26 protein-coding genes are annotated in these 40,414 nt (G+C 66.6%); 14 read left to right on the top strand and 12 right to left on the bottom strand.

Features of this window, described 5'->3' with window-relative positions:
- Positions 1-608 (bottom strand): hypothetical protein (locus tag GF405_01165; protein ID MBD3366766.1); only part of this gene is annotated, 608 nt, incomplete at its 3' end.
- A 202-nt stretch (positions 609-810) separates the two neighbouring features.
- Here GF405_01165 and treY point away from each other — a divergent pair.
- The 3 genes from treY to GF405_01150 are packed head-to-tail and all read left to right on the top strand — an operon-like array spanning position 811 to position 7,732.
- The gene (gene treY, locus GF405_01160; protein ID MBD3366765.1) at positions 811-3,333 is read left to right on the top strand and encodes a malto-oligosyltrehalose synthase; all 2,523 of its coding nucleotides are present in this window, start codon (positions 811-813) and stop codon (positions 3,331-3,333) included.
- Positions 3,330-5,060, top strand: a complete 1,731-nt coding sequence (gene treZ / locus GF405_01155; GenBank protein ID MBD3366764.1) for a malto-oligosyltrehalose trehalohydrolase — start codon at positions 3,330-3,332, stop codon at positions 5,058-5,060. Before treY ends, treZ begins: the two co-directional genes overlap by 4 nt.
- 17 nt (positions 5,061-5,077) lie before the next feature.
- On the top strand, positions 5,078-7,732 hold the full coding sequence (locus tag GF405_01150) for an AMP-binding protein (GenBank protein ID MBD3366763.1): 2,655 nt from the start codon (positions 5,078-5,080) through the stop codon (positions 7,730-7,732).
- Positions 7,733-7,770: 38 nt separating this feature from the next.
- On the opposite strand, the gene GF405_01145 is transcribed toward GF405_01150, so the two are convergent.
- The 4 genes from GF405_01145 to GF405_01130 form a co-directional block, all read right to left on the bottom strand.
- Positions 7,771-8,505: a hypothetical protein gene (locus tag GF405_01145; protein ID MBD3366762.1), complete on the bottom strand. Its 735-nt coding sequence runs from the start codon at positions 8,503-8,505 to the stop codon at positions 7,771-7,773.
- A 245-nt stretch (positions 8,506-8,750) separates the two neighbouring features.
- Complete coding sequence (locus GF405_01140; GenBank protein ID MBD3366761.1) at positions 8,751-10,463, bottom strand: T9SS type A sorting domain-containing protein; 1,713 nt, start codon at positions 10,461-10,463, stop codon at positions 8,751-8,753.
- A 47-nt stretch (positions 10,464-10,510) separates the two neighbouring features.
- Positions 10,511-11,068 (bottom strand): hypothetical protein, encoded by a 558-nt coding sequence (locus GF405_01135; GenBank protein ID MBD3366760.1) that lies wholly within the window; start codon positions 11,066-11,068, stop codon positions 10,511-10,513.
- Positions 11,069-11,240: 172 nt separating this feature from the next.
- Positions 11,241-14,075, bottom strand: a complete 2,835-nt coding sequence (locus tag GF405_01130) for an outer membrane beta-barrel protein (protein MBD3366759.1) — start codon at positions 14,073-14,075, stop codon at positions 11,241-11,243.
- Positions 14,076-14,483: 408 nt separating this feature from the next.
- Here GF405_01130 and GF405_01125 point away from each other — a divergent pair, with 408 nt between their 5' ends.
- From GF405_01125 to GF405_01080, 10 genes are all read left to right on the top strand, one after another.
- Positions 14,484-15,356 carry a DUF3450 family protein gene (locus GF405_01125; protein ID MBD3366758.1) on the top strand — a complete coding sequence of 291 codons (873 nt, stop codon included), beginning with the start codon at positions 14,484-14,486 and terminating at the stop codon, positions 15,354-15,356.
- Positions 15,353-16,855: a biopolymer transporter ExbB gene (locus GF405_01120; GenBank protein ID MBD3366757.1), complete on the top strand. Its 1,503-nt coding sequence runs from the start codon at positions 15,353-15,355 to the stop codon at positions 16,853-16,855. Before GF405_01125 ends, GF405_01120 begins: the two co-directional genes overlap by 4 nt.
- Positions 16,855-17,583: a MotA/TolQ/ExbB proton channel family protein gene (locus GF405_01115; GenBank protein ID MBD3366756.1), complete on the top strand. Its 729-nt coding sequence runs from the start codon at positions 16,855-16,857 to the stop codon at positions 17,581-17,583. The genes GF405_01120 and GF405_01115 overlap by 1 nt, the downstream gene beginning before the upstream one ends.
- Positions 17,580-17,999 (top strand): biopolymer transporter ExbD, encoded by a 420-nt coding sequence (locus GF405_01110; GenBank protein MBD3366755.1) that lies wholly within the window; start codon positions 17,580-17,582, stop codon positions 17,997-17,999. Before GF405_01115 ends, GF405_01110 begins: the two co-directional genes overlap by 4 nt.
- On the top strand, positions 17,999-18,616 hold the full coding sequence (locus tag GF405_01105; GenBank protein MBD3366754.1) for a TonB family protein: 618 nt from the start codon (positions 17,999-18,001) through the stop codon (positions 18,614-18,616). Before GF405_01110 ends, GF405_01105 begins: the two co-directional genes overlap by 1 nt.
- Before the next feature lie 7 nt (positions 18,617-18,623).
- Positions 18,624-19,925, top strand: a complete 1,302-nt coding sequence (locus GF405_01100) for a tetratricopeptide repeat protein (protein ID MBD3366753.1) — start codon at positions 18,624-18,626, stop codon at positions 19,923-19,925.
- Between the two features lie 161 nt (positions 19,926-20,086).
- Positions 20,087-20,536: an NADPH-dependent 7-cyano-7-deazaguanine reductase QueF gene (gene queF / locus GF405_01095; protein MBD3366752.1), complete on the top strand. Its 450-nt coding sequence runs from the start codon at positions 20,087-20,089 to the stop codon at positions 20,534-20,536.
- Between the two features lie 17 nt (positions 20,537-20,553).
- Complete coding sequence (locus tag GF405_01090; protein MBD3366751.1) at positions 20,554-21,282, top strand: queuosine precursor transporter; 729 nt, start codon at positions 20,554-20,556, stop codon at positions 21,280-21,282.
- Between the two features lies 1 nt (position 21,283).
- Entirely contained in the window at positions 21,284-22,690 is a 1,407-nt protein-coding gene (locus GF405_01085) for an MATE family efflux transporter (GenBank protein ID MBD3366750.1), read from the top strand.
- A 15-nt stretch (positions 22,691-22,705) separates the two neighbouring features.
- Complete coding sequence (locus tag GF405_01080; GenBank protein ID MBD3366749.1) at positions 22,706-23,629, top strand: hypothetical protein; 924 nt, start codon at positions 22,706-22,708, stop codon at positions 23,627-23,629.
- Between the two features lie 82 nt (positions 23,630-23,711).
- Here GF405_01080 and GF405_01075 read toward each other — a convergent pair whose 3' ends face one another.
- From GF405_01075 to GF405_01045, 7 genes are all read right to left on the bottom strand, one after another.
- Positions 23,712-26,894 (bottom strand): pyruvate, phosphate dikinase, encoded by a 3,183-nt coding sequence (locus tag GF405_01075; protein ID MBD3366748.1) that lies wholly within the window; start codon positions 26,892-26,894, stop codon positions 23,712-23,714.
- Complete coding sequence (locus GF405_01070; GenBank protein ID MBD3366747.1) at positions 26,884-28,632, bottom strand: hypothetical protein; 1,749 nt, start codon at positions 28,630-28,632, stop codon at positions 26,884-26,886. Before GF405_01070 ends, GF405_01075 begins: the two co-directional genes overlap by 11 nt.
- Before the next feature lie 60 nt (positions 28,633-28,692).
- On the bottom strand, positions 28,693-29,982 hold the full coding sequence (locus GF405_01065) for a glutamate dehydrogenase (protein ID MBD3366746.1): 1,290 nt from the start codon (positions 29,980-29,982) through the stop codon (positions 28,693-28,695).
- A gap of 196 nt (positions 29,983-30,178) precedes the next feature.
- Positions 30,179-30,661 carry a PQQ-binding-like beta-propeller repeat protein gene (locus GF405_01060; GenBank protein MBD3366745.1) on the bottom strand — a complete coding sequence of 161 codons (483 nt, stop codon included), beginning with the start codon at positions 30,659-30,661 and terminating at the stop codon, positions 30,179-30,181.
- A 333-nt stretch (positions 30,662-30,994) separates the two neighbouring features.
- Positions 30,995-31,165 carry a hypothetical protein gene (locus tag GF405_01055; protein ID MBD3366744.1) on the bottom strand — a complete coding sequence of 57 codons (171 nt, stop codon included), beginning with the start codon at positions 31,163-31,165 and terminating at the stop codon, positions 30,995-30,997.
- A 38-nt stretch (positions 31,166-31,203) separates the two neighbouring features.
- Positions 31,204-33,294 (bottom strand): elongation factor G, encoded by a 2,091-nt coding sequence (gene fusA, locus GF405_01050; protein MBD3366743.1) that lies wholly within the window; start codon positions 33,292-33,294, stop codon positions 31,204-31,206.
- A gap of 206 nt (positions 33,295-33,500) precedes the next feature.
- Positions 33,501-33,968, bottom strand: a complete 468-nt coding sequence (locus tag GF405_01045) for a Neelaredoxin (protein ID MBD3366742.1) — start codon at positions 33,966-33,968, stop codon at positions 33,501-33,503.
- Between the two features lie 248 nt (positions 33,969-34,216).
- Here GF405_01045 and GF405_01040 point away from each other — a divergent pair.
- Positions 34,217-40,414 (top strand): choice-of-anchor D domain-containing protein (locus GF405_01040; GenBank protein MBD3366741.1); only part of this gene is annotated, 6,198 nt, incomplete at its 3' end.

The raw sequence follows: 40,414 nt of genomic DNA, 5'->3' as shown, positions 1-40,414 counted from the left end.
GTGTCGCGCACGAAGTCGACGGTGTTGAAGCCGGCGCCGAAGTCTTCGGAGACGAGCGACAGGAACTCGGGGAGAAACGTGTAGTCCTCCTGGCCCCAGAGGCTGTTGGCCTGGCTCAGCAGATACCCCGACGTCTCGGCCTGTGCGCTCAGACGCCGGTCGAGTTCCCCAAGGCCGGCGAGGATCACCGGCGGGCTGCCCTCAGGGAAGCCGAGGACCCCGGCCATCTCCTCAGCCGTCGTGCCGCGCGCCCCGGCGTAGGTCATGGCGAGCGCGGTCGAGACGCTGAGCGGGGACATGAACACGTTCGCCGCCGCGTCTGACTGTTCCGCAACGCGCCCGTAGAGCGAGAGCGCGAACGAGGTGTTGGCCTCGACCAGCCCCGCCGTGTCGACGTCGGGCTCCCCGGCGTCGGTCGCCCCGCACCCGGTGAGCAGAGCCGCGACCGCGAGCACGGCGACGGCTCTGCCCGCTGAACCCCTTCTTCGCATCGTCGGTTCGGACGTTCCTTTGACTGACATGGCCGTTCCTCCCTGTGCGCTCCTTTGTCTTCCCTCGTGCTGGTGAACACCGGTGCCGGAAGCCCCCCGCGGTCTACGACAGAGCATACCACCCTGCGGCCGTCGGGCGAAGGGGAGCCGCGCGTCGCCGCCTTCCCCGGCTGGACAGTTGAATGACGCTCTGCTTTACTGAGACGATGATCTAGGAGTCGCCGGCCGTCCCTGACAGCGACCATACGCTGTTCCTCACGTCGCCGCGGCTTCCTCCGGTCGGGCGGGGGCTTCGGAGAGCATCGAGCAGGAGAGCTTCATGTCCGAACGACGCGCCACGTACCGTCTTCAGCTCACGCCGTCCTTCACCTTCTCGGACGCCGCCGGGCTCGCCGACCACATCTCACGGCTCGGCGTGAGCCACGTCCATTGCTCGCCCATCTTCGAGGCGCGGAGCGGGAGCCCGCACGGCTACGACGTCGTCGACCCGACCCGCGTGCGAGCTGAGCTCGGGGGCCGGAGCGGCTTCGAGGCGCTCTGCAGAGAGCTTCGGGGAAGCGGACTCCGCGTGCTTCTCGACATCGTCCCGAACCATATGGCGGCATGGCACGAGAACCCGTGGTGGTGGAGCGTCCTCGAACGTGGTGAGGAGAGCCCGTACGCGCACTACTTCGACATCGACTGGCATCCTCCGCAGACCGACCTCGACGGGAAGGTGCTTCTGCCGTTCCTCGGGCGGCCCCTCGACCGAGCCCTCGAGCGTGGCGAGGTGCTGCTCGAGGACGCGGGTGACGGCCCCGTCGTCGTCTCGGGCTCGTTCCGGTTTCCGGTAGCCGAGGGGACCGCTCCCGGCGGGATCGAACCCGGGGCCGGGGCGCGGGAGCGGAGCGCGATGATGGAGCTCCTGTCACGGCAGCACTACGTCCTGGCCGACTGGCGGAGGGGCGTGGTCGACCTCAACTACCGCCGCTTCGCGAACGTGTCCGGCCTCGTCGGCATGCGCGTCGAGGAGGCGGACGTCTTCGAGGCCCTCCACGGCCTCGTGTTCGAACTCCTTGACGAGGGACTCATCGACGGACTGCGCATCGACCACGTCGACGGACTCAGGGATCCGGTCGGGTACTTCGAGCGCCTTCGGGCACGCGCTCCGGATGCGTGGATCGTCGTGGAGAAGGTGCTCACCGGAGACGAACGACTCCGCGCCGACTGGCCGGTGGAGGGAACCACCGGCTACGACGTCCTGACGCATATCGAGCGCCTCTTCGTCGATGAGGAGGGAGAGGCGGACCTCTCGCGGCTCTACGAGGAGTTCACGGGCTCAGCGGGCGCGTATCCTGAGCTCGAGCTCGAGAAGAAGCTCCTCGTGCTCGACAGGCTCTTCGCGTCGGAGCTCGGCAGGCTGACGGACATGGTCGTCACGGCGGCCGATGCTCACGGCGGTCCGGCGAACGCGTCGTTCCTCTCGGAGGCGCTTCGGGCGCTCGTCGCGTCGTTTCCCGTCTACCGGGCGTACGTCCGTCCGGACGAGGGCACGGCCACGCGAGAGGATGCCGCCGTCCTCGATGATGCCCTCGGACGCGCCGCACAGCTTCGTCCGGGATTGCCTCGAGACGTCTGGGTCTTTCTCCGCGACCTCTTTCTGCTGCGCTACCGGGACCCGAACGACCGGGACGCCGTGGCCCGCTTCCAGCAGCTCACCGGACCGGTGATGGCCAAGGGCGTCGAGGACACCGCCTTCTACTGCTACAACCGTCTGACCTGTCTCAACGAGGTGGGAGGCGACCCGGGCCGCTTCTCGGAGTCGACGGATGCATTTCACGCGTGGTGTAGCGACCTGGTAGCAGCGCGGCCGCACACCCTCTCCGTCGTGACCACGCACGATACGAAGCGGAGCGCCGACGTCAGGGCGAGGATCGCGCTCCTCGCGGGGGTCCCGACAGCGTGGGGCGAGTCGGTCCGGCGATGGTCGCGTCGCAACGAGCCTCACAGGACCGACGGGATGCCGGACCGGAACGACGAGTATCTCATCTACCAGACGCTCGTCGGCGCGTGGCCCGTCGATGTCGAGAGGCTCAGGGCGTTCGCGCAGAAGGCCGCGCACGAGGCCAAGCGGAAGACCGCCTGGACGAGGCGGGACGATGATTACGACCGCGCGCTCGACCGCTTCGTCGAGGGCATCCTCGGCGACGGCGCGTTCATCGAGGAGCTGGAGCGTTTCCTTCTCCCGCTCGACGCCGTCTCGAAGGCTGCGTCGGTCTCGCGGACGCTTGTTCAGATGACGGCGGCGGGGCCCCCTCAGATCTACCGCGGCGACGAGGTCTGGTACCGGGCGCTGGTCGACCCGGACAACCGGCGACCGGTCGACTTCGTCCCCGTCCGCCGCGCTGTCGAACGGGCCGGCTATCCAGAGCCGAACGACGCGGGAGCGGAGAGAGGTACATCGGAGTGGTTGCGCGCTCTCGCCCGCGACGCCCCCGGCGTCTCGAAGGCGCGGGCCGTCAGGGCGGCGCTCACGGCGCGGCGCGATTGTCCGTCCGCGTTCGGGCCGGGCTCGGAGCACATCGCCCTCGCGGTCGGCGGTCCGAAGGCGAGGCACGTTGTCGCCTTCGAGAGGCGGTCGCGGATGGGGGACGGCGCCGCGCCGGCAGCTTCGGTCGTGACGGTCGTCCCCAGGCATCTCGCGGGGTTCTCGGGCGACTGGCGGGGGACGACGGTCGCGCTGCCCCCCGGCCGCTACGAGGACGTCTTCACCGGCGCCGCTTTCGAAGGGACGGTTCGTGTCGAGGACCTGCTGGCTGACTTCCCCGTCGCTCTGCTCACGTTACGGAGGTGTGACCAGTGAGGACGTTCACTGTGTGGGTGCCGTTCGCGGGGAAGGTGGAGCTCGGGATCGGAGGTCGGTGGGTTCCGATGTCGCCGTCGGGACGCGGGTGGTGGCGAGCCACTGCGGACGCCGCTCCGGGCACCGACTACGTCTTCCGGGTCGACGGCGGCGAGCCGCGCCCGGACCCGCGATCCCCGTGGCAGCCTGATGGTGTGCACGGTCCGTCCAGAGTGGTCGATCACGACGGCTTCCCGTGGACCGACAGAGACTGGCAGTCGAGGCCTCTCGCGTCGGCGATCATCTACGAGCTCCATGTCGGGACGTTCACGGAAGAGGGGACCTTCGATTCGACCATCGGCCGGCTCGACCACCTCGTCGACCTCGGGGTCACGCACATCGACATAATGCCGGTGAACGAGTTCGCCGGACCGAGAGGGTGGGGCTACGACGGGGTCGACGTCTACGCGCCGCACCATGCGTACGGCGGCCCGGAGGCGCTCAAACGGCTCGTCGACGCCTGCCACGAGCGCGGTCTCGGCGTCATTCTCGACGTCGTCTACAACCACTTCGGCCCGGAAGGGAACTACCTGGGCGAGTTCGGGCCGTACTTCTCGAGGGATTACTCCACACCGTGGGGCCCGGCCGTGAACCTGGTCGAGCCGTGGAGCGACGAGGTCAGGCGTTTCATCGTGGACAGCGCGCTCGCGTGGCTCCGGGACTATCACATCGACGGGCTCCGCGTCGACGGGGTGCATGCGCTGGTCGACACCTCCGCCGTGCACATCATGGAGCAGCTTGCGAGCGAGGTCGAGACGCTCTCGGCCCGGGAGGGACGCCACCACTTCGTCATCGGCGAGAGCGACCTCAATGACCCGCGGCTCGTTCAGCCGAGAGAGACCGGCGGATACGGAGTCGACGCTCAGTGGAGCGGCGATTTCCATCACATCCTGCACGTCCTCCTGACAGGAGAGCGTGACGGCTACTACGTGGACTACGAGGGACTCGACGACCTCGCCAGGTCCTTCCGTCAGTCGTTCATCTACGACAACCGCTTCTCCCGGTACAGAAGGCGGAGCTTCGGCCGCAGGCCGGCCGGCATCAGCGGACACCGGTTCGTCGCGTTCCTTCAGAACCACGACCAGATCGGCAACCGCGCGCGTGGAGAGCGCATAGCGCACATTGCCGGGGAGCGTCGCCAGAAGGTCGGGGCCGGGCTTCTGTTCGCCTCTCCGTTCGTGCCGCTCGTCTTCCAGGGGGAGGAGTGGTCCGCGAGCTCTCCGTTCCAGTACTTCACGAGCTACCGGGACGAGAGGACGGCAGAGCGCGTCAGAAAGGGACGGCGGGAGGAGTTCGCGTCGTTCGGATGGGACCCCGACGACGTGCCCGATCCGCAGGACGAGGAGACCTTCCGCCGCTCGAGGCTCGCGTGGGACGAGGTGGACAAGGAGCCCCACCGCTCCATGCTCGAGTGGTACCGCGAGCTTATCCGGTTGAGAAAGAGCAGCGACGACCTGTCCGACGGCAGAATGGGCGACGTCGCGACGCGTTTCGTGGACACGAAGCAGTGGTTCGTCGTGGAGCGGGGGACGGTGTCGGTCATCGTGAACTTCGGAGAGACACCGCAGACGGTCCCTCTCGCGGCGGACCGTCCCCGGCGCCTGCTCCTGACGTCCGATCCGGACGTGGAGATCCACGACGAACGGGTCGAGGTGCCGCCCGTCGCGATCGCGTTCCTGGGTCCGTAGTCCGAAGGAGGTTTGCGATGGAGACGCTCCGTGAACTCGTCGCCGGCCTGGAGCGGCGCGGAGACGCGCAGGCCGTCGTGGCGTTCGGTGGCGACGAGGTCCGTACCTTCACGTACGCGGAGCTCGGCAGAGCTGCCGCACGGGTGGCCGCGGGCCTCGCAACACGAGGACTGGGTCGCGGCGACCGCGTGGCGGTCTCCTCGGAGCCCTCCTTCGAGGCCATCGTCTCGGTACTCGGCGTGATCGGGAGCGGTGCCTCGATCGTCCCGGTCGACGTCCAGCTGACTGGTTCACCTCTCGTGCGCGGTCTGGAGGCGGCTGGGGTCGGACTCGTGTTCACGACGGCGGAGCGCGCCTCGACGCTCAGGGAGGCCGTTTCGAGCCTCGAGCTCGTGGTTCTGGACGAAGACCCAGGCCTCGACGGCATCGTCGGGGCGGACGCCGAACCCGTCAAGGCCGAGCCGTCGGACGAGGCGGCCCTTTTCTTCACGTCGGGGACGACCGGTACGGTCAAGGGCGTTCCACTGACGCACGCGAACATCACGCATCAGATCGACACGCTCGTCGCGTCCGAGCTCGTCGGTCCGGACGACAGAATGCTCCTGCCGCTTCCGCTCCACCACGTCTACCCCTTCGTTGTCTCGGTGCTGCTTCCTCTGGCGTTGGGCATGCCGATACTGCTGCCGAACTCCCTGACGGGTCCCGACCTTGTCCGCGCGCTCCGTGACGGCGAGGTCACCGTCGTCATCGGCGTGCCGCGGCTCTACGAAGCGCTTCTCGACGGCATCGAAGCGCGGGTGTCGTCGCGCGGGATGCTCGCGACGGCTTGGTTCCGAGGCGCCTTCGGGCTCTCGTACGCTACACGGCGTGCGCTCGGGCTTCGAATGGGGAAGACGCTTCTCGGTCCGATCCACGCGGAGTTCGGACGCGGGCTCGACGTCGTGGCGTCCGGCGGGGCGCCGCTCCGGCCGGAGATCGCGTGGAGGCTCGAGGCGATGGGGTGGCGGGTCGCCATCGGGTACGGGCTGACCGAGACCTCGCCGATCCTGACGCTCAACCCGCCGGGCCGGGCCCGGATCGGCAGCGTCGGCCGCGCCATCGACCGCGTCGAGCTCGAGCTCGACGAGGAGGCCGAGGGAGCCGGGAACGGACTCGGGGAGGTACTGGCCAGAGGGCCGAACGTCTTCGCCGGATATCTCGACGACGAGGAGGAGACGGACTCGTCGTTCACCTCGGACGGCTGGTTTCGCACGGGAGATCTCGGGCGGTTCGACGGCGAAGGGTACCTCTTCCTCTCGGGGCGTGTCTCAAACCTCATCGTGACCGAGGGAGGGGAGAACGTCTGGCCCGAGGAGGTCGAGGACGCGTACGCTGCGAGCGACGCAGTCAGTGAACTGGGCGTCTTCGAGCGCGATGGACGGCTCTTCGGCGTCGTCGTGCCCGCGCTGGCCGGTATCGCAGAGGACGAGACCCCGGAGGAGGCCGTCCGACGCGCGGTCGACCGGGTCTCGCGGGAGCTTCCCTCCTACAAGCGCATCAACGAGTACGCCGTTACCCGGCGCTCGCTCGAGCGCACGCGGCTGGGGAAGCTCCGCAGGCATCTCCTGCCGGGCCGCTACGACGAGGCGGCGTCCGGGGAGGAGACGGCAGCGGGGCCGCTTCCGCTCGAGGAGATGGGCGACGACGACCGGCGGCTTCTCGAGAACGAGGCCGCGCGCGAGGTGTGGGACTGGTTCGCGGAGTCCTACCGTGACGTCCCGATCACGCCCGATACCAGTCCCCGGCACGACCTGGGCATCGACTCGCTGGAATGGCTCAGTCTGACGATGGAGCTCTCACAGCGAGCGGGCGTCGTGATCGGGGAGGACACGATCTCCCGGGTCGAGACGATCAGGGACCTCCTGGAGACCGTCCAAGAACGGGCGGAGGGCGAGATCGGCGAGGAGGGCAGAGACCCATTCGAGGAGCCGGAAGAGCTCCTGAACGAAGCCCAGCTTGCCTCGCTCGAGCGCCACGACCGGTTCGAGGCGGCGATGGCCCGCGGGCTCGTCGGCTTCGTCCGGGGCGTCAGTCGTCTGGTCTACCGCCTGGAGGTCGAGGGACTCGAGAACCTGCCCGACGAGCCGCCGTACCTCATCACGCCGAACCACGTGAGTTTCCTCGACCCGTTCGTGCTGGGAGCGGCGATGGGCGCCGACCGACTCAGGGACGTCTACTGGAGCGCCTGGGTTCAGGCGGGGTTCAGCAACCCGGTCAAGCGATACGTAAGCCGTCTCGCCAAGACCGTGCCGATAGACCCCTACAGGGCCGCCGTCTCCAGCCTTGCGCTCGGGGCTGCGGTCCTCGGCAGGGGACACGCCCTGGTCTGGTTCCCCGAGGGAGGCCGCTCGCGGGCCGGCCGCCTCAAGGAGTTCAAACGGGGCATCGGCATGCTCCTCGATACACACCCGGTCCCGGTGGTGCCGGTCATCATCCGGGGGACGTACGAGGCCTGGCCACCCGGTCAGACGCTTCCCGGCGCGCACCCCGTGCGGGTCACCTTCGGCAAGATCGTGCGTCCCGAGGAACTCGAGAGCGAGGGGGAGGGCGACGCTGCCAGGGACAGGATCACGTCCGGCCTTCGGAGACGCATGCGCTCCATGCTTGGGGAGGCAGAGAGCGAGGCGCCTTAGCGCCCGGCGTGCGCGCGACGCCGTCGCCCGGCGGCTTCCTAGAAGGAGACGGACAGCGCCAGCAGGGCGTAGTTCAGCCAAGCGAAGTTGTAGACCTCGTCGTTGTCGGCCCCGCCCTCGACGACCCGATAGCCCAGCCGCAGCTCGACCATCTCACGGGGACGGTAGGTGAGCGCCAGCAGGACGTCCTCGGCCCTTCCCTGCGGGGCGGCCAGCGCGTCACCGTGAAGGAGCAGGGCGACCCTCTCGGAGAAGGCCCAGCGCGCCCGGAAGTTCACGAGCGGCACGAAGCCCACGTTCGACTTCTCGGATTCGAGCCCGCCGCCCTCGACGCGCACGACGGCGTCCCGGATCTTGGCCGTGAATCCGAGACCGTACTCGAGTCGACCGCGCGGCTCGAACTCGTATCGGTAGGTCAGCCGGTAGGAGTTGAATGTGTAGGTCGCATCGAGTTCGGTTCCGCCCGGGAACGTCACCTCCTCAAAGACCAGCGGGTCCTCGACCGAGCCGTTGGCCCTGAGGGACAGCGGCGCGTAGAGCCCCGAGAGAGTGTGCTTTCCCGAGAACGTGTACGAGACGCGGAGCCTGAAGTAGCCGTCCGACTCGGTGTCGAGATCGTCGACGAGCGAGAACCGGGTTCCCACGTCTCCCGGTATCCCCACGTCGTTGTATCCGGACCATACGACGCCCCGTTCGTAGTCGACATGGAACCCGGCGTGCGCTCCGAGAGGAACAAGAAAGAGCGCCAGCAGCAGTGGCAGCGTCCGCTTCATCGAATGCCTCCGTGGATGTGTCCTCCGGCTCGGTTCGTACGTAAGGAACATCAGAAGGCATGAGAAACCACATGTCAAGGTGGGAGATGGCACAGGGGAGGAGACCGAAGAAGATCGCAGTCTGAGCGGCCCTGCGTCGAGCGTTGGATGCGGGCGATGACCAAGGAAAGCGGGGGCCTCCTCAGGAGGCCCCCGCTTCGTGCTGCTGCGCGGTTGTCCCCCGGGAGGGGACATCCGACGCCGAACTACTTCAGCATGACCATCTTGTGGGTCTCAGAGTACTCGGGCGTCTCGATGCTGTAGAAGTAGACGCCGCTGGCGCACGGGCTGCCGCTGTCGTTGGTGCCGTCCCACGTCACCACGCCGTCGCCGGCGGCGACGTCGTCAGCGAGGAGGGTGCGGACCACGCGACCGGCCGCGTCGTGGACCGTGATGGTCACGTTACCGGCCTGGCGAACGCTGTAGGCGATCTTCGTGACCGGGTTGAAGGGGTTCGGGTAGTTCTGCGAGAGGCTGACGGGACGGGTGATCGTCTCGGCGACGTCCGTCGTGCCCCAGTAGACCGTGTTCTGCGGATCGAAGTTCGTCCAGCCCGCCGTCCACTCGGTCGCCATCGTCTTGGTGGGATCGAAGGCGCCGCGGTAGGTGACGACGTCGAAGCCGGCGAGCGCGGGGTCAGTGAAGTTCGCCGTGCCGATGAGCTCGGAACCGACGGCCGGGATCGGGTTGGGGTTGTTGAGATCGCTCATGTCCGTCAGACCGATCGAGCTCGGGTTGCGCGGGGAGTTCCAGGCAGCGTTGTAGCCGGGCTCAGTGAGGATCCAGCTGTCGACGCCCGGAGGGGTCACCGTGCCGTCCCACCTCGAGGTCTGGTGGACCGTGCCGGCGTCCTTGACCACGCTGGCCTGGAGACTCGTGTGCGCGAACTCGACGACGTCGTTCACGGCATCGGTGTGCGTGCACGCGTCGCGGACGCTCAGGCCGAAGGGGAAGCCCATGACGACCGAGTTGAAGATCTTGTTCTGCGAGCAGCGACGGAGCACGCCGCTGTAGCCGAACGTGTGCGTCGGCGGCAGGACGATCGTGTCGTCGCGCTCGGGTCCGATCAGCGTGATGTTCGAGAAGACCGGGGCCGTACGCGGAGTGGACGGCGGATCGAGCGCCGAACCCTCGTTGTCCGACTCCCAACCGTTCGACGTGCCCTCGACATCGAACTCGAGCGGGTCGCGGACGACGAAGCCCCACTGGATTTCGCCGCTGTAGCCGAAGTCCGTGTCAAACATGTCGTCGATGTTGGCCAGCGCGACAAGGTGGTGCGGATTGACCGTGCCGCCGAAGAACTCGTAGGCGTCGTCGAACCCGTAGCTGACCTGCACGTGATGGATCTCCGTGCCGTCACCGACGCCGCCGCAGGTGAGGGAGTTGACCTCGTTGCCCTCCTCGATGCGGTAGCCGGGGTACTCGATGCGGACGTAGTAGAAATCGCCCGAGTCGTCGTTGGGGTCCGTGCCGCCGAAGTAGCCGGGGCCGCCCTCGAGACCCTCGATGAACGGGTTCGGCTGGTTCACGGGCGCCTCACCGAGGATGATGACGCCGGCCCACTCGCCGCGCTGGCGCTCGCCCGGAGGGTCCGTCGGCGCAAAGACGACCGGGTCGCTCGCCGTGCCGGTAGCGAATATCTGGGCGCCGCGGGCGACGATGAGACCCGAACCCGGGGCACACAGAACCGTCGTGCCGGCGGGAATCGTCAGGCTGTAGGTCGAGTCGACGAAGTAGAAACCGGACAGGACGTACGTGGTATCGGCGTCGAGCGTGCGGTGCCACTCCTGCAGGTACGTCTCGAGCTCGTGGCCCGGGTAGCCGGGTCCCAGGACCTTCACGGCGTCCTGCGCCTGGGCCGAGACAGCGATGCCCAGAGCCAGCAGAAGCAGGATCGACGTCTTGATGAACGACTTCATTGAGTGCTCCTCCCTGTTTGCCTAGCAGTCGACCAAACGCCCGTTCTCTAGTGACCGTAGTGTGTCGCGAAGAACGCCAGGTCGGCGAGACCCACCGTGCCGTTCCAGTCGAAGTCGCTTCTTCCGGCACTCGTGCCGTAGTCGCCCGCGAAGAAGGCGAGATCGGCGAGACCGACGCTGCCGCTGCCGTCGATGTCGAACGAGTTGCAGTCGACGTCGACCGAGCTGGACAGGGCGATCGTGTAGATGCTGCAGTCGATGGTGACCGAGTTGCCGAACGTGATGGACTCATCACTGACGACCTCGAACCGGATCCGGCCGTTGACGTCGGTCTGCGAGTCGACGGCCGTGATGGTCACGCTGCCGCCCGTCGCACTGAAGAAGAAATTGCTCGAGTCGATCCCCTGGATCGGCGTCGAGTCCGACCGCAGCGCGGTGACGGTCACGTACTGGAACGCGGGGCCGTCGCCGAGCGGGCAGGTCGTCAGGCCGCCCGTCGAGGCGGCGATGCTCGACTGGTCCGGGTCCGGAATGCCGGCACCGGCAGCGCTCGCGACGGCGAGGATCAGACAACCCGCCAGGATGCTTGCCAGAACTCTCGACATGTTGCTCCTCCTTGAGTAGTCAGCTGTTTCTCCCACAACCTCGGACCCGCTGTCGGGCCCGAACCGTGCTCCCGTGGGTCTGCTGCAACCTCCCTTCGCGTGCCGTTCCGCCCACGGACTGCTCATCCCGCTGCCCCGCCCCCCGGTGAGGGGGGGGGCAGCCGTCACGGATTCACCACTTCAAGCCGAGCGAGACCGAGTACTCCGGGTTCCGCTCGTCGACCAGATGATCGGTCCGGGCCTCGCCCTGCGTCTCGACGACGTCCGAGCCGGTCAGGTTCCTGGCTGCGAGCTTGAGCTCCATGAAGTCCCAGAGCTCCTGTGTGACGGCGACGTCGAGCACCTCGCGTTCAGCCTCGTAGACGTTCGCGCCTTCATTCAGGGTGACCGCCATCAGGCGCTCACCGAACTTGTTGTAGAGCACGTTGAGCGTTGTGCCCCACCGCTCGATCGTGTAGAGAAGACCGACGTTGACGGTCCACGGCGACTGCCCGACGAGAGGGCGTGTCTTCCTCGTCCGGATGATCTGGCCCGTGCTGTCGGTCTTGGACTGGATGTACTCGATCTCCGAATCGACGAACGTGTAGTTGGCCGTCACTGAGAGCCCGCGCAGGAACTCGGCAAGGAAGCCGAGGTCCTTCCTGACCTCGACTTCGAAGCCCTGGTTGTGGCCTTTGTCCGAGTTGAACGGGCGCCGGATGTTCCTGTACGAGGTGTCGGGATGGAGACTGTCCTCGATCGCGTTCTCGATGTCCTTGTAGAAGTAGCTGACGGCCAGTACCTCGTCGTCCTGCGGGAACGCCTCCAGGCGGACGTCGTAGTTCTGGATGACCGCGCGGTCGAGGTTCGCGCTGCCCTGGTAGTTCTGGCCGGCGCTGTGGTCGTGATAGACGACGGGCGCCATCTCGCGGAGCTCCGGCCTGTTGACCGACCGGAAGTACGCAAGCCGGAGGTTCATCCACTCGGTCGGCATGTACGTGAAGTTGATAGACGGCAGCAGGTCCGTCTCGTTGATGACCGACCGGATAGTGTCGCCGGTCGCCGGATATGAATCGACGGTCTGGTTCGACGACTCGATCCTCAGTCCCCCGGACACGCGGAAGTCGTACTTGTCGATCGTGAACGGAAGATCGAGCATCCCGTACCACGCGTCCATGTCGTGCCAGCCCTCGTACTCGCCGGAGTACCGGTCCCTCTCGATGAAGCCGAGCTTGCCTTCCTGGAAGTTGTCATCGACGAAGATGGAGTCGATCGGTGTGGCCGTGATCCACCAGTTGTCCGGGTCCCAGAGGTCGATCTGCGCGGGGTCGGACGAGAAGGCCGAGACCTCGTAGGTGCGGTTCCGCCGCTCGACGAAGACCCCCGTCTTGATGGAGGCGTCGCCCACCGGCCACGTGAGGTCGGCGCGTCCGCCCGACGTGTCCTCGATGAGGTCGATCCACGTTCGTTCGTCGGCCTTGAGCAGCATGTAGCCGTTGGCGTTCTCGTCGTATGTCGCGTAGCGTCGGTCCGGCTCGTAGGCGCGCGACTCCGAACCGAAGGCCTTCCATTCGACACGGGCGCCTCCAGTGCGACCGAAACGGTGTGTTCCGCCGACCTGCAGGTCGAACCGGGACCGTTCGTCCCACTCGATCTGGTACTTCTCTCCGTTGCCCGAGGCGTCGTGGCTGACCTGCCCGGTGCCCTGCTTCAGGTCCTCCTTCGCCGTCTGCACGTAGAGGGCGCGCGCCGTCAGACGGTGGTTCCTGCTCGGCTGGTAGCTCACGTTGGCCATGCCGGACCAGAGCACCTTGTACCCGTAGGCCGTGCCCTCGACCTCCTCCCTCGGTAGACCGCCGCCCCCGGCGTCCTCGACACGTCTCAGGTAGCCGTACTCCTTGTAGCTCGAGCTGTACTTCCCGCCGACGAGGAAGCCGAAGACGTTCCTCCCGTCGTCTCTGCCGATGTCGAATCTGTTGCCGTAGGAGAGGGAATAGGAGCCGTTGACGGGCGCGTTGTCCTCAACGAGTCCCCACGTGTTCGGAAGCGCCCTGGCGAGCTCGCGTCCTTCGAGACTGTCGGGCAGCTCGCGGATGCCGTCGTCCATGCCGAGCCAGTCCGTGTCGCTGCCCTGGGAGCGCATCGTCGTTCCCGCGGCGAGGTCGTCCCCGAACCCGTTCGACGCCGACACGGAGAGCTGCGCTTCCTGAGGAATGTCACGCGTGTTGAGCTGGACGAGGCCGCCCGTGAAGTCACCGGGAAGGTCCGGCGACGCGGTCTTCACGACGACCGTGTTCGCGAGAAGCGAAGCGGGAACGACGTCGAATGTGAAGCTCCGGCGGTCGGAACTCGTGTCCGTGCTCGTCGCGGGCACGCCGTCGAGCCACGTGACGTTGTAGCGGTCGGTGACGCCGCGCACGAAGACGAACTTGTTGTCGACGACCGAGAGCCCCGTCACACGCTTGAGGACGTCGCTGCTCGTACCGTCGGGCGACTTCGCTATCTGCTCGGCACTGATGCCGTCTCCGATGGTGATGGCCCGCATACGCTCCGTGATGATGGCGACCTGCGTGGAGAGAACGCGTTCGGCGGATACCACGAAGTCGTCGATACGGAAGCTCGCCATGCCCTCGGCCGGCACGAGGTCGACGTTGAACTTCTCCGTCTCGTCCGTCCCGACGCGCACGCCGGAGATGACCTTCGTCTCGTAGCCCATGAACGAGACCCTCACCTCGTAGGTTCCCGCCGGGATGTCCTCGATGCGGTACTCGCCGTCGAGGTCGGTCGAGATCCCGATCGTCGTCCCGACGAGAAGCAGGTTTGCTCCCGAGAGCCGTTCCCCCGACTCGTCGTCCCGCACCGTTCCGCGAAGCGTTCCCGTCTGTCCGTGAGCGAGAGCGGGAACCGCACATGAGATGATGAGACAGATAATCGCCGCCCTGATGATGCGACCACGTTCCGTGGTCCGGCCCGCTCCGCGTTCTTCCCTCCCGCACGTGCGGGAGGTCTTCCGCATCCATTGGCGCAAGAGTGTAGCCTCCCCGTGTTCACGGATTCTGAGGGCGACGTGAGGAATCGGTGACGCTGTTGTGCGGTTCAGGTGTTGCCTGCTTCCCCCAAAGCGGCGTCTCCGGTCGATCGTCCGCCGGAGTCGCGCGACACCCGGAACCCGTCGCGACGTTCCTCCTTGTCGCTCTCCACCTCCGGGACCGCAGAATCGTCGGTCCCCTCCGTCTCCGCCCCGCTGCACGAGTCCTCCGTATCTCAGCGGGAGCGGAGTCTACGTCCCATGTGTTTGTGAATTCTTAGGGCGGCGTGAGGAATTCGTCTTCGGACGGGCGAACGGTGTTTCGGAGCGACGGCGGGCACACGAAGCCCTCGTTCGGCAAGCTCACAGAAACCTAACTTGAGGGGCCGGGAGGGTGCGCTTAGCCTTGTGTACCCCTTGCACAGAATGGGTTCGAACGACGGGCCGCGCATGCGGTACCTGGAAGCGCACCGGAGCCGCCGGTCACGGCGGGCGTCGGGGAGACTTCTTCAGGAGGGAGGACGGATGGGCAGGCTCGCGATCATCGCCCTGCTCGTGGTGCTGACGGCGACGCTTCTGTGGGCGCAGTCGGACTCCGGCGATCTCAGTGAGACGGCCGGGGAGACTGTCCGGATCGAGCAGCAGACGCAGAGCGAGCGCGACGCCTGGGCGTCGGAGCAGGCGGAGCTCGAGGCGCGGTACAGGACCGCCAAGGCGAACGTCCGCTACCTGGGCGAGCGCATCGTCGTCGAGAGAAAGAAGCAGGCCGCGCTCGAGGAGAGCATAGGAGAGCTGACGAAGCGTCTGAACGAGGCGCACCTTCTCCAGTCGAGTCTCCAGGACACGATGAACGTCATCATGACGCGGTTCGAGAGCTTCGTCGAGCGCGACCTTCCCTTCCTTCCGCAGGAGCGCGAGCGGCGCATCACCCATCTCCGGGACATGCTTGCCAAGCCGGACGTAACGGGCGCGGAGAAGGTCCGACTGCTCTTCGAGGCTCTGCGCATCGAGGCCGAGTACGGGAGCACCGTCGAGGTCAACCGGACCGAGGTGGAGGTCGACGGGGAGCCCGTCTTTGCCGATGTGCTCAAGGTCGGCCGGGTCTCGCTCTTCTGGCGGACACCCGACGGTGAGCGCTCGGGAACGTTCGATCCGGCCACCCGGAAGTGGGTCGAGCTCGAAAGGAAGTACGACTCCGCCATCAGGGAGACGATCGAGATGGCCACGAACATGCGTCCGATCGAGCTGATAGCACTGCCGCTCGGGAGGGTGCAGTCATGAAGAAGCTGATGATCCTGACAGCGGTCGCGGCGATTCTGGTGGCCGGAACGGCCGGCGCACAGGACGTGCGGGAGGCGTTCAGGAAGGCCGAGGAAGACCGTCAGGCCGCGCTCGAGCGGGCCAGGGCCTCCGAGGAGACCATTCTTAACGACCGCGAAGCGCTGCTGGCCGAGGTCCAGGAACTCGAGGCGCAGGAGCGTGAGCTCGACGCGGAGCTCTCCGGTCTCGAGACGACGGTCGCCCGGCTCGAGACGCGGCACGAGAGGCTGGCAGACAAGTGGGAGCGTGAGCGACTTCAGTACAAGGAGATCTCCGGCAACATCCGTCTGGCGGCCCGCGACCTCAAGGCCATCCTCGAGCAGTCCCCGCTGACCGCGCTCAGGCCCGAGCGGATCGACGTCGCCGAGCAGGTGCTGGCCCAGGGCTACTTCCCGGACATCGAGGATGTCAAGGGCATGGCCTACGCGCTCTTCACCGAGATCGAGATGTCCGGACAGGTCGGCATGCGTGAGGGGCTCTTCGTCGGCCGCGACGGGGAGGAGCAGACGGGCGACATCATGACGATCGGCCCGTTCACCGCCCTCTACCGCACGGAGGAGGGAGGGGAGGTCGGATTCCTGACCTACACTCCCGCCGAGCAGAAGCTCTTCGCGCTGTCGGCTCTCCCGCCGAACCGTATGGCGCGTCTGATCCGCGGCTACATGAACGGCGAGTCCGCGACCGTGCCGGTCGACATCTCCGGCGGCGCGGCCCTCCGTCAGATCACCCAGCAGGTCGGGTTCTGGGAGCACATCGCCCAGGGCGGACCGATCATCTTCCCGATCCTCGCCATCGGCCTCGTCGCCGTGGCTCTCATCATCTACAAGTTCCAGTTCCTCCAGAAGGTCCACGGGAACACCGACAAGGTCATGGGTGAGGTGACGGGCCTCGCGGCGCGGGGCGACTGGGAGGGCGCCGAGGCCGTGGTGAGGCGGTACGAGCACCGGAAGATGCCCGTCGTCGAGGTGATCGCCGACGGTCTCTCCGCGCGGGATGAGGACCGCGAGACGCTCGAGAGCGTGATGCAGGAAGCGATCCTGCGCGAGATGCCGCGCGTCGAGCGCGGGCTCTCCGTGCTGGCCGTCTTCGGCGCGGTCGCACCGCTCCTCGGTCTCCTCGGCACGGTGACCGGCATGATCGAGACGTTCCGCGTTATCACGCTCTACGGTACGGGCGATCCGAGGCTCATGTCGGCCGGCATCAGTGAGGCGCTGGTGACGACCGAGCTCGGTCTCGCCGTGGCCATTCCGATCATGCTCTTTCACACGTTCCTGTCGAGGCGCGCGAACGCCATTGTCGGGGAGATGGAGGAGAAGGCGGTCCATCTTTCGAACGTCATTCTCAAGCAGCGTGTCCGGAGCGGCGAGGCTACCGGGGATGCCTCGCTCGACAGTGAGACGTTGATGGACAGGCTCGTGGCGAAGGTCGTCGGCAGGCTCCAGGAAGGGACGGCCAACTGATGGAACATCTTGTCACAAGGACATACGAGTACATCCTGCAGGGCGGCTGGGTCATGATCCCGCTCTCGATCGCATCGATCATCCTCTGGACGTTCATGCTGGAGCGTCTCAGCGTTCTCCGCGCGCTCAGGCGGAACGACATCACCATCGACCAGGCGATCGATGCCGTTCGGAACCAGGGGACGCCGACCGGCGGTGAGGGCCTCCGCGCGCGGCTCGTACGGGACTTCCTCGAGCACCGAAGCGGCGTCGCGAAGATCGACGTCAGCGTCCTTAAGGAGTCGGCGATGCGTCAGCAGCCGTCAATCGGTCGCTTCCTGTCGATGATCACGGTGCTGGTTTCGATCGCTCCGCTCATGGGACTTCTCGGTACGGTGCTCGGCATGATCGAGACGTTCCAGGTCATCGCCCTCTTCGGTACCGGCAACGCCGGCGCGATGGCCAACGGCATCTCGATCGCGCTCATCACCACGGAGACGGGGCTTCTGATCGCGGTGCCGGGCCTGATGCTGTCCGGCATGCTGCTCGTCCAGGCCGCGCGGCTCAGAACGCAGCTCGAGGAGGACGTGACGATCCTGTCGCGCATCATCAGACGGAGACGATGCGCCGACCACGACGTCCGCAGGTTCGGGAACGTCTGCACGGCCCGCGAGCCGGAGAGACGACCCGAGCTTACGGCCGTGCCCGCGCTCGCCGGCGCCTACTCGGAGGGCGGGGAAGGCGCATGATCAACGTGCGGAACAGCCTCCGGGGCGGCAACAAGAGCGTCGACATCTCGATGGGTCCTCTCATCGACATGGTCTTTCTGCTCCTCATCTTCTTCGCCGTCACCACGAGCTTCGTGAAGGAAGCCGGCATCGATGTCCAGAAGGCGACGGCCTCGACGGCCGAGCTCCAGGAGCACGCCAACATCATGATCGGCGTGACGCCGGAGGGCGATGTCTACTTCGAGGGCAAGAGGATCGACGTCAGGAGCGTCCGGGCCCAGATCGAGCGGGCGCTTGCAGAAGATCCGGAGAGCGGCGTGGTGGTCGTCGCTGACAAGCGCAGTGAGACCGGGGCCGTCATCACGGTCATGGACCAGTGCCGTCTCGCCGGCGCCAAGTCCGTCAGCCTCGCTGCCAAGCGGGGAGAAGCGTCCTGATGGCGGTCGCCCGCCGGCTCAAGTGGGCCGCGCCCGCCGCGGTCGGTATCAACCTGCTGATCTTCGCGTTCGCCGCGTTCCTGCTCCAGGAACGCGAGGTTCCGCAGGACATCACGAACCCGATCGGCGTGAGCCTCGTCAAGCTCGAGGCGCCGTCGCTGCCGCAGCAGGAGCAGATTCGGGAGCCGGAGAAACCCCGGCAGCAGGAGAAGCTCGACTTCCTGCCGGACGTCATCCAGCCCGAGCTCGGTCCGCCCGGCGAGTTCGACCTCGGTGTCGGGGTCAACCTCGGGCAGATGGGCGGAACCGGTTCGCCGGATGACTTCGTCTTCGAGTCGTACGAGCTCGACTCGGCCCCGCAGCCGATCGTGCGCGTGCCCCCGGCCTACCCCTACGCGGCCCGAGAGCGCGGCACCGAGGGCGCGGTGCAGGTCAAGATGCTCGTGACCACCGAGGGCACCGTCGCGCGCGTCGAGATCCTCGACGCCAGGCCGAAGGGCATCTTCGAGGACGCCGTGCGCCGCGCGCTGCCGCAGTGGACCTTCCGGCCGGGCGAGGTGCAGGGAAAGTCCGTCACCGCGTGGGTCGTGACCACGATCCGCTTCAACCTGGACTGACGTGACCATGCAGACGTCCCACCCGCCGACACCCCGTGTCCTCCTCTGTGCCGCGCTCGCGCTGCTGCTCACCGGAGCGTCGCCGCTTTTCGCACAGGACGATGCCGAGCGCCCGATCGAGGACTTCTCAGATCTCCCGGCGGACACGCGGCTCGTTCTCTTTGAGGCGCAGACGCTCCGCGACGAGGGAAACGTCGACGACGCGGCGTCGCTCCTCCGCGAGTTCGTCGCCGAGAACCCGGACCGCGACCACTACCTCGTCAGGTTCCATTCGGCCGTCAGCCACGCGCTGGCCGGTGACACCGAGCGGGCGCTCGAGGACTACCGGCGGACCACCGAGCTCGAGCCGCGCTACGCTCAGGCGTGGATCAGCCTCGGGGAGCTGGCCTACAACCTCGGCCGCTACGAGCTGGCCGCCGCGGCGCTCGAGGAGGGCTACGCGCGAAGCGAGCTCAGGCAACCAAGCGTGCTCTTCTATCGCGCCGCGTCGCTCGTCATGAGTGAGCGCTCCGAGGAGGCGATCCCGATCCTCGAGGAACTTGTCTCCGGGGAACACGGCGAGCCGACGCTCGAGTGGCACCGGGCGCTCGTCATGGCCTACCTTGAGCTTGAGGAGGTCGAGAAGGGCTCGGCCGCGCTCGACGAGATGCTCGCGGGCTTCGGGAGCGAGCCCGAGCCCTGGGAGGTCGCCTTCCAGTATCATGTGCGCGCCGGGGACTACGAGAACGCGGCGGTCGCGCTCATGGTCTCCGACTACCTCGATCCGCTCACAAGCCGGCAGCGGATGCAGCTCGGCGACATCTTCCTGGCGATCGGTGTTCCGGCCATGGCCGGAGACACGTACGAAGAGGCGATGGGTGACAGCGCGACGACCGACGAGCTCGAGCGCCTCGCCTCGGCGCATCTGGCGTCGTATCAGTTCCGCGAGGCCGAGGCGGCACTCGAGCTCGCCATCGAGAAGGACCCGACGGCGCGGCTCTGGTCGCTGCTGGGCGACCTCCATTTCATGCGAAGCGACTACGCCCCCGCGTACGAAGCCTACGAGAGCGCGGCGGCCGCCGACAGCACCTACTCGCGCTCCTATCTGATGATGGGCTACTGCGCCATCCAGCTGGAGCGCACCGAGGACGCGCTCGCCTCGCTCCGGGTCGCGCAGACCTTCCCCGACCAGGCCGACAAGGCCGACCGTCTGATGGCCGCCATCGAGGCGGTCGAGGCGCAGAAGGAGGCGCAGCGCCGCCGCCGGGAGGCGGAGGAGCACGCCATCGAGGAGCAGCGCTCACGGGAGTACGAGCCGCTGGTCGACTGAGGCCTCCGCCGTTCTCGATCGTACCTCCGCTCGACGCTCCGGCTTCAGCGGCTCCGCGACCGTCGCAACCCCATCTGAGCGAACCCGCCTGACAGGACCGCCGTCACCTGCTAAGCTCGTGTGAGCGAGTGGGCGCCCACGTCCGTTCACGGAGGGAACCGATGAGCAAGCTCACGGAGCGAACCGATCTCGAGAAGCTGACCGTCCTCGGCGAGCGTGCCGGTCCGGAGCGCCGTCTCGAGACGTTCCCGAATCACCACCCCGAGCGCAACTACGTCGTCACGCTCGAGACAGACGAGTTCACGTGCCTCTGCCCCGTGACCGGGCAGCCCGATTTCGCGGAGATCCGCGTGGAGTACACGCCGAACGAGCGGGTTCTCGAGTCGAAGTCGTGGAAGCTCTACCTCTGGTCGTTCCGCGACGAGAGGGCCTTCCACGAGCACGTCGTGAACGCGATGCTCGACGACCTTGTGGAGGCGCTCGAGCCGCGATGGTGCAGGGTCACCGGCACCTTCGCCGCCCGGGGCGGCGTCGGCATCTCCGTCGAGGCGGAGTACGGCGCGTTTCCCGTAGGGGATGGTGCGGCGGGGCCTGAAGGGGACGACTCGTGACGGGGCCGCCGCGCAGGATGCGACACGCGGGGGAGACAGCTCCGGGCGAGGACGCCCTCAGGGTGCTCGTCGGGCTTTTCGTCGCCGCGCTCGTTGCCTCGAACTTCGTGGCGGCAAAGCTCATCACGGTGGCCGGGTTCACCGTTCCCGCGGCCGTGCTGCTCTTCCCGTTGAGCTACATCCTCGGCGACGTCCTCACCGAGGTCTACGGGTACGCCGTCGCCCGGAAGACCATCTGGATCGGTTTCGCATGCAACGTCGTCGTGGTCGCCGTGACGTGGGCAACGATCGTCGTGCCGCCGTCCCCGGTCTGGACGCTCGCCGGGTTCGGAACGGCGGGCGAGGCGCAGTCCGCCTACAGTGCGGTTCTCGGTTTCGCGCCGAGGATCGTGCTGGCTTCGCTGGTCGCCTACCTGGTGGGCGAGTTCCTGAACGCCGCCGTGCTCGCCCGGCTCAAGGTGGCGACCTCGGGGCGTCACCTGTGGGTGAGGACCATCGGCTCGACCCTCGTCGGGCAGCTCGCCGACTCCGCCATCTTCATAACGATCGCGTTCGCGGGAACGGTGCCGTGGAGTGTCCTCGGGGGCATCGTCCTCGCACAGTGGCTCATCAAGTGCGGCATCGAGGCGGCGGCGACGCCGGCCACATACCTCGTCGTCGCGCGGCTCAAACGGCTCGTCGGCGTCGACCACTTCGACGAGGGCGTGAGCCTGAGCCCGCTGCGGTGGAAGGGCGCGAGGAGTTGACGTGAGCCGCAACGTCGAGTCTGACGGCCTGGAGGCTCGAAGCCGCGGCGGCACCCCGCGGGACCACGTGCTCTCCGACACCGACATCGGCGCGCTTCTCTGGCGTCTCTCGATCCCGGCCACCATCGGCATGGTGGTCATGGCGACCTACAACCTGGTCGACGCCATCTTCATCGGCCGGGGTGTCGGTCCGCTGGGCATCGGCGGACTGGCCATCTGCTTCCCCGTCCAGCTCCTGGTCATGTCGATCGGAACGCTCCTCGGGGTCGGCGGCGCCTCGATCATCTCGAGGGCTCTCGGCGCCGGGAACGAGGCCCGGGCCCACAATACCCTGGGCAACGTCCTCACGCTGGTTCTCATTATCTCCGGCGCCATCATGGCCGTCGGGTTCTCCTCCATCGAGCAGGTCCTCACGCTCTTCGGTGCGACCGAGGAGCTTCTGCCGTACTCGAGGCGTTACCTCTCGGTGATCCTGTGGGGAACGGTCTTCCGCTGCTACGTGATGTCGCATCACAACATCGTCCGTTCCGAGGGGCGCGCCCGCGTCGCAATGACCTCGATGCTCATCGGCGCGCTCCTCAACATCGCCCTCGACCCGATCTTCATCTTCGGGCTCGACATGGGGCTCCGCGGCGCCGCGCTCGCGACCGTCATCGCCCAGGCGGCGTCGACGGTGTTCCTCGCGCTCTACTTCGCCACCGGCAGGAGCGGGCTGTCGATGGGGTTCGCTGACCTCAGACTGAGGTGGAGCATCGTGCGGGAGACGCTGGCCGTCGGGGCATCGTCTTTCGGGCGGATGGCAGCAGGCAGCGTCGTACTGGTCGTTCTGAACCGGAGCCTCGCGTACTACGGCGGCAATATGGCGATCGCCGGATACGGCATCGTCAACCGTCTCCTGCACTTCCTGTTCATGCCGGTCATCGGGTTCGGCCAGGGACTGCAGCCGGTGGCGGGATTCAACTACGGCGCGAGGCGGTTCGACCTCGCCAAGCTCGCGCTCAGGATCTCGACCATCCGCTCGACGGTGTTCGTCGCGAGCGCGTTCGTCGTGCTGTACGTCTTCGCAAGGCCCCTGGTCGGGTTTTTCACCGACGACCGCGAGCTTATCGAGCTCACGGCGGACGCCCTCCGGATCATCTCGCTGGCCTTTCCCCTCATCGGCATCCAGATGATGGGGACCGTCACCTTCCAGGCGTTCGGGCGGGCCGGCCCGGCGGTCTTCCTGTCGCTCTCGCGGCAGATCATCCTGCTCATCCCGCTCGTGCTCATCCTCCCGCGCTTTCTGGGCCTCGACGGCATCTTCTGGGCGTTCCCGGCCGCCGACACGACCGCGACGGCCGTCACCGTGGCGATGCTCCTGAGGGAGTTCGCGCGTCTCAGGAGGCTCGACGCGGCCGCGAGCGCTTGACCGGACGGGTCGAGCGTGTGTAGACCTTCAGTTGGGTGCCGACACGTTCCACGGCAGGAGGACGGTGTGCTCTGGTTCTTCACGTCCGATCTTCATGGTCAGCTGGGCCGGTACCGGTCGCTCTGGCGCCACGTAGAACAGGAGTCGCCCGATGCCGTGCTTCTCGGCGGAGATCTGCTGCCGCACATGTATGCGTCCCTGACGCTCGATCCCTCCCATGCGGACTTCGTCAACGGTGTTCTGGCTCCGGGTTTCCGACGGCTCAGGGAGCAGATGGGCGACGCATATCCGGATGTCCTTCTGATCCTCGGCAACGACGACCCGAGATTCGAGGAGTCGGCCGTTCTCTCAGCGGGGGCCGACGGACTGTGGCGGTACATCCACGAGCGCAGGGTGATGTCCCGCGGCGTGCCGGTCTACGGGTACGCGAACGTCCCGCCGACGCCGTTCCTGCTCAAGGATTGGGAACGCTATGACGTCTCGCGATTCGTCGACCCCGGCAGTGTCTCTCCCGAGGAGGGACGGCGTACCGTTCCGGTCGACGCGCGCAGGGTCAGGTACGCCACGATCATTGAGGATCTCAACCGACTCGCGGGAGAAGACGAACTCTCCAACGCCGTGTTCCTTTTTCACTCGCCACCCTACGAGACGTGCCTGGACCGGGCGGCGCTCGACGGTCGGATGGTCGACCATGTCCCGCTCGACGTGCACGTCGGCAGCATCGCGATCAGACGGTTCATAGAGCGGAGACAGCCCGCCGTGACGCTGCACGGACACGTGCATGAGTCCGCCCGGCTGACGGGACACTGGCGCGACGTGATCGGACGAACGCATCTTCTCGGAGGGGCGCACGACGGTCCGGAACTCGCGCTTGTCAGGTTCGACCCGCTGCAGCCGGAAAGCGCAACCCGCGCGCTCGTTCCCGCCGCGGGGGAGTAGTCGGCTCACCCCACGCACCCGGCAAACAGGACGCAGGCGCAGAGAGCGCCCGCATCAGGAACTGCGTCCGGAACGGCTCGGGCTACGCTTCCCCGATGGGGAGCTCCCGGGCCGCGTCAGTGACTGCCCCGATCTTCGCCGCGTAGCTCGTCTTCTTCTCGATATCATCGTCTGTCACGACGTGCACATCGAGGAGGTTCTCGGTGCGGTAGCCCGTACGGAGGAAGTTGAGCTCGGACAGGCATCGTCCCCACCCCTCGAGCCAGGACGTGAGCTCCTTGCGCTGTTCGTCGGTTCCTCTGTGATGAACGATGAGGTCGATATCGCTGGCGGGTCCCGCCGTCGCGTTCTTGGTGCTGCCGAAGACGTACAGCGCTTCGACGCCGAACCGCTCCGGATCGAGGTCTGAGGCGATTCGCTGGGCCATGCGCAGTCGCCACTGCCAGTACTGGACCGGTGGCCGCTGCGGCGCCTCGTGTGTCTCCCGGCGACGCACGGGCGCTTCGGAGGGGTCGTCGATCATCGCGAGCGCCTCATCGAGGTCGGCGTTCATCAGGACGCGCAGGATGCGCCCTTCCGTGTTCGCCGGCACGTCGATGATGTGAAGCGTGTCAGCGAGGTGTTCGAACTTCGGAAGCATGGAGGGGAGGAGGTTCTCAGCCTTCCTGAGGAAGACCTCGTTGAACACAACTCCCTCCTCGTCCGGGTAGAGAGGCAGATAGCGTATGCGCGACTCGACGAGGTCCTGGAAGAAGTGCGTGCCGAAGGAAAGGTCGGGCACGTACTCTCCCTTCCGTCTCGCGATCTCGATGAGCATCGCCGTGTTCGAGATGTCGGCGTATGTCACGCTCACACCGAGTCGCACATCGCCCCGGCTGCCCCATCTGCCGGGCCCGAGCAGGATGAAGCGGCGCGAAGGAAGCACCTGATTGAGACGGCCGACCGCCTTGGCGACCTCCCGCATCGCTGCCTCGTCCGGGAGTGAAGAGTATGCCTCGGGATCGACGTAGACGATGTGCGTGATGTCGGGGATCCAGCCGTTCGACACGTGGCGATCGGCAGTGAAGACGATGTCCGATCTCGATACGTCCTTCGGTATCGGTGCCGGTCCCTCCTGTTCACCCATGCTCTGCGGCCGGCACTGGAGCAGGTGGAACCTCTCTCCGTCGTGGGCGAACTCGATGTCGACCGGGGTGCCCAGTTCCCGTTCGAGAAGCTCGAGGATGTTCCTGAGCTCCGAGACGAACTCCGTCTCCTTTGCCAGCGCGTCGAACGTGGCGACGTAGTCCTGTTCATCCGGGTTGAAGAGCACCTTCGGCGGCGCCTTCCTGAGCATGTCGCCGTCGAGCACAGAGAATACCCGGTCGGCCGCCGGGTAGTCGGAGCCGACCTCCTTCAGAATCTCGTCGAGGCGGCGTGACTCGAGAGTCCCCGTCTCGAGGTTGATGACGTCGATCCAGCTCGGGGAGTAGCGGACGATCTCGTCGACGGCCACGTTGGCCCGCAGATCGGGCTTCCCGGGAACGAGAAGTACCGGATAGTCGTCCCCGAGCCTGTCGACCGCCCGCGTTCCGAGTCCCGGGACGATCCGGATGAGTCCGTCCTCCCGGTCGATCCTGGGCGACCACCGGAACTCGCTGTTCGAGAAGGCGACACCGGCGAAGGAGGGGAAGAAGTACTTCCCTACGCGGCGGCCGACGACCTCCTGGATCAGAATCCCCATTTCCTCATTGAACTCGAGCAGACCGCGCTCCCTTCGGTACTCGATGGGGTCGGGTCCGAAGGTCGACGCATAGACCTCCGAGATGGCGTCGGCGACCGCACGCAGTCGCTCGGACTTCGTGCCGGTGTTCGCCAGGAAGAGGCTCTTGTACTTTCCGGAGAACGCCGTGCCGAGACGGTCCTCCAGAAGGCTCGAGCTCCTGATGATGAGCGGCACATCCCCGAAGTCGTCGAGGGCGACCGACAGGCCGTTCATCATCCGCGTGGGGAAGGTCGAGTTCTTGAACAGTCTGATGATGTCCGGGTACTGCTGACGGACCTCGTCGATCTCCTTGAACTTCTGTTCGATCACGTCCTGCAGATCGTTGTGTCCGATGAAATCCAGCAGCCCGTCGGACGGCAGATACCAGGTACGGGGAATGCTGATCTCGCCGACGGGCTGTTCGGGTGAGGCGCTCGACTTCAGGATCCTGTGCGCCAGCAGCATGCCGGCGCTCTTGCCTCCCAGTCGTCCGTGGCTTCCCGCGGGGATGATCATGCGGCCGGCCAGTTCCGCGAAGTCCTCGATCTGCACATGTTCCTTGGCGACCCGGACGAAGTCGACCTGCTCCGTCAGGAGCCGCTGCGTCAGGGACACGCGGAGAGTCTTGAGGGTGGACGACCTGAGCAGTGACTTGTCCTGGATGCCGTACTGGAACCGCCGGAGCGCATCGACGATCTCGGGCAGCGGCGAGCGCGGGTTGTTGAGTACGCGGAGGAAGCTCGAGGCCTTGTCCTCGAGCATCCAGTTCTGTACACGCGTGAGGATCTCGCGCTCGCTCAGGTGCTTGCTCGCGAGCTCGAACGGCTTGTCGGACAGAAGGTAATCGCGGTCCTGGGCGACACGGCAGGCGGGGACGTTGACCTCGCCCGGCGAGGTCCCTTCCTCTTCCCGGCTCCCCGAGCCCATCACCTCCTGAGCTTCCCCCACACCGATCTGGCAGAGGTGATTGAGCATCTTGTGCGCGATGCGGAGGTAGAGGCCGCGGTCCGATTCCCTCAGAAGATGCAGCGGACTGCGCCAGGCCTCCTGTTGTTCGCCGGGCGCGCCGCCGCGCATCGCCTCCCAGTCCTTCTGAAGCTCCTGGAGACGCTGCCTGAGAAGCGCATGTCCGATCAGATCGGCGATGGTCCTGATCAGCCGGACCTCTTCCTTGAGGAAAGGTCCGACGTTCTCCTGCGGCCGCCGCTCTGTGTAGAAAACCTCGATGCGTCCGGCCTTTTTCCCCTGGACCGTGATGTCGCCGCGAAGCACCCACGGTGTGGTCTCGAAGTCCTCGAGACGGTAGACGGCTCCCTCGAGCGTGATGACGGCCTTACAGATGTCGGGATACTGCCACCCGGCGGGAACCGCCTTGAGGACACCCCGCAGGGCCACATCGAGGTCTCTCTCAGTGAGCTGGAGCGCCTCCTCGACGTGATAGAGACAGTTGAGTTCCTTCGCGCGCTCCTGGAGCGAGGTCAGCAGGACGTCCGGAGCTTCGCTGCGTTTCTCATCCGACATGGTCGATGACCCCTCTGCCTGAGTGTCCGTCGACGCGGACCCTGAGCGGTTTCTCCAGCCGCACGTGGCGCACGAGGTCAGTCTCCGATGTCGCGGGCAGTCCGTCAAGGACGTCCCAACGAATGCCCGCGGCGTGGGCGCGCGGAACCGACAGATAGAGCACGCGGAAGCTCAGGAGATTGTGGAAGAAGTGCGACCCCTGACTGAGGTCCGGGTTCATGCCCGGCATCGTCGCCTCGACGATGACACGAGCGCTGCTTACCTGGCCCCAGTCGACCGGTATGCCGAGCCACGGATCCGAGCTGCCCCACCTGCCGAAGCCGATGAGCAGCGAGCGTTTCCCGTCCTTGATGAGCGCCCGGTTGATCTCGTCGATGTCCCTCGCGATCCTCGGCGTGTGCTTCGCCTCGAAGACGTCGGGCCTCGCGTAGATGATGTCTTGGATGTCGTTCCGCTCGCCGTTCCCCAGGACGTTCCGCGAGGCGACGAGCGCCGCCTCGTTCACGAGGTCCTCATCAGTCACGGAGACCTCGTCGAGCGAGACCATCATGGGCCGGGCCTGGAGAAACCCGAACCTGGGCCGCTTCCGCCCGAGCGGGTCGAGTGCGACAGCGAACTCGATCTCGACCTCGCCTCCGAGCGCCTCCCTGGTCAGCTCGATGAGCCTGCGCACCAGCGTGTTCAGCGGCAGTGTGTCCAGCGTGAGGATCGGCGCGAAGTCCAGCACCTTCGCCCCGTCCTTGCGAAACCCGGGCCTCATACGTTCGGAGTTCGGATCGTAGGTTGAGCAGAGCGTCGTGAGGCTTCCGTCGGACGTGGCGTCGTCGAGCGTGCCGCGGACGAGGTACTCCGTTTCACGGATGGGGTCGTGGGGAGGAGCCGCTCCCATGTTGACAGCCCAGAACCCGGTCTGCGTGTTCTTCATGAGATCTCCGACCCCGGCGTACGGAGGAGGCGCCTTCGGGTGGGCGGGCGAGTACGTCCAGGTGATGCCGCCGTCGACGATCTCCTTGCCGAGACCGAGCGCCAGGTTGACGACGCCATCCGACGGCTCCGACCGTCCGGTGGGGTAGAAGTTGTGGGAGCGCCCCACGCCGCTTATGGCCGGGTAGAAGCGGCTGTTCCACCTCTCACCGACGATCTCCTGCACGATGACCGCCATCTTCTCCTCACGGATGTCACGGTCGATGGTGCCCATGTAGCTCTTCGGTTCAGCGAAGAACGTCGAGGCATAGACGAACTTGATCGCCTCGACGAAGCGGTGGAACCGGGTGTCGGTGTCGGCCTGGTTGTTGGGGATCATCTTGGTGCCGTAGACGCCGGCGAACGGATGGTCGAGCGCGTCCTCGAGGAGGCTGGACGAGCGGACGGCCAGCGGCCGGTGAACGTCCGAGATGAGCGAACGGAGATCGCCGACGAACTCGGCGGGGAACTCGGTGCTCTGGAAGGCCCTGGCGATCGCCTCGTCGTCTCGGTCCGAAAGAGCGATGTCGTAGAGGTCGTTGCGCTCCATGAAGCTATCGAAGACGCCGGTGGCGATGACCGTCAGCGTCGGCACGGCGATGTCGAACCCGGAGGACTCGTCTTCGCCGAGTCGCGAGAGAATGTCCCTCTGCGCGCGCAGGAGACCGGCGGCCTTGCCGCCGATGAGTCCATCGCCGATGCGTGTGAAGGTGCTGTCCGCGTCGAGGAACTCGCGGCCGAACTCCGGGAGCTGCGACGCCTCAACCGGTACCATCAAGGCCTCGCTCGTGCTGGAGAAGGGGAGGGACGCCGCGGGCGCCCCTCCCGGAAGGCGTCAGATCCAGCCGCGGTCGCGGCAGGCCTGTGCCACTCTGTTGATCGCGACGACGTACGCCGCGTCGCGCATGTAGATCTTCTGCTTCCGCGCGAGATCGCTCACGGCGTGATAGGCCGAGGTCATTTTGACGTCGAGCTTGCCGAGGACCTCGTCCTTCTCCCAGAAGTAGTTCATGTTGCTCTGGACCTGCTCGAAGTAGCTGCAGGTCACGCCCCCGGCGTTGGCGAGAAAGTCGGGGATCGCATGGATCCCGCGCTCGTGGATGGCGTTGTCGGCCTCTGGCGTCGTCGGACCGTTGGCGCCCTCGGCGATGATCTTGACGCGGTCGCTGATCCTGCCGACGTTCTCACCCGTGATCGAGTTCTCCAGAGCGCAGGGCATCAGCACATCGACATCCTGGTCGATCCACTCTTCGCCGCCGATGACCTCGTAGCCCTTCGACTCGGCCTCGGCCCTGTTGATGCCGCCGAACCGGTCCGTGATGCTCCTGAGTTCCTCGAGGTCGATGCCCTCGGGCTTCCTGAAGGCATAAGCGCACTGGTCGTTCTGGTCCCAGCAGGAGACGCAGACGACCGTGCCGCCTATCTGCGTGTAGAGCTCGATGGCGTACTGGGCGACGTTCCCGAAGCCCTGGACGCTTGCCGTCGTGTCGCTGGGACGGATGTTGAGCTCCTTCAGGGCCTCTCGCAGCGTGTAGACGACACCGTAACCGGTCGCCTCCGTCCTGCCCAGCGAACCACCCATCCCGACCGGCTTCCCGGTGATGAGACCGGGGTAGTGACCGCCCTCGATCTGCTCATACTCGTCCAGCATCCAGAGCATGTGCTGTGCACTCGTCATGACGTCCGGCGCCGGGACGTCGGCGACAGGACCGACGTTCCGCGCGAGAGCACGAACGAACCCGCGGCAGATGGCCTCCTGCTCGCGGGCGCTCAGGTTGTGCGGGTCGCAGATGACGCCGCCCTTGCTGCCCCCGAGCGGGATGTCGACGACCGCGCACTTCCATGTCATCCACATGGACAGAGCGCGAACCGTATCGATCGTCTCCTGTGGGTGGAACCGGATACCGCCCTTGCCCGGACCCCGGGCATCATTGTGCTGGCACCTGAAACCCTGGAAGACCTGGACACTGCCGTCGTCCATATGGACGGGGATCGTGAAGTGGTATTCTCTCATCGGAGTGCGCAGAAATGCGCGTGCGCCTTCGTCCAGCTCGATCATATCTGCGATCCGGTCGAACTGGGCGCGAGCCATCTCGTACGGATTGAAGGCGCCCTTTGCTGCCATTGGAACCCTCCGTCAGTAGAGACGCTGAATGGTCACCGAACCCGCCCCCCGGCATCGCCGACCCTTGTCGACCGCCGCGCGGATCCAGGACCATTCCGTTGCAGCCCCACCCTTGCGTTCGGGCAGGCCAACCTCCAAGCCTACCCGGAAGTGAGCAGCGCGTCAAGAAAACACGGCCCCTCTGGCCCTGCGGGACCTAGGGGACGATCTTCGTGAGTTCGGGCGGCGCACCGTACGTTACGATCCACAGGTAGCCGTCGCGGACCGTCAGGTCGCCGTGCGTCTCGCTGTAGGGCACCGTCCAGTTGACCGAGCCGTTCCCGGGGTGCACGCAGTAGAGCGTGTCTCCCTCGTCGATGGTCACCCAGAGGTTCTCCCCGTCGTACGCGAGCCCGCTCGGGCTGTCGCTCCCTCCGGGCGTCGTCAGTGTTCCGGTCTCCGTCCCGTCGGGCATGTAGACGTGGATGAGCCCGTCGCCCTGGGTGCCCGCGTTGTTCATGTCGCTCCCGTAGTAGAAGACCTCGCCGTCCCAGGCGACGCCGCCCGTCTGCGCGGAGTAGGCGGTGGGGAAGTAGGAGAGCTGGGCACCGGTCTCCGGGTCGCGTTCGTGCAGATAGGAGTTCTCAGAGACCCAGAGATTGTCACCGTCCCACGCGAGCGACCCTGTCCAGTTCGTCAACCCCGGGATCGAGTCGATGCGCGCACCGGTCGTCCCGCTCAGCTTGTAGATGTCGCCCGTCCAGGTGGAGATCCAGAAGTCCTGGCCGTCGTTCGTGAAGCCGGCATAGTAGGCCCGCTGGAGGATCGGTGGGAGCGCTATCTGGTCAACGACCGTTCCGTGATCGGTCCGGAGGGTGAGCGTGGCAGTGGCGGTACCGGTATCGCCGCCGTCCCGGGCCTGGACCGTGGCTGTGATCGTGTCGCCTGCAGCGTATCTGTGGTTGACGGTCTGCGCGCCTGTCCAGTCGGTGTCCCATGTCCCGTCGCTCTCGAAGTCCCAGCGGTACTCGATCTAGCGCGAGCCGCTCGATCGGGCCCCGGCGGTGAGCGTGAAGTCCGTGATGACCGTTCCGGTCGGCGGATCGACCGACAGCGACAGGTTGACGACGGCGGTCGGCGATGTGCTGTCGCTGCAGCCGGCGACGAAGGTCGCGAGAGCAATGAGCAGGCAGAGCTTCCTCATGACCCACCTCCCTCGAGGTTTCGGCGCGGCGCGCCGGATCAGTTCCCTTCGCCTTCCCCTTTCTCCTCGACGATCTCCTCGGCAATGGCGTACGGCACGGCCTCGTATCGCTCGAAGTGCATCGTGAACTGACCGCGTCCGCTGGTGATGTTCCGCAGCTCCGACGAGTAGCCGAACATCTCGGCCAGCGGCACTCGGGCGCTCGTCACGGTCACGGTCTGCTTCGGCTCCATGTGCTCGATGTGACCACGCTTGCCGCAGATGCTGGACGTGACGCCGCCCGTGTACTCGTCGGGCGCCATGACCTCGACGCTCATCACGGGCTCGAGGAGCTCGAGGCCGGCCTTCCTGCACGCCTCCCGGAAGCCCCGGGACGCGCAGGTCCTGAATGCCATCTCAGATGAGTCGACCTCGTGGTACGACCCGTCCAGGAGCGTCGCCCGGACATCCACCATGGGGGCCTCGGCGTAGGGGCCCTTCGCCATGGCATCCAGGAAGCCGCGCTCGACCGCAGGGATGTACTCCCGCGGTATGCGCCCGCCCTTGACCTCGTCGCGGAAGTCGAAGCCCGAGCCCGGTCCGCCCGGGTCCAGCCTGAACTTGATGTGCGCGTACTGCCCGTGACCGCCGGTCTGCTTGACGTGCTTCTCCTCGTGCTCGACCGTTCCGACGATCGTCTCGCGGTAGGCGACCTGCGGCCTGCCGACCTCGGTCGCGACATTGAACTCACGCTTCAGGCGGTCGACGATGATCTCGAGGTGGAGCTCCCCCATACCGGAGATGATCGTGTCCCCCGTCTCCTCGTTGGTCGCCACCGTGAAGGTCGGGTCCTCTTCGGCGAGTCTGATGAGCGCCTTCTGGAGGTTGTCGCGGTCCGTTCTGCTCTGCGGCGTGACCGCCATGCTGATCACGGGCGCCGGGAACTCGATGGCCTCGAGGATGACCGGATGCTCCTCGCTCGTGAGCGAGTCGCCGGTCGAGGTGTCCGCGAGTCCTACGACGGCACCGACCTCGCCGGCGTGCAGCATCTCTATGGCCTGCCTGTCGTCGGCGTGCATCTCGAACAGGCGACCCACCCGCTGGCGCTTCTCGCGGACGGCGTTGTAGACGGTCGCGCCGGAGTTGAGCGTGCCCGAGTAGACCCGCACGTACGTCAGTTTTCCCATGTGGCGGTCGGACTGGATCTTGAAAGCCAGCGCGGCCAGCGGCGCATCGTCGTCGGGGTGTCGGACGATCTCCGCGTCGCTCTCCGGCTTCACGCCGATGACGGGAGGCACGTCGAGAGGGGAGGGCAGATAATCGATGATCGCGTCCATCAGCCGGCGAACGCCCTTGTTCTTGAAGGCGGCGCCGCAGAGGACGGGAATGACGTCTCCGGCGATCGTTGCCTTTCTCATGGCGGCGACGCATTCGTCGCGCTCAGGGGTCTCACCCTCGAGGAACTTCTCCATCAGGCGATCGTCCTGTTCGCTGATGCGCTCGATCATGATCTCCTCGGCCGCCCGCGCCTTCTCCAGGAGCTCGTCGGGGATCGGTTCCTCCCGGATGTGGATCCGCTTGCCGTCGTCATCGAAGTAGACGGCCTTCATGTCCACGAGGTCGATGATCCCCTCGAAGGAGTCTTCGGCACCGATCGGCAGGACGACAGGCACGGCGTTCGCGCCGAGTTCCTCGTGGATCTCACGCACCACACCCTCGAAGTCGGCACCGATGCGGTCCATCTTGTTGACGAAGGCGATGCGCGGCACGCCGTGCTTCTCCGCCTGTCGCCAGACGGTCTCCGACTGAGGCTGGACGCCGCCGACGGCGCAGAAGAGCGCCACGGTGCCGTCGAGCACCCGCAGAGCGCGCTCGACCTCCGCCGTGAAATCGACGTGACCCGGCGTGTCGATGATGTTGATCCGGTGGTCCTTCCAGTAGGCGGTCGTCGCGGCCGACGTGATGGTGATGCCGCGCTCCTGCTCCTGGACCATCCAGTCCATGGTCGCCTGGCCGTCATGTACCTCGCCGAGACGATGGGTCCTTCCTGAGAAGTAGAGGATCCGCTCGGTGACGGTCGTCTTGCCGGCGTCGATGTGCGCCATGAGTCCGACGTTCCGGACCCGCCTGATGTCGACGTTCCTGGGCATGGTCTGCTCCGCTGTCTCACGTGTGAATGGGTTCGCGCGCAGGCTAACCCTCGTGGAGGCCCGCGTCAAGCGGGCCGGGGCCGAATGGTGTGAGGAGCACGTGCGGACGGCCCGGTCGACCATATCGGCCGACGTGGGATCGGCAAGAGACGGCGGGGCGGACATCCCCGCCCGCCCCGCATTACACGGATAACCTCGTCCGGGAGCTACTCCGCGATCGTGATCTCCTTCATGCTCTCCCAGAGCCCGTGGATATTGCAGAACGAGGTCGCGTACAGCGTGCCGGGCACCCCGGTCCTCATGCGGAACATGGCGACGTGGTCGGTGTAGATCGTGCTGGTGTTCGGCCCGGCCGTCGACTCGCCGTGGGCGCCGAACTCGACGCTCCCGATCTCGTAGGCGAAGGGCGAACCCTCGGGCATGAAGTAGAGCCTGGTCCAGCGGATGTGGTGCTCGGTCGTGTTCGGGTGGTTGATCTCCTTGCCGACGGAGACGATGATGTCCGTCATCTCACCCGGGACGAAAGCGTCGGGGCACTCTATGACCGGGACGTGCTTCTCCGTGGCCCAGTCGTCCTCCTGGTAGATCTCACCAACGTCGGCGTGCGCGGGAGCGGCAAGCCCAGCCGCGAGCAGGAGGGCCGGGAGCAGAAGAAGCCTGCGGAATCGCTGCATGTCGTTCTCCTTGTGATGAGCGCTGACCGTCACGACGTGACAAGCATGAACCACGCTACCCGGTCGCCGAATGAGAGTCAAGGACCCGCGGCAGCCGGGGGTGCGGTCGTCGCCTACTGAGGGGGCGCACTATATGTGTAACCGGGTTGACGTTGGACTCGTTTCGGAGCTATACTGAACACGGTCGGGCGAGCCTCACAGTGGACCGGTGTTCGCCCTCCATCGGTCCGACCGACGGAAGGTGCCGGATGCCCATGCGCGCTCCGCTCCTTGCAGCACTCCTTCTTCTCACCAGTGTGACCACCCTCTCCGGTGATGCTCCGGAGCGTCCGTACGTACCAGGCGAGATCATCGTGTCGTTCAGCGAGCGCGCGCCCGCAGGGGAGCGCGCCCGGCTTCTTCTCGACCTCGGCGGGACGGTCGTTCGCCACATCGGGCTGATCGACGCGGACCTCGTTGAGCTGTCGTCGCTGACTGTGGAGACGGCGCTGGCCCGCTGCGGCGAGAGCGACGCTGTGGTCTTCGCCGAACCGAACTACCTTCTCGCACTCGCGAGCGTCCCCAGCGACTCTCTCTTCCCCTCCCAGTGGTCGCTTCACAACACCGGCGTGGGAGGGGGCTTAGTCGGGGCCGACATCTGTGCACTGGACGCGTGGGACATCACGACCGGTTCGCGCGATATCCTCGTGGCCGTGCTCGACACCGGCGTGGACCTCGACCATCCCGACCTCATCGACAACCTCTTCGTGAACGAGGCGGAGACGCCGCCGAACGGGGAGGACGACGACGGCAACGGCTTCATCGACGACGCGCGGGGGTGGGACTTCCGGAACGGAGATGCCGATCCCTCCGATGATCACGGACACGGCACACACTGCGCGGGGGTCGTCGGAGCCGTCGGCGACAACGCGACAGGCACCGCCGGTGTCGCCTGGGAGGTTTCGATCCTGCCGGTCAAGCTGCTCGACCAGAGCGGCATCGGCTGCAACGCCGACGCGATTGACTGCATCGAGTACGCGATCCTGATGGACGCCGACATCATGAGCGCTAGCTGGTCCGGAGGACCGTACTCGCTGGCGCTCGAACAGGCCATCTGGGAAGCTTCCCTGGCCGGCGTGCTGTTCGTCGCTGCAGCGGGGAACAGGGGGCAGGACAACGACGCCTACCCGGTCTACCCTTCCTGCTACGAACCACCGAACATCATCTCGGTGGCCGCTTCCGACGAGCGTGACGCTCTGGCGGACGAGCTGGATTGGGCGTCCAACTACGGCGCGACCACAGTTGACATCGTCGCTCCGGGAACCAGGATCCCTGGCCCGACGCTCGGCGGCGGCTACGGACTCATGTCCGGGACCTCCTCAGCCGTTCCGCACGTCGCGGGTGTCCTCGCCCTGATGCTCGCCGACTCGCCGGATGCGGGAGCTTACGAGCTCGCGTGGCGGCTGCTGACGGCGGCCGAGCCGGTGCTCGGGCTTCAGGGAGCCGTCGCGTCCGGGGGGCGCCTGAACGCACACGCGGCCATCGTGGGGCCCGACACCGTTCAGCCCGCGCCGGTGACCGACCTGATGCTGGAGGAGGTCGGCTCGACGCGTGCCGACATTGCGTGGACGGCCGTCGGAGACGATGGGATGGACGGGATCGCATCGCGGTACGACGTCCGGTACGACACCCTCGAGATCGACGCAACGACGTTCAAGGACGCGCACCAGGTCTCCGAGCCACCCGTCCCGGACCCACCGGGCAGCCTCCAGTCGTTCAGGGTCTCCGGTCTCTCCCCGGGAACGACCTGGTACTTCGCTCTCACATCGATCGACGAATACGGGAACGCCTCCGAGATCTCGAATGTCGCAGAAGGCGTCACGCTCGGAGCGCCCGGTCTTGCCGTGAGCCCGGACTCGCTTGAGGCCACGGTCCTCTCCGGAGCGTCGACAGACGTGTCGCTCCGTCTGTGGAGCATCGGCGAAGGCGTGCTCGATTGGACCGCGACCGTCGATCCGCCTGTCAGTTGGTTCGCCTTTGAGCCCGACGAGGGGAGCATCGCATCCGGCGAATCGTCCCGCGTCGACATCACGTTCAGTACGGGCGGCATCCCCGCAGGCACCCACGAGACAGCGTTCGTCATCGTCTCGAACGACCAGGAGCAACCGGTCCGTCCCGTGTCCGTTCACCTCGACGTGGTCGGGGTCCCGGACATCGAGACGGGACCCGACCCAGTCGACTTCGGAGAGCTCTATGTGTCGTCGACGAGCGTCGAGTCCGTCTTCGTGTGGAACAGCGGAACCGGCACGCTCGATGTGTCCTCGGTCGATGTTGAAGGCGGGCCCTTTGCCACACTCACGGGAGTGTTCTCGCTGCAGCCGGGCGCGAGCCGGTTCGTGGAGGTCTCCTTCTCACCTGAGACGGAGGGTTCCCACACCGGGGAGCTCCTGATCGACAGCAACGACCCGGACACGCCGCTCGTCGAGATCCCCCTCACCGGTTCCGCCGTCCCGCCCCCGGTCGCGGCCGTCTCGCCCGAGTCCGTCGCGGTCGCGTACATGAGCGGGGAGTTGGTCGCGGTCGAGCTTCTTCTGGAGAATCAAGGAGGGAGCCCGTTGAGCTGGAGCGTTGATCGCGAGGTCTCGCTGGGCGACACCGCCCGCGGGGGGAGGGGCCACGGCGACCTGTCGGGTGTGGTCGTCGCGCGCGACCGCTACCACGGTGAGCACCCGAGCGGCCTCTGGTCGGTGATCATCGGCGACCTCACGGACCGCGGCGCCTCAGTCTGTGAGATCGACGAGCCACTGACGCCGTCCGTCCTCGAGTCGGTCGATGTTCTCTGGATCACGGACAACTCGGGAACGTGGTCGTCTCAGGAAATCGCCGCCCTGGGTGAGTGGGTGCAGGCGGGAGGCGGCCTGTTGCTGGAGGGCGACGAGCCGGCCAGTACGGTCTCGTACAACTCCATTCTCCGCGAGATGGGGAGCGGCCTCGTCTACTCGTCCGCGGACGGCGAGCCCGGAACGACGATCTCCATCGTCCCGCACGCTGTGACGTGCGGCGTCGACAGCGTTTACCTGCGCGCGAACGGCGCGTCGATCCCGGAGACGAACCCGCCGTCCCGGACGGTCGTGGCCGACAATGCGGGTGTCGCCGCCGGGGCGGTCTCGATCCCCGGCAGGGGCAGGGTCGTCGCCTTCTCTGACGAGGTGCTGCACGACGGTCACGTCAACCGCGCGGAGAACAGGTCTCTGGCGAACCAGACCTTCGACTGGCTGGCGCTGGGGGTCGACTGGCTGACGCTCCAGCCGACCGGAGGGACGGTCGAGACGGGAGGGTCGGTGGCCGTCGAGGTCTCGGTCGGGAGGGACGGCATGCTCGGGGGGCTGTATCGGACCGACCTCCGCATGCTGACCGGCGATCCCGACACCCCCGAGCTTCACATCGGCGTCACGGCGACGGTGACCGGCTTCCCCTCGATCGCTCTGTCGGACACGCACCTCGACTTCGGGGAGGTCTTCGTCTCGGCGACCGTGCTCGAGACGCTGACGGTGACGAACGCCGGCACCGACTCGCTGCTTGTGTCGTCGGTCGAGGTGCGGGGTGACGGGTTCCATGCGCCGCAGGCCTCCTTCGCCCTGTGGGCGGGAGCGTCCCGGTCGATCGAGGTCGGATTCGCTCCGGCCTCCGAGGGGACCAGGACGGGAACGCTCTCCGTCTGGAGCAACGACGCCGACCAGCCGGAGGCCGTCGTGCATCTCAGCGGCGACGCTCTCCTGCCGCCCGACATCCAGGTTGGTCCGAGCTCGCTCGAGACCGAGATACTCTCGGATCTCCGGGACACACTCGAGCTGGTCGTCGGGAACGTCGGTGCGAGCGGTCTGGTCTGGACCGCGTCCTGCGGTCCGCCTCCTTCAGACGGAGGCCGGCCGACGAGCCCGACGTGGCTCTCGATCAGGCCCGCGTCCGGTGAGATCCTGCCCGGAGCGGCCGACAGCATCGAGGTTGAGTTCGACGCGATCGATCTGGAGGGAGGCGTCTACGAGGCCGTCGTCGTTCTGGTGAGCAACGACCCGGATGAGGGTCAGGTTGCGGTCCCCGTCGTCATGGCAGTGACGGCCACGCCCGACATCGCCGTCGCAGAGACGGCGATCGACTTCGGCGACGTCGTCGTCGGCTACGAGCTGGAGCGACGGCTTGAGGTCCTGAACGAGGGGACGTCCCGGCTTCATGTCGCCGACATCGCCACGACCGACAGCTCGTTCTCCGCTCTGCCGAGTTCCTTCTTCCTCGATGCGGGCTCCGCCCGGGACGTCGAGGTGACCTTCGCACCACGCGGGGGAGGTGCGCTGGAAGGGGCATTGACCATCCTGTCGGACGATCCCGACGAGGGCAGCCTCACCGTGGACTTGGCCGGCACCGGCGTCCTGTTACCGGACGTCTCCGTATCTCCGGTCGGGTTCGAGGTTCTCCTGGAGGACGGCGAGTCCGACGGGTTCGCCCTGTCCATCGAGAACGCGGGATGGGCGCCGTTCGCGTGGGACCTCGACATCTCCAGCGGACCCGGTCAGACCGGCAGTCAGGACCTCGAGGGCCTCGTCATCATGTGGGATCGCTCACACGGACAGCCCGGCATCGGCTGCGTCGGTGACATCGTACAGGAGCTTCGCGACCGAGGGGCCCTGGTCATTGAGAATCACAGCAGCTTCACGCCCCAGGTTCTCGCCCCCTGCGACATCGTGTGGAGCGGCTCGGTTCAGGAGATCTGGCAGCAGTCGGAAAGAGAGGCGCTCTCCGCATGGGTGCTGTCGGGCGGCGGGCTTCTGTTGACCTCCGACCTCGACCAGGACGTTGTCGCCTTCAATGATGTCCTGGCTGACCTCGGCGACCCGTTCGCATACAGCGAGTTCTCGGGGTTTGCGGGAACGACCACCGACATCCACCCGCACTGCATCACGAGGGATGTGACCCGCGTGCATCTCGCATCGAACAGAGCGAGACTGGTCGACGTTGCGCCGCACTCGTTCCTGCTCTTCGCCGACACGGCGGCGATTCCGAACGCAGCCGGGTCTCGGTACGGGGAGGGGAGGATCGTGGCCGTAGCGGAGCAGCTCTTTGAGGACTGGTTGATCTGGAGAGAGGACAACGCCGTCCTCGCTCGCGCGGCCTTCGACTGGCTCGCCTTCGGCGCCGCGTGGCTGGAGCCATCCGACTGGTCCGGCGAGGCACCACCGGGTGGCGGCTCGGACGTCACGCTCACGGCCGACGCGTCGGGGCTCGGACACGGCGTTCACTCGGCGTCGGTCGTTCTTCTGGACAGCGCAAACGAGGTGGCGAACATCGTGGTCCCGTTCGAGCTGCTCGTCGTCGGGGGCAGCCAGCTCGAGCTCTCGGCGACCAGTCTTCGGTTCCCGGACACGTACCATGCGGCGACGTCCAGCGAGACGCTGGTCATCAGCAACAGCGGCACGGCTCCGCTTGTGGTCCACTCCATGTCCACCGACCATACCTGCTTCCGCGCGGACACAACATCCCTCGCGGTCCCGGTCGGCGGCGAAGCGGCGGTACTTGTGAGTTTCTTCGCGGAGGCCCCGGGATGGTTCGAGGGCGAACTCTCCATCGAGAGCAACGACGCCGACATGCCCGTCATCGGTGTGCCGCTCGGGGCGCTCGCGCTGCCGAGCGGGCTGGCCGACGTGTCGCCGGAGTCGCTCTCGACCGAGGTGTTCTCGGGCCTCGCCGAGACGCTCCGTCTCTCGATCGACAACGTCGGAAGCGCCGAGCTCTCCTGGAGCGTCCGTGCGCACGAACCGGGTGCCGGAGACGCAGACCCCTCCGGCGTCATCGACTGGATCGGGTTCGATGCCGTTGCCGGAACGGTCCCCGAGGGGCAGTCACGTGAGATCCGGGTCACCGTGGATGCCGGGGAGCTGGTCGTCGGGGAGCACGTTGCGGAGCTCCTGCTGGAGACCAGCGATCCCCGAGGCTCGACCACCATCATCCCCGTGGCCGTCGACGTCCTGGACTCCTCGCCGGGGGCCGGCGTCGTCGAGACGACGGTCGAGTACGGTGTCGTCACACTGTGCTGGTGGGTTCCAACCACGTTCGGTCTCGACGGGTTCAACGTGTATCGTTCCGTGGATGGGGGGACGACCTTCGACCGGCTCAACGAGTTTCTGGTCCAGCCTGCGACTCAGGGTGGGTACGTCGATGACAGCTGCTGGCCCGGCGGCGAGTTCTGGTACGAGGTCCGGGCGGTCCGAAGCGACACCACCGAGGTGACCGTCGGGACGGGCCCTGTCGCCGTGCGGACCCCCGGAGAGCTGCTCACGGCGCTTCGTCCTCCGAGACCCAACCCGTTCACGGCGTCCACCGAGCTCTCGTTCGACACGCCGGGGAACGGTCGCCGCGTCGTCATCCGGGTCTGTGACGTCGCGGGGCGGCTCGTGCGGACGCTCTACGACGGG

Source organism: Candidatus Effluviviaceae Genus V sp. (genome assembly GCA_014728125.1).
In the GTDB taxonomy this organism is placed as follows: Bacteria; Joyebacterota; Joyebacteria; order Joyebacterales; family Joyebacteraceae; genus WJMD01.
The sequence above is the reverse complement of the archived record's forward strand: the minus strand, read 5'-3'. Positions and strand labels throughout refer to the sequence as shown.

Bases quoted from the DNA above. Each gene is read 5' to 3' on its own strand.
- treY (MBD3366765.1), top strand. From the start codon at position 811: ATGTCCGAACGACGCGCCACGTACCGTCTTCAGCTCACGCCGTCCTTC.
- GF405_01150 (MBD3366763.1), top strand. From the start codon at position 5,078: ATGGAGACGCTCCGTGAACTCGTCGCCGGCCTGGAGCGGCGCGGAGAC.
- GF405_01145 (MBD3366762.1), bottom strand. From the start codon at position 8,505: ATGAAGCGGACGCTGCCACTGCTGCTGGCGCTCTTTCTTGTTCCTCTC.
- GF405_01140 (MBD3366761.1), bottom strand. From the start codon at position 10,463: ATGAAGTCGTTCATCAAGACGTCGATCCTGCTTCTGCTGGCTCTGGGC.
- GF405_01135 (MBD3366760.1), bottom strand. From the start codon at position 11,068: ATGTCGAGAGTTCTGGCAAGCATCCTGGCGGGTTGTCTGATCCTCGCC.
- GF405_01120 (MBD3366757.1), top strand. From the start codon at position 15,353: ATGAAGAAGCTGATGATCCTGACAGCGGTCGCGGCGATTCTGGTGGCC.
- GF405_01115 (MBD3366756.1), top strand. From the start codon at position 16,855: ATGGAACATCTTGTCACAAGGACATACGAGTACATCCTGCAGGGCGGC.
- GF405_01110 (MBD3366755.1), top strand. From the start codon at position 17,580: ATGATCAACGTGCGGAACAGCCTCCGGGGCGGCAACAAGAGCGTCGAC.
- GF405_01105 (MBD3366754.1), top strand. From the start codon at position 17,999: ATGGCGGTCGCCCGCCGGCTCAAGTGGGCCGCGCCCGCCGCGGTCGGT.
- GF405_01100 (MBD3366753.1), top strand. From the start codon at position 18,624: ATGCAGACGTCCCACCCGCCGACACCCCGTGTCCTCCTCTGTGCCGCG.
- queF (MBD3366752.1), top strand. From the start codon at position 20,087: ATGAGCAAGCTCACGGAGCGAACCGATCTCGAGAAGCTGACCGTCCTC.
- GF405_01090 (MBD3366751.1), top strand. From the start codon at position 20,554: ATGCGACACGCGGGGGAGACAGCTCCGGGCGAGGACGCCCTCAGGGTG.
- GF405_01075 (MBD3366748.1), bottom strand. From the start codon at position 26,894: ATGTCGGATGAGAAACGCAGCGAAGCTCCGGACGTCCTGCTGACCTCG.
- GF405_01070 (MBD3366747.1), bottom strand. From the start codon at position 28,632: ATGGTACCGGTTGAGGCGTCGCAGCTCCCGGAGTTCGGCCGCGAGTTC.
- GF405_01065 (MBD3366746.1), bottom strand. From the start codon at position 29,982: ATGGCAGCAAAGGGCGCCTTCAATCCGTACGAGATGGCTCGCGCCCAG.
- GF405_01055 (MBD3366744.1), bottom strand. From the start codon at position 31,165: ATGAGGAAGCTCTGCCTGCTCATTGCTCTCGCGACCTTCGTCGCCGGC.
- fusA (MBD3366743.1), bottom strand. From the start codon at position 33,294: ATGCCCAGGAACGTCGACATCAGGCGGGTCCGGAACGTCGGACTCATG.
- GF405_01045 (MBD3366742.1), bottom strand. From the start codon at position 33,968: ATGCAGCGATTCCGCAGGCTTCTTCTGCTCCCGGCCCTCCTGCTCGCG.